At 62.4% G+C, this 57,671-nt stretch carries 6 protein-coding genes (1 of these 6 running past the window's edge); 1 reads left to right on the plus strand and 5 read right to left on the minus strand.

Annotation, left to right across the window (positions count from 1 at the left end):
• On the plus strand, window positions 1-190 hold a 190-nt coding region (locus BK667_RS33400), incomplete at its 5' end, for a hypothetical protein (protein ID WP_221179163.1).
• Window positions 191-240: 50 nt separating this feature from the next.
• Here BK667_RS33400 and BK667_RS13980 read toward each other — a convergent pair.
• From BK667_RS13980 to BK667_RS14000, 5 genes are all read right to left on the minus strand, one after another.
• Window positions 241-2,202, minus strand: coding sequence for a MacB family efflux pump subunit (locus tag BK667_RS13980; RefSeq protein ID WP_123597949.1), 1,962 nt, complete (start codon window positions 2,200-2,202; stop codon window positions 241-243).
• Between the two features lie 2 nt (window positions 2,203-2,204).
• A complete protein-coding gene (gene macA / locus BK667_RS13985) occupies window positions 2,205-3,356 on the minus strand; it encodes a macrolide transporter subunit MacA (protein WP_123597950.1) in 1,152 nt (383 codons plus the stop codon).
• Between the two features lie 167 nt (window positions 3,357-3,523).
• Window positions 3,524-34,363: a non-ribosomal peptide synthetase gene (locus BK667_RS13990; RefSeq protein WP_123597951.1), complete on the minus strand. Its 30,840-nt coding sequence runs from the start codon at window positions 34,361-34,363 to the stop codon at window positions 3,524-3,526.
• Between the two features lie 338 nt (window positions 34,364-34,701).
• Entirely contained in the window at window positions 34,702-47,742 is a 13,041-nt protein-coding gene (locus tag BK667_RS13995; protein ID WP_185058212.1) for a non-ribosomal peptide synthetase, read from the minus strand.
• A protein-coding gene (locus BK667_RS14000; RefSeq protein WP_446033163.1) for a non-ribosomal peptide synthetase crosses the window boundary here: on the minus strand, window positions 47,739-57,671 show its 3' portion. The gene runs 9,417 nt beyond the window's last position; only the last 9,933 of its 19,350 coding nucleotides appear in the window; its start codon lies off the right edge, out of view; its stop codon occupies window positions 47,739-47,741. Before BK667_RS14000 ends, BK667_RS13995 begins: the two co-directional genes overlap by 4 nt.

Raw genomic sequence — 57,671 nt, forward strand, 5'->3', positions numbered from 1 at the left:
GGAGCAAGGCTTGCCGGCGAAAGCAGTGGGTCAGTCAACAGAGCTGTTGAATGTTATGGCCCTTTCGCGGGCAAGCCTTGCTCCTACAAGGGTTTTGCGGCGATCACAAATACTTGGCTCAACACAGACCCATTGTGGGAGCGAGCTTGCTCGCGAAGAGGCCGTCACATTCAACATCTCTGTTGACTGACACACCGCTTTCGCGAGCAAGCCCGCTCCCACAGGGAATTTCTGTTTCTGTCAGTCTCGCGCCAGTGCTTCGATCGGATCAAGCCGCGCCGCGTTGCGTGCGGGGACGAAGCCGAACACGATGCCGATCAGTGTCGAGCATATGAACGCCGTGATGATCGAGCCCATCGAGAACACCATCTCCCAGTCCTTGACCAGCAGGGAAAAGATAAAACCGATCCCGAATGACAGCGCGATACCAATCGTGCCGCCCACCAGGCACACCATCACCGCTTCGACCAGGAACTGCTGGCGAATGTCGGACTGACGTGCGCCAACGGCCATGCGAATCCCGATTTCACGGGTACGCTCGGTCACCGACACCAGCATGATGTTCATCACCCCAATCCCCCCGACCACCAGCGAGATCACCGCGATCAGTGACAGCAGCAATGCCATCGACTGACTGGTTTTCTGCACGGTTTGCATAATGCTGTCGAGGTTGTAGGTAAAGAAATCCTTGGTGCCGTGGCGTTGTTCCATGAGTTTGATGATGTTGTCCTCGACCGCTTTGCTCGGTTGGCCGTCCTTCATCCGCACGGTGATGCTGTCGAGGTAGCGCTGGCCCAACAGCCGTCCGGCCGCAGTTTCATAAGGCATCCATATGTTCAGGGCCTTGCTGGTGTTGAACACGCTTTTCTTGTCTTCGGTCACGCCGATAACCGTGCACGGCAGGTTGTCGACCAGGATCACCTTGCCCAGCGGGTTGACGGTCGGGCCGAACATGCGCACGCGGGTATTGTGGTCGATCACCACCACTTGGGACTGACGCCGGGCATCGTCCTTGCCGAACGAGACGCCCTCGCCCATCTTGATCCCGCGCACCTGGAAGTAACTTTCGCTGACACCGTTGACCGTTGCGGTCACGTCAACGTTTTCGTAGCGCAGCAACAGGTTACGCCCCACGTTGGGGGTGGCGCTGTCGATGTAGTACTGCTCGCTGAGCGCGGTGACGTCGGGCAGTACCAGGGTTTCGATGGCGGACGAGCGACTGTCGCCCCAGTCGGTGCCGGGGAAAATCTCGATGGTACTGCTGCCTATCGCGGCGATGTCCTTGAGTACGTAGCGCTTGGCCCCTTCGCCGATGGCCACGATCGACACCACCGAGGTGATGCCGATGATGATGCCCAGCATGGTCAGCAAGGTACGCATCCGGTGCGAGATCAGCGCGACCCAGGCCATGTTGAACGCTTCGCTGAACAAGCCCAGGCTAGCGACCAGACGGTTGGCCTGCTTGACCTTGGCCGGACGTTCGTTCTGTGCCGGCACATCCTCCACCGGACGCTCCAGGTTGACGCGGTCGCTGACAATCTCGCCGTCCTGAATCTCGATGATGCGCTTGGCATTGGCCGCGACTTTTTCATCGTGGGTGACGATGATCACGGTGTGCCCCGCCGCGTTCAGCTCCAGCAGAATCTTCATCACCTCCTTGCCGCTGGAGGTGTCGAGGGCGCCGGTCGGTTCATCCGCGAGGATCACTTCGCCGCCGTTCATCAGCGCCCGGGCGATACTCACCCGCTGCTGCTGGCCACCGGAGAGCTGGCTCGGTCGATTCAGCAAGTGCCCGTCCAGTCCCAACCGCGCCAGCAACTCCCCGGCACGGTTGTGGCGCTGGGATTCGGCGACACCGGCGTAGATCGCCGGCATTTCCACGTTATGCAGAGCGCTCAAGTGCGGCAGCAGGTGGTAACGCTGGAAGATGAACCCAAAGTGGTCGCGCCGCAGCACCGCCAGCTCCCGGTCGTCCATGGCGCTGGTCTCGCGCCCATCCACCTTGTAGCTGCCGGAGCTGGCGTGATCGAGGCAGCCCAGCACGTTCATCAGCGTCGATTTGCCCGAGCCGGAGGCCCCGGTGATCGCCACGATCTCGCCGGCATTGATCGTCAGGTTGATGTCTTTAAGCGCGTGGAAATCCTTCTCGCCGGCGAGAAAGCTGCGATTGACGCCCTTGAGTTCCAATAATGGTCGGCTCATGGTCAGGCCCCTGCCACGGCCGCAGCCGGTTCGCCGATAACGACTTTGTCGCCTTCAGCCAGGCCTTCCTTGATTTCGGCCTTGACGTTGTTATTGATGCCGGTCTTCACGTTACGCATCTGTGCCTGACCCTGAGCGTCCAGCACACGCACCGCAAAGCTGCCGTCGCTGTTCTTGGAGCCCAGCGCCGCCACCGGAACCGTCAGCACGTCCTTGGCCTTGTCCAGGACGATGCGCACTTGCGCCGTCATCGAGATGCGCAGGCGATGGTCGGGGTTCGGTACGTCGAACAAGCCGTTGTAGAACACCGCGGTATTTTGCTTGGTGGTGCCGGAGGCCTGGGTTTCCAGGAAGTTCTGCGGCGCAGGCTCGGTGCCGCGCAGCTTGGCGTAGTAGCGCTTTTCCGACTCGCCGAGGATGGTGAAATACACTTCCTGACCCGGGGTGATGTGAATCACGTCAGCCTCGGACACCTGGGCCTTGACGGTCATGGTGTCCAGATCCGCCAGTTTCAGCAGGATCGGCGCCAGTTGCTGGGCGATCACGGTCTGGCCTTCCTGGGTCACGACCCCCACCACATAACCGTCGATAGGCGCGACGATGTGGGTGTAGGCCAGGTTGACCCGCGCCGTTTCTATCTGGATCCGCGCGTCCTTGATCTGCGCATCGAGGGACACGAGATTGGCATTCTGCACCTGGTAGTTGGACTCGGCGGTTTCGTATTCCTGCTTCGAAATGGCGTCGTCCGGTTGCAGTTTTTTGTAGCGGTCGTAGGTGGCCTTGGCGTCCTTGAGTTGCGCGGCGGTCGCACGTTTCTTCGCCACCAGGTTTTCTTCATTGACCTGGGACTGACGCAGGGCGTTTTGCAGCACCACAGGATCGATTTCTGCCAGCCACTGGCCCTTGGTGACCTTGTCCCCCAGTTTGACCTTGAGGGATTTCAGTTGGCCCGAGACCTGGGCGCCGACGTCGACCTGCTTGATGCCTTGCAGAATCCCGGCCGCCAGCACCGCGTTTTCGATGTCGCCACGTTCAACCGTGGCAGTCAGGTACTCCGGTGGTTTGCCCGGGGATTGAGCGCTGTAGAAAATCAGACCAGCCACCACGACCAGTACGCTCACGATAGCAATCTTGCGAAACTTCGACTTTTCCATAAATGACCACGAATGCGTTGATGTCAGACCCGGCCAGACTGCGACCGGGAGCCATTGATGAGAGCGTCGTGTTGCCTGGAACCGTCGCCGCTCATGGTTGACGAAGCCCGGTTCAGGGGTTCGTCGGCACTGCTGAGTGACGACTGTTCTGCACGAGGAGACGACGCCTAGACGTAGTCATTGGCGGCCTCCTCATCGAGTATCGGAAGGCTGTCCTGCCACCAGGCTGCCAGGTTGTGTACGTGCGGTGCCTTGAGGATGGTGAAATGGTTGCCCGGACCGTACCAGATACTGAGATTGGGTACATGCTTGCGCCAACCTTCGATCATTTCTTCTTGCTCGCGTTTGTTACCAGCCGTGTCCAGGGTCGGATCATTGGCCAGCACAAGGCGCACCGGGCCGGTGTATTGATGTTCTGGTTGATAGATCGTGCGCAGCGCCGTGCCGAAGGCCCGCGCCGGTCCGTTCATGGCGTTCGCCGCCGAACGCTGGGGCAACATCCCGGCGCGTACCATGCCGGCGTGCAGCATGCGCATCTGCCCGGCATCGTCCTGAGTGCTGAAGGCGGTGGCATCGATGCCCAGCGACTTGCCGGACGCCAGTTGCATCGCTTCGATCAAGCGCTTCAGGACCCCGGTTGCGGTATAGGGTTTGCCGACCACACCGTTGCCGCCCGGTGACTCGCTATCGATCAATGTCAGCGAAGCCACGTCACGGCCATTGGCCCGCAAACGCGCCGCCATCTCGAACACGATCCAGCCGCCGAAGGAATGCCCGAGCAAGTGCACCGGCCCTTCGGGTTGCACCCGCTCAACCGCTTCCAGATAAGCCTCGGCAGCGGTTTCCACCAGGCTGTAAGGCACGGTGGTGCCATCCAGCCCACGGGGTTGCAGACCGTGGATTGGCCAGTCCGGGCCAAAGGCATCGGTCAGGCCGATAAATCCGGTCACGCTGTCACCCGCACCCGGCACACAGAAGATCGGCGCCTGCCCGGAGCGCCCGCCCTGAATGGTCAGCAGCGGTTGGTAGTCCGTCTTCGATGCCACGGCTGCCGGGCGTGACGCGGCAGTGTGCAGCGCCTCGTCGATAAACTTCGCCAGTGTCTGGATATGCGGCGCCTGCATCATCGTCTGGTGATCACCGGGCACCGTGACGCACTGAATCTGCGTCTTCGGCAGGACAGCGTCCCAGCCCAGATAACCGGAATGCGCGGGCGCATCTTCCTTGGGTTGTTCGGCAATGAACAAGTGCACCGGCGCGCTGACCGGATACACCGTGTAGTGGGCCAGAGCATGACCGTGCGCCACCTCGCGATCCAGGTATTGCCACAGTTGTGCGGCGCTGTAGTCGGCCAGTTCCGCAGGCAGCAGACCTTCGTCGGCGCAATGCTGCACCAGCCCATCAAAGTCGAAAGTGTTCACCTGTAATCGGGCCAGTTTCGCGAGGACCGATGTGACGTCCGACGCCTGGGTTTTCCAGAACACTTCGCAACGATCCAGCAAATGCACTTTATGCGCATCGACCGGCGACCAGCGCGCCCGGCCCTGATCCACCAAACGCGGCAGGTAGGTATCGATCAGGCCGAGGAATTCGACCTTCTCGTCCAGGCCGATCAGTTGGATGGCGATCTCGTAAGCCAGCACCCCACCGAACGACCACCCGGCCAAGCGGTACGGCCCTTGCGGTTGTACCGAACGGATGATGCCCAACAGGCGGGTCGCCAGGCATTCCATGGTCTGCAACTGCTCCTCGCCCCAGGGAATACCCGGCAAGCCGTAGACCGGCGTATCCGGATCAATATGCTTGCCCAACGCCGGGAAGTAGACGTCAAGGCCACTGAACTCATGCACCAGGAACAGCGGGTTTTTCGTCCCCGCCTCACGCACCGGCAGAATCCCCGGCGGTGACAATGCCTCGCCGCTGCGTGCCTCAAGCAGCGAAGCCATGGAGGCGACGCTTTCATGCTGGAACAACTCGGCCAGGGACACGCTCAGGTCAGCCTGTGCCAACAGACCGATCAAGCGGATCGCCAGCAGCGAATGGCCGCCCATCTCAAAGAAGTTGTCGTGACGGCCGATCCGCTCCAGTTTCAGCACCTCGGCCCACAGCCCGGCCAACCTGGTTTCCAGGTCGCCCAGCGGGGCTTCGTAGTCGCGGCTGGCATAGGCATCAGCCTCTGGAGCCGGCAGCGCGCGGACATCGACTTTGCCGTTCAGCGTCAACGGTAGCGCCTCCAGCCGTACATACGCCGCCGGGATCATGTACTCCGGCAACAACGATTGCAGCTGCCGGCGCAATGCCTCGGCATCCACGGTTTCACCCGGCGTCTGCACGGTGTAGTAAGCCACCAGGCGCTTATTGCCAGGGCTGTCTTCCCGCGCCATCACCCAGGCTTCGCGCACGCCGTCGCACAGGTGCAGGCGGGCCTCGATTTCGCCGATTTCGATGCGGAAACCGCGAATTTTCACCTGGCCGTCATTGCGATCGAGGTACTCGATGCTGCCGTCGGGCAACCAGCGCCCGAGGTCACCGGTGCGGTACAGGCGTGCCCCCGTGGTGTCGCTGAATGGGTCGATGATAAAGCTCTCCTTGGTCAATTCAGGCCGATTCAAATACCCCAGGGCCACACCGACGCCGCCGATATGGATTTCCCCCGCCACCCCGACCGGCACCGGTTGCCCGGCCCCGTTGAGGATGTAGATCCGGGTGTTGGAAATCGGTCGGCCGATGGGAATGTTCACCGCGCCTTCCGGCACCGAAGTCACCGTTTGCGTGGTAGCGAAGGTCGTGGTCTCGGTCGGGCCGTAGCCGTTCACCAAACGCAGGGCCGGTGCATGAGCCAACATGCGGCGGAACGCCATTGGGTCTGCGCGTTCGCCACCGCACATCAAGATGCGCAGGCGTGCCAGGGCGTCCGGGATCAGCATCACGTACTGGTTGAACATGGCCGTGGTCAGGAACAGCAGCGTGGCGCCCGAGTCCGTCAGCACCTCGGCAAACCGAGGCGGATTGAGCAAGGCTTCGTGATCAATCACCACGATCCGCCCGCCGTTGAGCAGCGCGCCCCAGACTTCCATGGTGCTGGCGTCGAATGCCGGGTTCGAGGCGAAGGCCATGCGGTCCCGTTCGCCGAAATCGGCAAAGCTGTTGTTGATCACCAATCGGCCAATGGCCAAGTGCGGCACGATCACGCCTTTCGGTTGGCCGGTGGAACCCGAGGTGTACATGATGTACGCCGGGGTATCGCTGGCCTGGACCGCTGCGGTGGCGGGCAACTCATCCGGCAGTTGCAGCGTATCCAGATCCACTCGCAACGTGCCTTCGGGGACGACCCGGTCGCTGGTGGTCAGGATCAATGTCGCGGCGCTGTCTTGCAGCATGAAGCGCTGGCGATCCTGAGGTGCATGGTGATCCAGCGGCACATACACGGCAGCGCACTTGAGGATCGCCAGTTCGCTGACGATCAGGTCGAACGAACGATTCAACACAATCGCCACCCGCGCCTGGGGCGTGACACCTTGCCCGCGCATGTACTGCGCCAGGCGATTGGCCCGCGATTCCAGCTCCCCGTAGGTCAGTTGCTGCCCGGCATGTTCGACGGCAATCGCCTCGGGGCGGGCCGCAGCCTGGGCTTCGAACAGGCTGTGCACCGTCTGTTGGTGGGGATAGACCGAATCGGTGGCGTTGAACTCGACCAGCAGTTGCTGACGCTCGCTCAACGGCAGGATCGACAGGCTGCGCAGCGGTGCCTCAGGTGTGCGTTCAAGCGCATCGACCAGGCTTTCCAGCGCCGCATGCATATAGCCGCAAACCCGTTTGGCGCCGATCTGCACCACCACCAACGCCGTGAGCACGAACGGTTCGCCGAGGTCGTCGACGTTCAGCGACAGCGGATAGTTGCTCCACTCCTCACCGCCCAACCCTTCGATCCCGCTCCACGCTGATTGCGCCTCGCTGGTGACCTGGGTGGCGCTGTGTCGATAGTTCAGCAACGCGCTAAACAGCGGCGCCGGTGCCGCCACGCCACTGCAACGTTGCGCCAAAGCCAGGGACGCGTGTTCGTGACCCAGCAATGCGGCGAGGCGTGTATGTGTTGCCTTCACGCCGGCTTTCGCGCCCACGTTGCCGACATCGACCCGCAGCGGCAAGGTATTGATAAACAGGCCCAGGGCACGATCGGCACCCTCGCCGCCCTGCATCCGGCCCATCAGAACAGTGCCGAACACCACGTCTTCCTGACCGGACACCCCCGCCACCACTTGTGCCCACGCCAGGTGATGCAGGCTCGCCGCGCTGACGCCCAACTGTCGGGCCTGGGCTCGCAAACGCCGGCTCAAGCCTTCTTCCACCACTAACTGCGCTTGCTCGACACCGGTAGCGTCACCCTCCACATCGTGCAGGCCGAACGGCAAAGTGGGTTCCTTGATGTCGCTGAGCATGTCGCTGAAGAACGCTTCATGCGCACTTTCGCTCATGCCGAGTCGAGCCTGGGCCACATAGTTGCGGTACGGCACCGCCTCGCCCAATTGAGCTTGCTGACCGAGCAACCAGGCCTGCATTTCGTGCTGGATCACCTCCAGTGCGGTGTGGTCGAGGGCGATGTGGTGGAACAACAGCAAGGCAACCCAGCGCTGATGGGCTTCGTCATAGGCACAGGCCAGACGCATCAACGGTGCCTGGCGCACATCGAGTCGGTAGTGGCTTGGATCGAAACGTTCGCGAAGTTGTGCAGAGACGTCGCCGTGTTCGACAACGCACTCTTCCACAATCAGCTGTGCTTGGCGCAAGACCACTTGCACCGGTTCGCGCAATCCTTCCCAGAGCACGGCGGTGCGCAGGATATCGTGGCGACCGATCACGCCCTGCAACGCCTCGACGAAGGCATCCAGCCGCCCACGATCCGCCAGGTTGAATAACGCCTGTTGCAGATAAAGATCGCCCTGCTGCGCCGCCAGGTGGTGATACAAAATCCCTTCCTGCAACGGAGCGAGTGCGTAGATGTCCTGCACATTCGCCACGCCGCCGGGGACTCGCGCGACCACGTGCTCGATTTCCTCTTGAGACAACGTGGTCAGCGGCAGCATGTCCGGGGTGATGCGCGCGCAATCCGGGGTAATGCCGTTGACCGGCACCACGATCTCCATTCCGCCACCCACTGCTGCCGCCAATGCGGCGAGTGTCGGCTGACCGAACAGCACCCGCACATCCGCACTCAACCCGACCTGACGCATACGTTCGATCAGCGTGACCGCCAGCAACGAGTGACCGCCCAGTTCAAAGAAGTGATCGTGACGACCGACTTGCTCAACCTTGAGCAACTCGGCCCACAGTTGTGCCAGGGTCGTTTCGACAGGGCCTTGCGGTGCCTCATAGCCATGAGTGACCACTGAATCCAGGTCCGGCATCGGTAACGCCTTGCGGTCGAGTTTGCCATTCGGTGTCAGGGGCAACGCGTCGAGGCGCACGTAGGCGGCCGGCACCATGTATTCCGGCAGTTGCATGTGCAGATGCGCACGCAGGGCCTGGATGTCCACTGGTTGGTCTTGCAGTTGCAACGTGTAATAGGCCACCAGGCGTTTGTCGCCGGGCTCGTCCTCGCGGGCGATGACCACGGCTTCCAGCAGCGCTGGATGCCCGGTCAGACGGGCCTCGATCTCGCCCAGTTCGATGCGGAAACCGCGAATCTTGACCTGATCATCGTTGCGACCCAGGTACAGGATATTGCCGTCTGCCAGATAGCGACCCAGATCGCCGGTGCGGTACATCCGCGCATTCGATTCCTGGCTGAACGGGTCACTGATGAAGCGTTCGACCGTCAGTTCCGGACGGTGCAGATAACCCCGTGCGACTTGAACGCCACCGATGTAGATCTCCCCCGCCACGCCCAACGGCACGGGCTGCTGGCAGGCATCGAGCAGATAGATGTGGGTGTTGGCCACCGGTTTGCCAATCGGCGTGCTGTCCGGTGTGTCGGGACCGGCGCAGTTCCACGCGGTGACATCCACAGCGGCTTCGGTCGGACCGTAGAGGTTATGCAGCTCAGTGCCCGGCAGTTGCATCTTGAAGCGCCGCACCAGTTGCCCCGGCAGTGCCTCGCCGCTGCACATCACCCGCACCAGACCTTTGCAGTCGCCGACATCGCCAGCGGCCAGGAAGACATCCAACATCGACGGGACAAAGTGCAGCGTGGTGATGCCTTCGGTTTGGATGACTTCGCGCAGGTACGCCGGCTCGCGGTGACCGCCCGGCCGCGCCATCACCAGGCGTGCCCCGGTAAACAGCGGCCAGAAGAATTCCCAGACCGACACGTCGAAACTGAACGGTGTTTTTTGCAGCACCGCGTCCGCCGGGGTCAGTTGATACTCGTCCTGCATCCACAGCAGGCGGTTGACCACCCCACCGTGTTCGTTCATCACGCCTTTAGGCATCCCGGTGGAGCCCGAGGTATAGATCACGTAGGCCAGATTGTCAGATTTCAGGCCTTCTACGACAGGATCGGTGCTCGGTTGCGTCGAGAAGCCGTCGCCATCTACCAGCAAAATCTGTGCGTTTGTCGCCGGCAGGCTGGCCCGTAACGAATGTTGGGTCAGGACCACGGTGGGAGCACTGTTTTCCAGCATGTAGGCCAGTCGATCGGCCGGGTAATCCGGGTCCAGCGGCACATAAGCGGCGCCGGATTTGAGGATCCCCAGCAGGCCCGCGACCATTTCCAGGCTGCGGTCCACGCAAATCGCCACACGGTCGTCCGGGCGGATGCCCAATTCGATCAAACGATGGGCAATCTGATTGGCGTGGCGGTTTAGTTCCGCGTAGGCCCAGTGACGGTTGTCATGGGTCACGGCGATGGCGTCTGGATGCTCAGTCACCTGCGCTTCGAACAACCCGTGCAAGGTCAGACCCTGCGGATACTCGACGGCGGTGCTGTTAAAGGTATTCAGCAGATGCTGACGCTCCTCGTCTCCCAGCAACGGGATCTGCGCCAGAACAGTGTGTTCGTCGGCGACCATGGCGCGCAGCACGCATTCGAGGTAACCGAGGTAGCGTTCCATCGTCGCCTGGTCAAACAGCGCCGTCGCATATTCCAGCGAACCGAACAGTCGGCCGCCGATTTCCGCCATGTCCAGCAACACATCAAACTTCGCGGTGCGGCTGGTCACGCCCAGGCCTTGCAGGGTCATGTCGCCCAGTTCGAGGCCAGCGCTTTGGGTGTTCTGCCACGACAGCATGGCCTGGAACACTGGGCTGTGGGACAGGCTTCGCACTGGCCGAACCACTTCCACCACCTGTTCGAACGGCAAATCCTGATGCGCCTGGGCGCCGAGGGTCTGGGCTTTTACCTGTTGCAGCAAGGCTTCGACCGTCAGATCCGCCGACACCTCGACGCGCAATGCCAGGGTGTTGACGAAGAAACCGATCATGTCTTCAACCTCGGCACGCAGGCGATTCGCCGCCGGTGTGCCGATGACCACGTCACTCTGCCCGGACAGGCGACTCAGCACCGTGGCCCAGGCGGCCATGACCGTCATGAACAACGTGGTGCCCTGGCGCTGACTCAAGGCCTTGAGTTCCTGGGTCAGGGTTTCATCGAGTGCGAGGCCGACGGCGCTGCCGGAATAGTCTTGTTGCGCCGGACGTGCTCGGTCAGTCGGCAACGTCAACAATGCCGGTGCGCCGGTCAATGCCTGCTGCCAGTAGACTTCCTGCTGGTTCAGCACTTCACCGGTGAGCCACAGGCGTTGCCAGATCGCGTAGTCGGCGTATTGCACCGACAGCTCCGGCAGCGGATCTTCGTCACCGGTGCGGAACGCTTCATACAGCATGCCCAGTTCGCGGGTCAGCACGTCGGCGGACCAGCCGTCCGAGACGATGTGGTGCATGGTCATCAGCAACACATGGTCGTCTTCGGCCATGCGCACCAATCGGCCACGAATCAGCGGACCACGCTCCAGATCAAACGCCTGACGCGCCTCTTCGGCGGCCATGATCAACAGCTCGGCTTCGGCCTCCGGGTGCTTGGCCAGCGAATGCAATTGCAAGGCGAAACCGCAGTCGGCGTCGGCGATGCGTTGCTCCGCGTCCCGGCCGTGTTCCTGCACGAACGTCGTGCGCAGGGCTTCGTGACGGGCGACGATGCGATTGAGGGCGCGGGTCAGCGCAATGTTGTCCAGTTCGCCGCGCAAACGCAGGCCGGTGGGAATGTGATACGCCGCACTCGCGCCTTCCAGTTGCGCCAGGAACCATAGGCGTTGTTGCGCGAAGGACAGTGGCAAGGCCTGGTCGCGGGATACCGGGACGATGTCTGGCTGGGTACTTTGCGCGGCGTGCGAGAGGACTTGCGCCAGGGCGATCAGGTTGGGGTGGGCGAAGACGTCGGTCAGGCTCATCTCTGCGCCCAGTTGCTGGCGCACTTGCGAAATCAGGCGCATGACCAGCAACGAGTGACCGCCCAGTTCGAAGAAGTGATCGTGACGACCGACTTGCTCGACTTTCAGCAAGTCTTGCCAGATCTGTGCGAGGGCAATTTCTGTCGCGCCTTGTGGTGCTTCGTGGCTGCGGCTGGCGTAAGCCGACGCGTCCGGAATTGGCAAGGCTTGGCGGTCAAGTTTGCGGTTGGGGGTCAGGGGCAGCGCTTCGAGGCTGACGAAGGCGCTGGGCAGCATGTATTCGGCCAACAGCGGCGCGAGTTGGGCGCGCAGGTTGGCGGCGGTCAGGAGGGTATTGGCGTGAGGGACCACATATGCGACCAGACGTTTATCGCCCGGAGCGTCTTCGCGGACGATCACGGCAGCTTCTTTCACGCCGGTGCAGTCGCCCAGTTTGGCTTCAATCTCGCCGAGTTCGATACGGAACCCACGCACTTTGACCTGGAAGTCGTTGCGGCCCTGGTATTCGAGGCCTCCGTCCGGGCGGTAGCGCGCGAGGTCGCCGGTTTTGTACATCCTGGCGTTTTGTACGCGGCTGAACGGATCGGCGAGGAAGCGTTCGGCGGTGATTGTGTCGAGGTTCAGGTAACCCCGCGCCACGCCGTCGCCGCCGATGTAGATCTCGCCGGTGATACCGAACGGCACGGGCTGAAGATGCGCATCGAGCAGGTAGATGCGGGTGTTGGCCATCGGTGTGCCGATGCTGGCGTTGCTGTTCAGCGCTTCAAAGGTCACGTAGCTCGCGGTGCAGGACACCGTGGCTTCGGTTGGGCCATAGGTGTTGACCAGTTTCGTGTGGGCCGGACGGATCTGTTCCCACATTTGCAGTTTTTGCGTGGACAAGGCGTCGCCGGTGACGTTGATCAGGCGTACGTCGCGCAACTGCTCCTGGGCCAACGCCGGGTTGTAGTGCCATTCGGCAGCGAGGGTGTGCCAGTGGGCGGCGGTCAGGTGCAGGAAGGTTGGGCGGACAGTGTCCTGGGAGGTGCCGAAGATGCTGCGGCTCGGGGCCAATGTCGCGCCGGCGATCAGGGCCGGGAAGATCTCTTCCACCGACAAGTCGAAGTTCAGGGTGTTCTGTTGCAGCACGGTATCGGTGTTTGTCAGGCCGAACAAACGAATGGCGTCGAGGGTGTAGTTGACCAAACCGCGGTGTTCGATCATCACGCCTTTCGGTGTGCCGGTCGAACCCGAGGTGTAGATCACGTAGGCCAGATGGCGCACGCCGAGGGACAGGATCACCGGGTTGTCGTCATAGCCATCGACGATGCGTTCGGCTTTATCCAGCAACACCACCGGCACGTCCAGCGCTGGCAAATTCGCTTGTAATGCACGCTGGGTCAGCAGCACCGCCGGAGTGCTGTCGCTGAGCATGTAAGCCAGCCGTTCAGCCGGATAGGCCGGATCCAGCGGCACATAACCGGCACCGGATTTGAGGATCGCCAGCAAACCGACCAACATTTCCGCGCCACGCTCAACACAGATCGCCACCCGATCATCCGGGCGAATGCCCAACCCGATCAGGTGATGGGCCATCTGGTTGGCTTGGCGGTTGAGTTCGGCGTAGCTCATTTGCTCGCCATCGAACACCACCGCGATGGCGTCCGGCTGGGCTTCGGCCTGGGCTTCAAACAACTGGTGGATGGTTTTGTCGTGCGGGTACGGCGTCTGGGTGGGATTGAGCTCGACCAACAAACGCTGACGCTCGCCGGCATCGAGCAGTTCGATGCGGTCAACCTGCGCCTGATCGTCAGCCACCATGCCACGCAATACGCGTTCGAAATAACCGAGGAAGCGCTGCACGGTGGATTCATCGAACAACGCCGTGGCGTATTCCAGGCTGCCAAACAGTTGCCCTTGCACCTCGCCCAGTTCCAGCGACAAGTCGAACTTCGCGACGTGGTTGGCCACGCCCAAACCTTCAAGTTTCAGTTCACCCAGCACCAGTTCAGCGCCACTCGCGGTTTGCCATGACAGCATGGCCTGGAACAATGGACTGTGGGCCAGACTGCGCACCGGATTCAGCACTTCCACCACTTGCTCGAACGGCAGGTCCTGATGGGCCTGGGCGCCGAGGGTCTGGCCCTTGACCCGGGCCAGCAGGGTTTCAACATTCGGAGCGCCCGAGACATCGACGCGCACCGCCAGGGTGTTGACGAAGAAACCGATCAAACCTTCGACTTCGGCGCGCAAACGGTTGGCCACCGGCGAACCGATCACCACTTCGTCTTGACCCGTGAGGCGGCTGAGCAGCAATCCCCAACCGGCCATCAGCGTCATGTACAGCGTGGTGCCGTGGCGTTGGCTCAGGGTTTTGAGGCCGCTGGTCAGGGCGGCGTCGAAGGCCAGCGGAATCGCGGCCCCGGCGTAATCCTGTTGGGCCGGGCGTGGACGATCCGTCGGCAGCATCAGCAGCGCCGGCGCGTCGGCCAGGGTTTGTTGCCAGTAGCGGTTCTGGGTTTGCAGCACTTCACCGCTCAACCAGCGGCGCTGCCACACGGCGTAATCGGCGTATTGCACAGCCAGCGCCGGCAGTGGATCGTCCAGGCCATGGCGGAACGCTTCGTACAGCGCCGCCAGTTCGGTGGTCAGCACGCCAATCGACCAGCCATCGGAAACGATGTGGTGCATGGTCACCAGCAGCACATGGTCCTGGGCATTCAGGCAGATCAGTCGGCCACGAATCAACGGGCCGTGTTGCAGATCGAACAGCTCGCCGGCCTCTTCCGCCGCCAACCGTTGCAGTTGCGCCTCGGCATCGGCTTGGCCACGCAAATCTTGCTGACGTAGAGCGAAACCACAATCCGCCGGCGCAATACGCTGCAGCGCTTCTTCGCCCTGAGTCTGGACGAAGGTGGTGCGCAGGGCTTCGTGACGGAAAACGATACGATCCAGCGCCCGTTGCAGGGCGTCAGTGTCCAGCGTGCCACGCAGGCGCAGACCGGCGGGCATGTGATACGCCGCGCTGCCACCTTCCATTTGTGCCAGGAACCACAGGCGCTGCTGGGCGAAGGACAACGGCAAGTCTTCATCGCGAGAGACCGTAACGATCTCCGGCAAGGTGCTGCGACTGGCCTGGGCCACGGCTTGCGCCAGGGCGGCGAGTTCAGGCTGGGCGAACAGGTCAGTCAGACCGAGTTCCACCCCGAGGCGCAATCGCACCTGGGAAATCAGCTGGATCGCCAGCAGCGAATGGCCGCCGAGTTCGAAGAACTGATCCTGACGCCCGACTTGCGACACACCGAGCAAGTCTTGCCAGATCTGCGCCAGGGCGATTTCGACTTCACCGAGCGGAGCTTCGTAGGTGCGGGTGATGACGGCATCCAGGTCCGGCGCTGGCAGGGCCTTGCGGTCGAGTTTGCCGTTGGGAGTCAGCGGCAAGGCGTCGAGGTGTACGTAGGCGGCCGGGATCATGTAGTCCGGGAGCTGGGTTTGCAGGTGACGGCGCAACAGGTCGATGTCCAGCACGTCTTGCGCGGTGTAATACGCGACCAGACGTTTATCCCCCGGCACGTCTTCGCGGGCCAGGATGACGGCTTCGTGGATGTCGGCGTGTTGCGCGAGTTTGGTTTCGATCTCGCCCAACTCGATGCGGAAGCCACGGATTTTGACCTGGTCGTCGTTGCGGCCGAGGTATTCGATGTTGCCGTCGGGCAGGTAGCGGCCCAAGTCGCCGGTGCGGTACATCCGGCCGTTTGTGCTGAATGGATCGTCAAGGAAACGTTCGGCGGTGAGGTCGTCGCGGTTCAGATAACCGCGCGCCACGCCGGCGCCGCCGATGTAGATTTCGCCTGGGACGCCCAGTGGTACGGGTTGCTGATGTTCGTCTAGCAAATAGAACTGGGTGTTGGCCACGGGTTTGCCGATGTGGGCGGCGAAACCGTCTTCGCGGTCCATCGAGACCCAACTTGAGTAGGTTGTGGTTTCCGAAGGGCCGTAGAGGTTGCACAGGCGTTGAACCTGGGTCTGCGCGAACAGTGTTTCCACGAGGCTGCGTTTGAGTGCTTCGCCGGCGACGTTGACCGTGTGCACGTTGGCACTTAGTCCGCCGGATTCCAGCAAGGCTTTGAGCGCTGACGGCACGGTGTTGATCAGGGTGATGTCGTGTTGTGGTTCCAACACATTCTTCACGACAGTAATGCTGCCGCCCGAGGTCAGCGGCGCGAAGCACTCGTAGACTGCCAAGTCGAAGTTCAGCGAGGTCGAGAACAGGGTTTTCGCCAACGTGGTGTTATCGAATGAACGATGCGCCCAGGTCAGGAAGTTCACCGTGTTGCGGTGTTCGATCATCACGCCTTTCGGCAAACCGGTGGAGCCCGAGGTGTAGATCACATACGCCAGATGCGCTGAAGTCAGCCCTTCAATCACAGGATTGGAGACGGATTCGTCCTGCCAAATGCCGCTATCCAGATCGATCACCGGCATCGAAGCCTCGGCGAGCAACCCAAGCGTCGCAGCCTGCGCCAACACCACGGCCGGCGCGCTGTCCTGCAGCATGTAAGCAATCCGATCCAGCGGATAAGCCGGATCCAGCGGTACATAACCACCCCCAGCCTTAAGAATCGCCAGCAACCCAACGACCATCTCAGCACTACGCTCAACACAAATCGCCACCCGCGAATCCGGCCGCACCCCCTGCCCGCGCAGGTAATGCGCCAACCGGTTCGCCCGCTCATTCACCTCGCGATAGCTCAAGCGCTCCAAGCCATAAACCACCGCCACAGCATCCGGCGTGCGCTCAACCTGCGCCTCAAACAACCCATGAATCGTCTCTTCCAACGGATAAGCCGCTTCAGTGGCATTAAACGCCACCAACACCTGTTCACGTTCCGCCACCGGCATGATCGACAGCTCACGCAACGGCGATTCAGGCGCGTTCTCCAACGCCGCCACCAACGCGTCCAGCGCTGAATGCATATAGTCGCAAACCCGCTGCGCCCCCACCTCAGCCACCGCTTGCGCAGTGAGCATGAAGCCTTCGCCCAGATCGTCCACGTTCAGGCACAACGGATAGTTGGTCCGCTCTTCCATGCTCAGGGTCTGGATCCCGTGCCAGGCCGAAACCGCCTGATCCGACACCGCTTCACCGGCGCTGTGCCGGTAATTCAGCAAGGTGCTGAACAACGGCAACGAACTCGGTACGCCACTGCAACGCTGGGCCAGGGACAGCGAGGCATGCTCGTGCCCCAGCAATGCCGAGAGTTGCGCATGGGTCGCCTTGACCCCGGCGCGTGCACCTTGTGCGCCTACGCTCACCCGCAGTGGCAAGGTATTGATGAACATGCCCAGCGCCCGATCAGCGCCCTCGCCGCCCTGCATCCGGCCCATCAGGACGGTGCCGAACACCACTTCTTCACGTGCCGAAACCCGACCGACGACCTGCGCCCAGGCCAGGTGAACCAGGCTCGCCGCGCTGACGCCAAGCTGCCGCGCTTGCACCCGCAAACGCAGAGCCAACGCCGCATCGACCATCTGATGTTGTTCTTCGATCCCGCTGCCATCGCCCTGCACATCCTGCAAGCCGAAGGGCAGTGTCGGCTCGTCGATATCGCCGAGCATCTCGCGGAAGAAGGCTTCGTGTTGCTCGCGACTCACGCCCAACCGGGCCTGCGCCACGTGATTGCGATACGGCACTGCCGCGCCGAGTTGCGCCGATTGGCCCAACAGGCTGGCCTGCATTTCATGCACCACCACTTCAAGGGCCGTGTGGTCCAGCGCCATGTGGTGGAACAGCAGCATGCCGACCCAACGGTTATTCGCCGGGTCTTGCGCATAGGCCAGCCGCATCAACGGGGCCTGAGCGATATCCAGTCGATAGTGGCGCGGATCAAAACGAGCGTGCAGTTGCTGCACCACATCCCCCGCCGCCGAATCGGTCGCGACTTCCTCGACCACCATGTGCGCCCGGCGCCATACCACTTGCACCGGTGCGGCCAGCCCTTGCCAGACCATGCTGGTGCGCAGGATGTCATTGCGCGACACCACGCTCTGCAAGGCCTGGGCAAACGCGTCCACGCGCTCACGATCGTCAAAAGCGAACAACACTTGCAGCACGTACGGGTCACCCTGGGTCGCCGCCAGGTGGTGATACAAAATCCCCTCCTGCAACGGTGCCAGCGCATAAATATCCTGCACGTTGGCAACACCGCCCGGCACCGTAGCGACGATGCGGTCGATGGCCGGCTGATCCAGGTCGGCCAGCGGCAGCATGTCCGGGGTGATGCGTTGGCAATCCGAGGGGATTTTATTCGCCGGTACCAGCACTTCGGTTTGTTCGCCCACGGCAGCGGCCAGCGCTGCCAGGGTCGGTTGGCCAAACAGGACACGAACGTCGGCGGCCAGATCAACCTGGCGCATGCGTTCGATCAACTTCACCGCCAGCAGCGAATGCCCGCCCAGTTCAAAGAAATTATCGTGTCGGCCAATCTGTTCGATCTTCAGCAGGTCCTGCCAGATTCCGGCGATGGTGCTTTCGATCTCGCCTTGCGGGGCGGCGTATTCGCGACTGGCATACGCCGCTGAATCCGGGGCCGGCAAGGCTTTGCGGTCGAGTTTGCCGTTGGTGGTCAGCGGGAACGCGGCCAGCATCACAAAGGCGCTCGGCAGCATGTACTCGGCCAACGAATTGAGTAATTGCGTGCGCAAATCAGCGGCTGACAACTGCGCGTCCTGATCGGCGATCACATAGGCGACCAGGCGTTTGTCCCCCGGTTCGTCTTCCCGGGCGATGACCACGGCTTCACGCACGTGGTCGCAGGCTGCCAGTTTCGCTTCGATTTCACCCAGTTCGATGCGGAAACCGCGGATCTTCACTTGGTCATCGTTACGCCCCAAGTATTCGACGGTGCCGTCCGCCAACCAGCGACCGAGGTCGCCGGTGCGGTACAACCGCGCTTCGGCACGGCCGCTGAAGGTGTCGGGGATAAAGCGTTCGCTATTGAGTTCGGGACGGTTCAGGTAACCCCGCGCCACACCGGCGCCGCCGACGTACATTTCGCCGACCACACCGACCGGGACTGGCTCGCGCTGAGGGTCGAGCACGTACAGTTGCAAGTCGGGAATACGCCCGCCGATGGGGCTGACGCCGACCAATAACGCATCGGCGGCGGTCAGTGGCCGATAGGTCACGTGCACCGTGGTTTCGGTGATGCCGTACATGTTGACCAGTTGCGTTTGTGCGTTCTGCGAACGGGCATACCAGGGCTTGAGAATCCCGGTTTCCAGGGCTTCACCGCCGAAGATCACTTGACGCAGGTTGTGGCTCAACGTGCTCTCGCCCTGGGCCGCAATCAATTGACGGAACGCACTCGGCGTCTGGTTCAACACCGTCACGCCGGCTTCGCACAGCAGCGCATAACAATCCGCCGGCGAACGGCTGACCAGTTGCGGCACCACCAGCAAACGCCCGCCATGGGTCAGCGCACCCCAGATTTCCCAGACCGAGAAGTCGAACGCAAACGAGTGGAACAACGCCCAGACGTCTTGCGGGCCGAAGTCGAACCATGCCGCCGTCGCCGAGAACAGCCGGGCGACGTTGCGGTGCTCGACCATCACGCCCTTCGGCAGACCGGTCGAACCCGAGGTGTAAATCACGTAAGCCAGATGCGCAGACGTCAATCCCGCCACCAACGGATTGGCGACGGATTCGCCCTGCCAGCTGCCGCCATCCAGATCAACCACCGGCACGACGACAGCATCCAGCAACCACCGAGTCGCGGCTTGAGCCAACACCGCAACCGGCGCGCTGTCCTCCAGCATGTAGGTAATCCGGTCCAGCGGATACGCCGGGTCCAGCGGCACATAACCCGCGCCAGCCTTCAGAATCCCCAGCAAACCGACCATCATCTCCAGACCACGCTCAACACAGATCGCCACCCGATCATCCGGGCGAATGCCCAATCCGATCAGGTGATGAGCAACCTGGTTAGCCCGGGCATTGAGTTCGCCATAGGTCAGCGACTGATCTTCAAACACCAGCGCCACCGCATCCGGCCGCGCCGCCGCACGCACTTCAAACTGCCGATGAATCAGCGCGTCATGGGCATACACGGTGTCTGTCGCGTTCCAGGTTTCCAGCAACTCCAGGCGCTCGGCCGCTGGCAGGATTTTCAAACCATGCAACGGCGCTTGGGGCGCCTGCTCCAGCGCCTCGACCAGATTTTCCAGCACGCATTGCATGTAGCCACACACCCGCCCGGCGCCAATCTGCGCCGACGCCATGACGGTCAGGTTGAAGCCTTCACCCAGGTCATCCACCGACAACGTCAGCGGATAGTTAGTCCGCTCTTCGCCGTCCAGCGCCTCGATACCGTCCCAAGCCGCGATGGCTTCACTCGACACAGTCCGCGTGCCGAGGTGACGGTAATTGAGCAAGGCACTGAACAACGGCGTTGGCGCGGTCACGCCGCTGCAACGCTGGGCCAGTACCAGCGAGGCATGCTCGTGACCAAGCAACGCGGTCAACCGTGCATGGGTCGCCTTGATCCCGGCGCGCACACCTTGTGCCCCCAGGCTCACGCGCAATGGCAAGGTGTTGATGAACATGCCCAGCGCACGGTCGGCCCCTTCGCCGCCCTGCATCCGGCCCAACAGCACCGTACCGAACACCACGTCGTCCTTGCCCGAGACACTGGCCAAGACCTGCGCCCAGGCCAGGTGATAGACACTCGCGGCGCTCACGCCGAGCTGACGGGCCTGGGCCCGCAGGCGTTTGCTGAGCACGGCATCCACCACCTGCCGCACTTCTTCGATATCCCGTCCCTCGCCCTGCACATCCTGCAGGCCGAACGGCAATGTCGGCTCGTCGATGTCACCGAGCATGTCGCGGAAGAACACTTCATGGTCCTCGCGGCTGATCCCCAATCGTGCCTGGGCCACGTAGTTGCGATACGGCACCGAGGTGCCCAGCAGTTGCTCCTGACCGAGCATATGCGCTTCGATTTCTGCCGTGAGCATGCCCAGCGACGTCGCGTCGTCCACCATGTGGTGGAACAGCAGCATGCCGATCCAGCGGTGATTCGTCGGGTCTTCGGCATAGCCGATGCGCATCATCGGCGCCTGGCGGATATCCAGGCGGTAATGCCGTGGGTCGAGGCGTTCGCGCAATTGCTCGGCGATATCGCCCGCCGTCGGGTCCAGTTCGATTTCATCCAGACCCAGCTGCGCTGCGCGCCAGACCACTTGCACCGGTTCGTCCAGGCTTTCCCAGACCACGCCGGTGCGCAAAATATCGTGTCGCGACACCACGCCTTGCAACGCGTTGGCGAAGGTGGCCAAGCGTTCGCGATTGTCGAAGGAGAACATCGCGTATTGCAGGTACGGATCGCCTTTTTCCGCCGCCAAGTGGTGATACAAAATCCCCTCCTGCAACGGCGCCAGGGCGTAGATATCCTGCACATTGGCGACGCCACCGGGGGTCGCCGCCACTACGCGGTCGATCTCTTCCTGGCTCAACGTGGCCAGGGGCAACATGTCCGGGGTGATGCGTGTGCAGCCCTGCGGGATGGCATTGGCTGGCACCACGATTTCAACGGTGCCGCCGACGGCTGCGGCGAGTGCCGCCAGGGTCGGTTGGCCGAACAACACACGTACGTCCGCGGCCAGATCGACCTGGCGCATGCGCTCGATCAATTTCACCGCGAGCAACGAGTGCCCGCCCAGTTCAAAGAAATGATCGTGGCGACCGACCTGTTCCAGTTGCAACAGGTCCTGCCAGATCTTCGCAATAGCAATCTCAACCTCGCCTTGGGGTGCTTCATAGGCGCGGCTCACCACCGAGGACTGATCCGGCACCGGCAGCGCCTGACGGTCGAGTTTGCCGTTGGTGGTCAGCGGGAACGAGGTCAGCGTCACAAACGCGCTCGGCACCATGTATTCGGCGAGTGATTCGAGGAGCTCGGCGCGCAGTTCGGCGGCCGTCAGTTGTTCGCCTTCCTTGGCAATCACATACGCCACCAGACGCTTGTCGCCGGTGTCCTGGCGGGCCAGCACCACGGCTTCGCGCACACCGTTGCACGCGGCCAATTTGGCCTGGATCTCGCCCAGTTCGATGCGGAAACCGCGAATCTTCACCTGATCGTCGTTACGCCCCAGGTATTCGACGCTGCCGTCCGCCAGCCAGCGACCGAGGTCGCCGGTGCGGTACATCCGCGCGCTCGGCTCGGTGCTGAACGGGTTATCGAGGAAGCGTTCGGCAGTGAGTTCGGCGCGGTTCAGGTAACCCCGGGCCACACCGGCGCCGCCGACATACATCTCGCCGATCACGCCGACGGGGACTGGCTCGCGCTGGTCATCCAGCACGTACAGTTGCAGATCGGGAATGCGCCCGCCAATCGGGCTCACGCCGATCAAGTGCGCATCGGCCGCGTCGAGTGCGCGATAGGTCACGTGCACCGTGGTTTCGGTGATGCCATACATGTTGACCAGTTGCGTCTTCGCGTTGGCCTCACGGGCATACCAGGGTTTGAGAATTCCGGTTTCCAGGGCTTCGCCGCCGAAGATCACCTGGCGCAGGCTGTGGCTCAGGTCGATTTCGCCCTGGGCCGCAATCAACTGGCGGAAGGCGCTCGGCGTCTGGTTGAGAATGGTCACGCCGGCCTCGCACAACAGTGCGTAGCAGTATTGCGGTGAACGGCTGACCAGTTGCGGCACCACCAACAATTGGCCGCCATGGGTCAGCGCGCCCCAGATTTCCCAGACCGAGAAGTCGAAGGCGAAGGAATGGAACAAGGCCCAGACGTCTTGCGGGCCGAAGTCGAACCACGGCTGGGTCGCCGAGAACAGCCGCGCGACGTTGCGGTGCTCGACCATCACGCCTTTGGGCAAACCGGTGGAACCGGAGGTGTAGATCACGTAGGCCAGATGCGCCGACGTCAGGCCCGCCACCTCAGGGTTGTGCTGCGCGGGCGGGGCTTCGTGGCTGGCTTCGATCAGATCGAGCAGCAGTGTCGGGATGTTCATTTGCGGCAGTTGGTCGCGCAATGGCAACTGCGTCAGCAGGGCCACCGGCGCGCTGTCGTAAAGCATGTAGGCAATGCGCTCGGCCGGGTAAGCCGGGTCCAGCGGAACGTAGCCAGCGCCGGACTTGAGGATGCCCAGCAGGCCGACGATCATTTCCAGACCGCGCTCGACGCAGATCGCCACGCGATCATCCGGGCGCACACCCAATGCGAGCAAACGATGGGCCATCTGATTGGCCCGGGCATTGAGTTCGCCGTAGGTCAGGCTCAGGTCTTCATAGACCACGGCCACGGCGTCGGGCTGCGCTGCCGCCCGGGCTTCGAATTGGTGATGGATCAGCTCGTCATGTTCATAGAAGACGTCTGTGGTGTTCCAGGTTTCGAGCAACTGCTGACGCTCGGCCTGTGGCAGCACGGTCAATGCTTGCAGCGGGGTGTTCGGCGCGGTTTCCAGCGCAACGACCAGGTTGTCCAACGCCACTTGCATATAGGCGCAAATGCGCTCGGCGCCGATGGGTTGGGCGACCAGCGCCGTGAGGTAGAACGCTTCACCCGCGTCATCGACGTTCAGGGTCAACGGGTAATTGGTGCGCTCGTCACCGCCCAGTGCCGAGATACCCTGCCATGCGGACAAGGCTTCCTCGGTGACTTCGCCAGAACTGTGGCGATAGTTGAGCAAGGCGCTGAACAGCGGCGTCGGTGCGGTCACACCGCTGCAACGCTGGGCCAGTGCCAGCGAAGCGTGTTCGTGACCGAGCAACGCAGTCAGCCGCGCATGGGTGGCCTTGACCCCGGCTTTTACCCCTTGGGCACCAACATCCACGCGCAACGGCAAGGTGTTGATGAACATTCCCAGCGCCCGGTCGGCGCCGTCGCCGGCTTGCAGACGACCCAGCAGCACCGTGCCGAATACCACGTCCTGCTTGCCGGACACTTTGCCCAGCACCTGCGCCCAGGCCAAATGCACCAGGCTCGCCGCGCTCACACCGAGTTGCCGCGCTTGAGTGCGCAGGCGTTTGGACAACGCAAGATCCACCGATTGACGCGCTTCGTCGATGCCATGCCCGTCGCCCTGCACATCCTGCAGGCCGAACGGCAGTGTTGGCTCGTCGACCTCGCTGAGCATCTCGCGGAAAAATGCCTCGTGATCGTCGGCACTCAAACCGAATTTCGCCTGGGCCACATAGTTGCGGTACGGCATCGCTTCGCCCAACTGATCGTCCTGACCCAGCAGGTGCAGTTGCATCTCGTGCTGCATCACGTCCAGCGCGGTGTGGTCCAGCGCCAAATGGTGGAACAACAGAATCGCCACCCAGCGGTTTTGTGCCGCGTCGTGGGCGTAGGCCAGGTGCAGCAGTGGCGCGTGACGCAAGTCGAGACGGTAATGACGCGCGTCGAAACGAGTGCCTAGTTGCGTGGCAATGTCGCCGGCAGTCGGGTCGAGTTCGATGTGTTCCGGGGTCAGCAGGACGTCGCGCCACACCACTTGCACTGGCTCGTCGAGGCCTTCCCAGACCACGGAAGTGCGCAGAATGTCATGCCGACCGATCACTACCTGCAAGGCCTGGACGAAGGCGTCGAGGCGCTCGCGATTGTCGAACGCAAATTGGGACTGCAAGACGTACGGGTCGCCCTGCTCGGCGGCCAAGTGGTGATAGAGAATGCCTTCCTGCAACGGCGCCAGCGGGTAAATATCCTGCACATTGCGGGCACCACCGGGGACGGTGGCGACGATGCGGTCGAGGGTGTCCTGGGTCAGGGTGGCCAGCGGCAGCAGGTCCGAGGTGATGTGTTCGCAGTCCAGCGGAATCAGGTTGGCCGGAACCGTTATTTCCTTGCCGCTGCCAACCGCTGCGGCCAGTGCCGCGAGGGTCGGCTGGCTGAACAGCACGCGCACATCGGCGCTCAGTTCGGCCTGGCGCATCCGTTCGATCAGCGTGACCGCCAGCAGCGAGTGGCCGCCCAGTTCGAAAAAGTGATCGTGACGACCCACGCGTTCGACCTTGAGCACCTCGGCCCACAGACGTGCGAGGGTTTCCTCGACTTCGCCTTGCGGCGCTTCGTATTCACGGCTGGCGTAGGCGTCCGCGTCTGGGGCAGGCAGCGCACGGCGGTCAAGCTTGCCGTTGGCGGTCAGCGGGAATGTTTCCAGCACCACGAAAGCGCTCGGCACCATGTATTCGGCCAGCGAGGCGGCCAGTTCGGCACGCAGGTCCTGCACCGACAGGGTCGTGTTTTTATGCGCAATCACGTAACCCACGAGGCGTTTGGGTCCTGATTCGTCCTGACGCGCCAGCACCACGGCGTCTTTCACGCCGGCGCACTGGCCCAATCGCGCCTCGATCTCGCCCAGTTCGATGCGGAAACCACGGATTTTCACCTGGTCGTCGTTGCGACCCAGGTATTCGACATTGCCGTCCGGCAGCCAGCGACCGAGGTCGCCAGTGCGGTAGAGCAAGGCTTGCGGCTCAGCGCTGAACGGGTCGGCGACAAACTTCTCGGCGGTCAGCTCAGGGCGGTTCAAATACCCTTTGGCCACGCCATCGCCACCGATATACAACTCGCCCGCGACGCCAACCGGCACCGGGTTGCCCTGCGGATCCAGCAGGTAAAGCCGCGTATTGCCCACCGGGCGGCCAATTGGAATGCTGCCCGCGCCGGCTTTCTTGATTTCGTAGGTCGCCGAGAACGTGGTCGCTTCCGTCGGGCCGTAGCCGTTGAGCAGATGCTGTGGCGCGCCTTCTTTCAATACGCGGCTGATCACTGCTGGATCGAGCACATCGCCACCGACGATCAGGTAACGCAACTGGCCAAACACCGACATCAAACCGGCGGCGTATTGATGGAACAGACCTGCGGTCATCCACAACACGCTGATTTTTTGCTCAAGCAGCAATGACTGGAAGCGTTCCTGGGAGAGCAACACGTCCTGCTCGACGATCACCACGCAACCGCCATTCAGCAATGGCGCCCAGACGTCGAGGGTGCTGGCGTCGAAGGCCGGGTTGGAGGCAAACGCCACGCGATCCTGAGCGTTGAATTCGGCGTAACCGTTGTTGATCACCAAGCGGTTGATCGCCCGGTGTGGGACCAGCACGCCTTTCGGCGTACCGGTCGAACCCGAGGTGTACATGATGTAGGCCGGGGATTCGCTGGACTGTGGCAGGTGTGGGTCAGTAGTCAGGTGATCGAGGGTTACGCTGTCCAGATCAACACGCTGAACCTCTTCAGGCACCGTCGTCGTGCTCAGCGTCAATACAATCCGCGCCCCGCTGTCCTGCACCATGAAACCCTGGCGCTCGACCGGCGCACTGATGTCCAGCGGCACAAAAACCGCCGCACATTTGAGGACCGCCAACTGGCTGATCAACAGTTCAAGCGAACGCTCCAGCAGAATCGCCACGCGATCCCCCGGTTGTACGCCGAGGCCGATCAGATGGCGGGCCAGGCGATTAGCCCGGAGGTTGAGTTCGTTGTAAGTCAGGCTTTGCGTGTCGTGAACCGCCGCGGTCGCCTCCGGGCAAGCCAGAACCTGCGCCTCGAACAGCCCGTGAACGGTTTTGTCCTGGGGATAGCTGCGTGTGGTCGCGTTGAAATCCACCAGCAGTTGCTGACGCTCGGCGGACGGCAGGATCGGCAGGCTGAGCAGCGCGGTGTGTGGCGCCTGCTCCAGCGCATCGACCAGATGCTCCAGCGCGGTATTCAGATAGGCGCAGATTCGCTGGGCGCCGATTTGCGGCATGGCCAGCGCGGTCACGCGGAAGCCTTTGCCCAGATCATCCACCGACAGGGTCAGCGGATAATTGGTGCGCTCTTCGTTACTCAGGGATTCGATACCCTCCCACGCCGCCAGGGTTTCGTTTGAATGCGCATGGGCAGCGCTGTGGCGGTAGTTGAGCAACGCGCTGAACAACGGCAACGGCGCGACGACTCCGCTGCAACGCTGGGCCAGGGCCAGCGAGGCGTGTTCGTGTCCCAGCAAACCGCTCAACCGGGCGTGGGTGGCTTTTACCCCGTCACGCACACCGAGTTCGCCGAGGCTCACGCGCAGCGGCAAGGTGTTGATGAACATCCCCAGCGCCCGTTCGGCGCCCTCGCCGCCCTGCATCCGGCCCATCAAAACGGTGCCGAACACCACGTCTTCACGCCCCGAGACCCGGCCCAGCACCTGCGCCCAGGCCAAGTGATGCAGGCTCGCTGCGCTCACGCCCAATTGACGGGCCTGGGCTCGCAAACGCCGGCTCAGGTCGGCGCTGAGATCCAGCGCGGATTCTTCGATGTCGCTGCCATCGCCCCGTACATCCTGCAAACCGAACGGTAAGGTCGGCTCGTCGATATCGCCGAGCATGTCGCGGAAAAACGCTTCGTGCTCCTCGCGGCTGACACCCAGTCGCGCCTGGCCGACATAGTTGCGATACGGCACGGCTTCGCCCAGTTGCTCGGATTGCCCCAGCAAGTGCGCTTGCATTTCCTGCTGCACCACTTCCAGCGCAACGTGGTCGAGGGCCATGTGGTGGAACAGCAAAATCGCGACCCAGCGCTGGTTGGGGATGTCCTGGCTGAACGCGATGCGCATCAACGGCGCCTGCTGCATATCGAGACGGTAATGCAGGGTGTCGAATTGTTCGCGCAAGCGGTCGGCAATCTCACCTTCGGCCGCATCGAGTTTGACTTCCTCGACCGCCAGTTGCGCTTTGCGCCATACCACTTGCACTGGCTCGTCGAGCCCCTGCCACACCACCGAAGTGCGCAGGATGTCATGCCGGTCGATCACGCCTTGCAAGGCATGGGCGAAGGCGTCCAGACGTTCGCGGTCGGCGACGGTGAACGTGGCTTTCAGCACATACGGGTCGCCCTTCGGCGCGGCAATGTGGTGGTAGAGAATGCCTTCCTGCAACGGCGCCAGGGGGTAGATGTCCTGCACGTTGCGCGCACCGCCCGAGACGGTCGCGGCGATACGGTCGATGGCGTCCTGGTCGAGTTTGACCAGGGTGAGCATGTCCGGGGTAATCTGGGTGCAACCCAAGCGAATGTTGTTGGCCGGCACCACGATTTCGTGTGCGCCACCGACTGCTGCGGCCAGCGCCGCCAGGGTGGGCTGGCCGAATAGCACGCGGATGTCTGCTGACAGGCCGATTTGGCGCATGCGGCCGATCAGGCTGACGGCCAGCAGGGAGTGGCCGCCGAGTTCGAAGAAGTGGTCGTGGCGACCGACTTGTGGCAGGCCCAGCAGGTCTTGCCAGATGTTCGCGATGGCGATTTCGGCTTCGCCGATGGGGGCTTCGTAGGTGCGGGTGATGACGGAAGCGGAATCGGGTGATGGCAGGGCCTTGCGGTCGAGTTTGCCGTTTGGCGTCAAGGGCAGTTTGTCGAGATGGACGTAGGCGGCCGGGACCATGTAGTCCGGGAGTTGGGTTTGCAGGTGACGGCGGAGTGCGTCGATGTCCAGCACTTGCGGCGCGGTGTAGTAAGCAACCAGGCGTTTTTCACCGGGGATGTCTTCGCGGGCCAGGACGGCGGTTTCGTGGATGTCTTCGTGTTGGGCGAGTTTGGTTTCGATCTCGCCCAACTCGATGCGGAAGCCGCGGATTTTGACTTGGTCGTCGTTGCGGCCGAGGTATTCGATGTTGCCATCCGGCAGGTAGCGGCCAAGGTCGCCCGTTCTATACATCCGGGCGTTTGTGCTGAAGGGATCGTTGAGGAAGCGTTCGGCGGTGAGGTCGTCGCGGTTCAGGTAGCCGCGCGCCACGCCTGCGCCGCCGATGTAGATTTCACCGGGGACGCCCAGCGGCACGGGTTGGCCGTATTCATCCAGCAAGTAGAACTGGGTGTTGGCGACGGGTTTACCGATGTGGGCGGCAAAACCATCGTCGCGGTCCATCGAGACCCAACTGGAATAAGTTGTGGTTTCCGAAGGGCCGTAGAGGTTGCACAGGCGTTGAACCTGGGTCTGTTCAAACAGGTTTTCCACGAGGCTGCGTTTCAGCGCTTCACCGGCGACGTTGACCGTGTGCACGTTGGCACTTAGTCCGCCGGATTCCAGCAAGGCCTTGAGGGCCGAAGGCACGGTGTTGATCAGGGTGATGTCGTGTCGCAGTTCCAGCACATTAGTGACGACATCAATGCTGCCGCCCGAGGTCAGTGGTGCGAAGCATTCGTAGACCGCCAAGTCGAAGTTCAGCGAGGTGGAGAACAGGGTTTTCGCCAACGTCGCGTCATCAAACGAACGATGCGCCCAAGTCAGGAAGTTCACCGTGTTGCGGTGTTCGATCATCACGCCTTTAGGCAATCCGGTGGAGCCCGAGGTGTAGATCACGTACGCCAGATGCGCCGAAGTCAGCCCGTCAATCGCAGGATTGGAGACGGATTCGTCCTGCCAAATGCCGCTATCCAGATCGATCACCGGCATCGAAGCCTCAGCCAACAACCCCAAAGTCGCGGCCTGTGCCAACACCACGGCCGGCGCGCTGTCCTGCAACATGTAGGCAATCCGATCCAGCGGATAAGCCGGATCCAGCGGTACATAACCCCCGCCCGCCTTCAGAATCGCCAGCAACCCAACGACCATCTCCGCCGAACGCTCAACACAAATTGCCACCCGCGAATCCGGCCGCACCCCCTGCCCGCGCAGGTAATGCGCCAACCGGTTCGCCCGCTCATTCAACTCGCGATAGCTCAAGTGTTCCAAGCCATAAACCACCGCCACAGCATCCGGCGTCCGCTCAACCTGCGCCTCAAACAACCCATGAACCGTCTGCTCCAACGGATAAACCGCGTCAGTCGCATTGAACTCAAACAGCAGTTTCAAGCGCTCCGCCACCGGCAACACCGACAACCGATACAACGACGCCTGAGGCGTCTGTTCCAGCGCCAACACCAGCCCTTCCAGCGCCGCATGCATATACGCACAAACCCGCGCCGCCCCAACCTGATTGGCCACCAACACCGTCAACTTGAAGCCGTTACCCAAATCGTCGACGTTCAACGTCAGCGGATAATTGGTGCGTTCCTCACCACTGAGCACCTCCATGCCGCGCCACGCGTCCACCGCTTGAGCCGATACCGCGCCCACCGCACTGTGTCGATAGTTGAGCAATGCACTGAACAGCGGCGTCGGCGCGGTCACGCCACTGCACCGTTGCGCCAGGGCCAGCGAAGCGTGCTCATGCCCCAGCAACGCGGTCAGCCGCGCATGGGTCGCCTTGACCCCGGCTTTCACACCTTGGGCGCCGACATCCACGCGCAACGGCAAAGTATTGATGAACATCCCCAGCGCCCGATCAGCGCCGTCGCCACCCTGCATCCGCCCCATCAGGACCGTACCGAACACCACCTCCTGCTTGCCGGACACCTTGCCCAGCACTTGCGCCCAGGCCAGGTGCACCAGGCTGGCGGCACTCACGCCGAGCTGGCGCGCTTGTGCGCGAAGACGCAGGTCCAGCGCTGTTTCGACAAACCGGGCATGTTCTTCGATGTCGCGGCCATCGCCCTGCACATCCTGCAAACCGAACGGCAGCGTCGGCTCATCGATATCCCCGAGCATCTCGCGGAAAAACGCCTCGTGCTCCTCGCGACTGACGCCAAGGCGCGCTTGCGCCACGTAGTTGCGATACGGCACCGCTTCAGTGAGTTGATCCGCCTCACCCTGCAAGAACGCCTGCATTTCGTGCTGCACCACTTCCATCGCGGTGTGGTCCAGCGCCATGTGATGGAACAACAGCGTGGCGACCAGGCGCTGATTGGCTTCGTCCTGCGCGTAGGCCAGGCGCATCATCGGTGCCTGGCTGACATCCAGTCGGTGGTGGCGCGGGTCGAAGCGCTGGCTCAACTGCGCCACGGCATCCCCGGCGGCCGGGTCGAGCGTGACCTGCTCAAGGTGCAATTTCGCCTCGCGCCAGACCACTTGAGCGGGTGATTCCAGCCCATCCCAGACGACGCCGGTGCGCAGAATGTCGTGACGATCGATCACCACCTGCAACGCTTGAATGAACGCATCGAGGCGCTCGCGGTTTTCGAACGCGAACTGCGTCTGCAGTACGTACGGGTCACCCTGCTCGGCGGCCAAGTGGTGAAAGAGAATGCCTTCCTGCAACGGTGCCAGCGGGTAGATGTCCTGCACGTTACGGGCACCGCCGGGGACGGTGGCGACGATGCGGTCGATGGTGTCCTGGGTCAGGGTGGCCAGCGGCAGCAGGTCCGGGGTGATCCGCTCACAGTTCAGCGGAATCAGGTTGGCCGGAACCGTTACTTCCTTGCCACTGCCAACCGCTGCGGCCAGTGCCGCGAGGGTCGGCTGGCTGAACAGCACGCGCACATCGGCGCTCAATCCTGCTTGACGCATCCGCTCGATCAGCGTGACCGCCAGCAGCGAGTGGCCGCCCAATTCGAAAAAGTGGTCATGACGACCCACCTGCTCAACCTTGAGCACATCGGCCCACAGACGCGCGAGGGTTTCCTCGACTTCACCCTGGGGCGCTTCGTATTCACGGCTGGCGTAGGCGTCCGCGTCCGGGGCAGGCAGCGCACGGCGGTCAAGCTTGCCGTTGGCGGTCAGCGGGAATGTTTCCAGCACCACGAAGGCGCTGGGCACCATGTACTCGGCCAGCGAGGCGGCCAGTTCGGCACGCAGGTCCTGCACCGACAGGTTGACGTCTGGCCGGGCAATCACGTAGCCCACGAGACGTTTGGGTCCTGTTTCATCCTGCCGCGCCAGCACCACGGCGTCTTTCACGCCGGCACACTGGCCCAATCGCGCCTCGATCTCGCCCAGTTCAACGCGAAAACCACGGATTTTCACCTGGTCGTCATTACGGCCCAGGTATTCGACATTGCCGTCCGCCAGCCAGCGCGCCAGGTCGCCGGTGCGGTACAGCAGCGCCTCCGGCCCGGTGCTGAACGGGTCGGCGACAAACTTCTCGGCGGTCAGCTCAGGACGGTTCAAATACCCTTTGGCCACGCCGTCGCCACCGATATACAACTCGCCCGCCACACCGACGGGCACTGGCCGCTGCCAGGCGTCCAGGACATAAACTCTGGTGTTGCCGACCGGGCGCCCAATCGGGATGCTGCCCGTGCCAATGGCCTTGATCTCATAGGTCGTGGTGAAGGTCGTGGCTTCCGTCGGGCCGTAGCCGTTGAGCAGATGCTGCGGCGCACCTTCTTTCAATACGCGGCTGATCACTGCTGGATCGAGCACGTCGCCACCGACGATCAGGTAACGCAACTGGCCAAACACCGACATCAAACCCGAGGCGTATTGATGGAACAGACCTGCGGTCATCCACAACACGCTGATCTTTTGTTCCAGCAGCAGCGCGCGGAAACGTTCTTGCGAGAGCAGCACATCCTGCTCGACCACCACCACGCAACCGCCATTCAGCAGCGGTGCCCAGACATCGAGGGTGCTGGCGTCGAAGGCCGGGTTGGAGGCAAACGCCACGCGATCCTCGGCGTTGAATTCGGCGTAACCGTTGTTGATCACCAACCGGTTGATTGCCCGGTGCGGGACCAACACACCTTTTGGCGTACCAGTGGAACCCGAGGTGTACATGATGTACGCCGGCGATTCGCTGGACTGTGGCAGGTGTGGGTCAGCAGTCAGGCTAGCGAGGGTTACGGTGTCCAGATCAACACGCCGAGCCTCTTCAGGCACCGATTCCGTGCTCATCGTCAATACAATCCGCGCCCCGCTGTCCTGCACCATGAAACCCTGGCGCTCGACCGGTGCGCTGATGTCCAGCGGCACATAAACCGCCGCGCATTTGAGAATCGCCAATTGGCTGATCAATAGTTCAAGGGAGCGTTCCAGCAGAATCGCCACGCGATCCCCCGGCTGCACGCCGAGGCCGATCAGGTGATGGGCCAAATGATTGGCCCGGGTGTTGAGTTCGCTGTAAGTCAGGTATTTCCCGTTATGGACCGCTGCGGTCGCCTCCGGGTGAGCCAGAACCTGCGCCTCGAACAGACCATGAACGGTTTTGTCCTGCGGATAGCTGCGTGTGGTCGCGTTGAAATCCACCAACACCTGCTGACGCTCGATGTCCGGCAACACAATCAGGTTATGCAGCGGCATATCCGGGGTCTGTTCCAAGGCCCTGGCCAGTCCCGCCAGCGCCGTCAGCATGTAATCGCCCACCCGTTGCGCGCCAATTTCCGCCAGCGCCAGCACGCTCAAGCTGAAGCCTTCGCCGAGGTCATCCACCGACAGTGTCAGCGGGTAGTTGGTGCGCTCTTCACCGCCCAGGGATTGCAAACCCGCCCACGCTTTCAGCGACTCAGGGGTCGGCACCTGCGCCGTGCCACTGTGCCGGTAATTGAGCAGCGCCCCAAACAACGGCGCCGGTGCCGGCACCCCGCTGCAACGCTGGGCCAATGCCAGTGAGGCATGTTCATGACCGAGCAACGCCGCCAGGTCGGCATGGGTGGTTTTGACGCTGTCGCGCGCGCCCTGCCCGGCCAGTTTCACCCGCAGCGGCAAGGTGTTGATGAACATGCCCAAGGCCCGATCGGCCCCGTCACCGCCCTGCATACGGCCCATCAGCACCGTACCGAACACCACGTCTTCGCGCCCGCAAACACTGCCCAGCACCCGCGCCCACGCCAAGTGATGCAGGCTCGCGGCACTCACCCTCAACTGCCGGGCCAGGGCCCGCAGGCGAAGGCTGAGCGACGCGTCGATCGGCAGATGAACTTCCTCGATCAGCGGATCACGTTCAGGCACACCGGCCAAACCGAAGGGCAGCGTTGGCTCATCGACATCGGCCAGCTTCTCGCGGAAAAACGCCTCATGGGTGTCGCGGCTGACGCCGAGCCGGACCTGGGCCACGTAGTTGCGATACGGCACCGCTTCAGGCAACGCGGCGGCCTCGTCGAGCAGAAACGCCTGCATCTCATGCTGCACCACTTCCAGTGCCGCATGGTCCAGCGCCATGTGGTGAAACAACAGAATCGCCACCCAGCGACCGTTTTCGCGGTCCTCGGCGCAGACCAGGCGCATCAGCGGCGCCAGGCCCACATCCAGGCGCGAATGCTGGGTGTCGAAGCGTTGTTGCAGTTGCCCGACGATGTCGCCGTCCGCCGGATCGAGCACAACTTCTTCCAACATCAGCGTTGCTGCATGCCAGACCACTTGCACCGGCTCGTCCAGCCCTTCCCACACCACCGAAGTGCGCAGGATGTCGTGACGATCAATCACGCCTTGCAGGGCGCGGGTAAAGTCGTCGAGCCGCGACCGCTGCTCGGCGCCGAACAGCGCTTGCAGCACATACGGATCGCCCTGTTCCGCCGCGAGGTGATGGTAAAGAATGCCTTCCTGCAACGGCGCCAGGGGGTAGATGTCCTGCACATTGCCGGCGCCACCGGGCACGGTTTCAACGATGCGGTCGATCTCTTCCTGACTGAGGCTGGCCAGGGGCAGCATGTCCGGGGTAATGCGGAACGCCGGGCTCAGCCAGTCGCCGCCGTTTCTCGCCACCAGCTCGAGCAGCTCGTTCTTGTGCACGCCAAGACTGTCCCACAATGCGCTGTCCAGTCCTTCGTCATCGCCCAGGACAACCAGGTTGTCATCATCCAGTTGGAGGCGGATCGGGTGCTGGGAAAGAACGGCCATCAAATCGCTGAATTGCATCGAAGAACCTGCTTTTTGAATTCGGGGGTGGTTGACGATGAAAAATGTGCTTTTCGGGTACGGCGTGGCGCCTGAACGCGGAAATCGGCAGCGCTTCAGGAGCCGAGGGCGGCGCATGGGTCTGGGCGTTGAATGCAATGTCATGTTGAAAAACGATCGTTGGCCGGGAGGCTTCTCCCGCCGCGATGACGCCCTTCACTGGTCGAAAAAATTAGAACATTCGGGGCCGAATGTCTGTCATGGGAAGCAGGGACAAGCCCTGAAGTGGATCAGTGCGGATTCGCAGGATCGGGGGCAATCCGATGGGAGAACCCCATCGGATTGATTCCACAGATGAATCAGATACGGCGTTTGCGGGTGAGCGCGGGGATTTTCGTCAGGGGCACTTCGATACGTTGCACCTGGCCTACTGCCGCCGCCACCAGCGCCAGCGTCGGCTGACCGAACAGCACGCGGGCATCGGCCTCCATGTTGTCCTTGCGCATGCGTTCGATCAGGCTGACCGCCAACAGCGAATGCCCGCCCAGTTCAAAGAAATGGTCGTGACGGCCGACCCGCTCGACCTTCAGCAACTCCGCCCACAGCACCGCGAGCTTCGTCTCGATGTCGCCCTGCGGCGCTTCATAGTGACGGGTGGAAAAGGCGCTGGTATCGGGTATCGGTAGCGCCTTGCGGTCGAGTTTGCCGTTGGGGGTTAGCGGCAGCGCGTCGAGGCGTACGTACGCGGCGGGCACCATGTATTCCGGCAGGAGCGCTTGCAGGTGTGAACGCAGCGCACCGGTGGCAGGCGTGATGTCCGCGTGGCTCGGTGTGTAATAGGCGACCAGGCGTTTTTCGCCGGGGACGTCTTCGCGAGCCAGGATGACGGTTTCCTTGATGTCCTGGTGTTGGGCGAGTTTGGCTTCAATCTCGCCCAACTCGATGCGGAAGCCACGGATTTTGACTTGATCGTCGTTGCGGCCCAGGTATTCGATGTTGCCGTCGGGTAGGTAGCGGCCGAGGTCGCCCGTTCTATACATCCGGCCATTTGTTTGGAAAGGATCGTTAAGGAAGCGTTCGGCAGTCAAATCGTCGCGGTTCAAGTAACCCCGCGCCACGCCGGCGCCGCCGATGTAGATTTCGCCCGGAACGCCCAGTGGTACGGGTTGCTGATGTTCGTCCAGCAAGTAGAACTGGGTGTTGGCGACCGGTTTGCCGATGTGGGCGGCGAAGCCGTCCTCGCGGTCCATCGATACCCAGCTTGAGTAGGTTGTGGTTTCCGATGGGCCGTAGAGGTTACACAGGCGTTGAACCTGAGTCTGTTCAAACAGGTTTTCCACGAGACTGCGTTTCAGCGCTTCGCCGGCAACGTTGACCGTGTGCACATTGGTGCTCAGTCCGCCGGATTCCAACAAAGCTTTGAGCGCCGAAGGTACGGTGTTGATCAGGGTGATGTCGGGTTGCGGCTCCAACACATTCTTCACGACGTTAATGCTGCCGCCCGAGGTCAGCGGCGCGAAGCATTCGTAGACTGCCAAGTCGAAGTTCAGCGAGGTCGAGAACAACGTTTTGGCCAACGTTGCGTCATCAAATGAACGATGGGCCCAGGTCAGGAAGTTCACGGTATTACGGTGTTCGATCATCACGCCCTTCGGCAGACCGGTCGAACCGGAGGTGTAGATCACATAGGCCAGATGCGCCGATGTAAGGTCAGTAATCTCTGGATTGGAGACGGATTCATCCTGCCAAACGCCGCTATCCAGATCGATCACCGGCATCGAAGCCTCAATCAACAACCCCAAAGTCGCAGCCTGCGCCAACACCACGGCCGGCGCGCTGTCCTCCAGCATGTAAGCAATCCGATCCAGCGGATAAGCCGGATCCAGCGGCACATAACCCCCGCCCGCCTTCAGAATCGCCAGCAACCCGACGACCATGTCGGCACTACGCTCAACACAAATCGCCACCCGCGAATCCGGCCGCACCCCCTGCCCACGCAGGTAATGCGCCAAGCGGTTCGCCCGTTCATTCAACTCGCGATAGCTCAAGTGTTCCAAGCCATAAACCACCGCCACCGCCTCCGGCGTCCGCTCAACCTGAGCCTCAAACAACCCATGAACCGTCTGTTCCAGCGGATACAAAGCCTCAGTCGCATTAAACCCAGCCAGCAACTGACGCTCGACATCATTCTGCAACGTAACCGAACTCACCGCCCGGCCCGCATCCGCCACCATCGCCCGAAGCATCCGCTCCAGATAACCGAGGTAACGCTCCATCGTCGTCGCATCGAACAGCGCCGTGGCAAACTCCAGCGAACCCTGAATCCGGCCTTCGATTTCACCCAAATCGAGGGACACATCAAACTTCGCCGTCCGCCCGGCAGCGCCCAGCCCTTCGAGCTTCAAGTCGCCCAGCGTGAGCTCGACACTTTCGGTGTTCTGCCACGACAACAGGGTCTGGAACACTGCGCTGTGGGACAGGCTGCGCACCGGTTTGACCAGTTCCACCACTTGCTCGAACGGTAGATCCTGATGGGCCTGGGCACTCAGCGTTTGCGCCTTGACCCGTTGCAGCAGCGCTTCAATGCTCGGCTGCCCCGACACATCTACCGGCAACGCCAGTGTATTGACGAAGAAACCGATCAACCCTTCGACTTCCGAGCGCGGGCGGTTGGCCACCGGCGTGCCGATCACCACTTTGTCCTGTCCCGAAAGCCGCCCGAGCACCGCCGCCCAGCCGGCCAGCACCGTCATATACAGCGTGGTGCCGTGGTGCTGACTCAGGGCCTTAAGCTCCGACGTCAGGGCCGCGTCGAATGCCACCGGAATCGCGGCGCCGGCGTAGTTCTGTTGCGCCGGTCGTGGACGATCCAGCGGCAGCATCAACACCGCCGGTGCATCCGTCAGTACCGCTTTCCAATAATCGCCCTGGGTCGTCATCACCTCACCGCTCAGCCAGCGGCGTTGCCACACGGCAAAGTCCGCGTACTGCACCGGCAATGCCGGCAGCGGATCTTCCTGACCACTGCGGAAGGCTTCATACAGCGCGACCAGTTCCCGGGTCAGCACGCCAAATGACCAGCCGTCCGAAACGATATGGTGCATCGTCACCAACAGCACATGGTCGCGCTCGCCCATGCGGATCAACTGCCCGCGAATCAGCGGGCCCCGCTCAAGATCAAAGGCATCAGAGGCTTCCTGCGCAGCCAGGGTATTCAGCTCGCGTTCTGCCTCGGCATGGCCGGACAGATCAATGAAGCGCAAGGCAAAACCGCAATCGCTAGGGGCGATCCGTTGCGTGGCCGGCTGCTCCGGAATCTGTGTGAAGCTGGTGCGCAACGCCTCGTGACGGCTGACGATGCGGTCCAGTGCACGTTGCAATGCGCTGCGATCCAGATCCCCCGTCAGGCGCAGGCCGGCGGGCAAATGGTAAGCCGCACTGGCGCCTTCGATCCGGGTCAGGAACAGCAAACGTTGTTGCGCGAATGACAGCGGCAACGGCTCGTCGCGGCTCACCGCCACAATCTCCGGCAAGGTGCTGCGTCCGGCACGGGACACGGCCAGGGCCAGTTCGCTCAACTGTGAATGGGCAAACAGTTCGCTCAGGGCCAACTCCACGCCCAAACGCAGGCGCACCTGGGAAATCAGCCGCATCGCCAGCAACGAATGGCCGCCCAATTCAAAGAAGCGGTCATGCCGACCGACCTGTTCCAGGCCCAACAATTCTTGCCAGATCTGCGCCACTTCCGACTCAACGCCGGGCAACGGCGCTTCATAGCCATGGGCGTTCAGCGCCCCGGCGTCCGGTACCGGCAAGGCCTTGCGGTCGAGTTTGCCATTGGGGGTTTGCGGCATGGCGTCGAGCAACACATAGGCCACGGGCACCATGTATTCGGGCAATTGCGCGAGCATCAAGGCCCGCAGCACGTCCACCGACGGCGCGGCCTGCGCCGTGTAATACGCCACCAGACGCTGCTCACCGGGGCGATCTTCGCGGACCACGACGACGGCCTCGCTGACACCTTGGCAAGCGCCGAGCACGACTTCGATTTCGCCCAGCTCAATGCGCAAACCACGAATCTTCACCTGACCGTCATTACGGCCCAGGTATTCAATATTGCCGTCGGGCAGGTAGCGGGCAATGTCGCCCGTCCGGTACATCCGGCCATTAGGGTTGAAGGGATCGTTGAGGAACCGTTCGGCGGTCAGGTCGTCACGGTTCATGTAACCCCGCGCCACGCCAGTACCGCCGATGTAGATCTCGCCTGAAACCCCCGTCGGCACAGGTTTGCCGTGGGGGTCGAGCAAGTAGAACTGGGTATTGGCGATGGGCCGGCCGATGCTGATCTGGCTGCCCTGGGTGTGTTGTTCGTCTACTCGGAGGGCCGATGACCAAATGGTGGTTTCGGTCGGACCGTACACGTTGAACAGGCGCTGCACCTGCCCCGCGACACGCCGGGCAAGGTCCGCAGGCAAGGCTTCGCCGCCACACAGGACGGTCAGCGCGGCGTTCCCCTGCCAGCCCGATTCGAGCAGCATGCGCCACGTCGCCGGGGTGGCCTGGGCGATGGTCGCGCCGCTGTTGGCAATCACTTCGGCCAGCAACCGGCCATCCCGCGCCTGGTCACGGGAAACCAACACCACCTGCGCCCCGCACACCAGCGGCAGGAACAGTTCCAGACCGGCGATATCAAAGCCCAGGGTGGTCAACGCCAGCACGCGGTCACTGGCATCCACGCCCAGCGTGTCGGCCTTGGCGCACAACAAATTGACCACGCTGCGGTGCTCGACCATCACACCCTTCGGCTTGCCGGTGGATCCCGAGGTGTAAATCACATAGGCCAGGTCCGACGCGTGATTCCCCGACATCAACGGATTGGCCGTGGACAGTTCCTGCCAGGCCTCACTGTCGAGGTCAAACACCGGCATCGACGCTTCGGCCAGCAGATCATGGGTCGCGGCGTGCACCAGCAACGCCACCGGCGCACTGTCTTCCAGCATATAGGTCAGGCGATCCAGCGGATAAGCCGGGTCCAGCGGCACATAGGCCGCACCGGATTTCAAAATACCCAACAGGCCGACCAGCATGCCCAGGCCACGCTCGACGCAGATCGCCACTCGGTCGTCCGGGCGGACGCCAAGGGCCAGCAGGTGATGCGCGACCTGATTCGCCCGATCATTCAGTTCGGCGTAGCTCAGTTGCTGATCGCCGAACTGAATAGCCAGCGCCTGCGGAGACGCATCGACCCGGGCCTGGAACAGCTGCGCCAGTGTCTGGTCCTGCGGATAAGCCACTTGCGTGGCATTCCAGGTGCCGAGCAATTGCTCGCGTTCGGCAACCGGTAGACTGTCGAGGTCATTCAGGGCTGTGTCCGGCGCGTGTTCCAGCGCGGCCACCAGGCTTTCCAGTGCAATGTGCATGTACTCGGCGACCCGTCGGGCATCGATCCCGACCACCGCCTGCACCACCAGGCTGAAGCCTTCACCTTCATCATCCACCGCCAGGGACAACGGATAGTTGGTGCGTTCTTCACCGCCCAGCGCCTGCATGCCCTGCCACGCCGAAACCATTTGCGCGGTGACTTCAACGGCACAGTGTCGATAGTTGAGCATCGCGCTGAACAACGGCGTCGGTGCCGCCACGCCACTGCAACGTTGCGCCAAGGCCAGGGACGCGTGCTCGTGGCCGAGCAATCCGGTGAGGCGCATGTGCGTGGCTTTCACCGCCGCAGCCGCCCCTTGCCCGCCCAGGCTCACCCGCAATGGCAAGGTGTTGATGAACATGCCGAGCGCGCGGTCGGCCCCTTCGCCGCCCTGCATCCGCCCCAGCAGCACGGTGCCGAACACCACCTCGTCGCGACCGCTGACCCGACCCAACACCTGGGCCCAGGCCAGATGCACCACACTCGCGGCGCTGACCCCGAGTTGCCGGGCACGGTCCCGCAGGCGTCGGCTCAACGCCGTTTCTACGGCCAGTTTCACTTCCTCGACACCGGTGCCATCGCCCTGCACATTCAACAGGCCAAACGGCAGCGTCGGCTCTTCGATATCACCGAGCATTTCGCGGAAAAAAGCTTCGTGCTCATCCTGACTGACGCCCAAACGCGCCTGTGCCACGTAGTTGCGGTACGGCACCGGGTCGCCCAACACCTGCGCGTGCCCAAGTAGATGGGCCTGCATCTCGTGTTCCAGGGTTTCCAGCGCCGTGTGATCCAGCGCCATATGGTGGAACAGCAGTGTCGCGACCCAACGTTGATTGTCGGGATCTTCGGCGAAGACCAGCCGCAGCATCGGCGCCTGTCGCACGTCCAGGCGGTAATGCCGGGCATCGAAGCGTTCATGCAATTGCGCGGCGACATCGCCGGGCTGCGCCTCGAATTGCTCGCAAATCAGCTGCGCCTTGCGCCACACCACTTGCATCGGTTCGACCAGCCCTTCCCAGACCATCGAGGTGCGCAGGATGTCGTGGCGGTCGATCACCTGTTGCAGCGCCCGCGCGAAGTCATCCAGCCGTGCACGACTGTCAAACCCGAACTGCGTCTGCAGCACGTAGGGATCACCTTTTTCCGCCGTGAGGTGGTGATACAGAATGCCTTCCTGCAACGGCGCCAGCGGGTAGATGTCTTGCACATTGGCAACACCGCCGGGCACGGTTGCGACGATGCGGTCGATGGCGGATTGGCTCAACTCAGCCAGTGGAAGCATGTCCGGGGTGATGCGTTGGCAGCCTGCGACGATGGCGCTGGCCGGCACCACCACATCGGTGTGCCCGCCCACGGCGGCGGCCAGCGCCATGAGGGTCGGCTGGCCGAACAGGACACGCACATCGACTGCCAGATTGACCTGACGCATGCGCTCGATCAGCCGCATCGCCAGCAGCGAATGACCGCCCAGTTCAAAGAAGTTATCGCGACGACCGACCTGCTCCACTTTCAGCAAATCCGCCCACAACCCCGCCAGTGTCTGCTCGATGTCGCCCTGCGGCGCCTCGTAGGTTTGGCTGGCATAGGCGTCGGCCTGTGGCGCCGGCAGCGCCTTGCGATCGACTTTGCCATTCAGTGTCAGGGGAAAGGCTGGCAGCATCACAAACGCGCTCGGCACCATGTATTCGGAGAGTGCGGCGGACAGTTGCTCGCGCAACCCGGCCACGCTCAACGTGACATCCGGCTGCGCAATCACGTAAGCCACCAGACGTTTTTCCCCCGGCTGTTCAGCGCGGACCAGCACCACCGCGTCCTTCACGCCTGCGCACGTGGCCAGTTTGGCTTCGATCTCGCCAAGTTCGATTCGGAAACCACGGATCTTCACCTGGTCGTCATTGCGCCCCAGGCATTCCAGATTGCCCTCTGGCGACCAGCGGCCGAGATCGCCGGTGCGATAGAGCAATGCGCCGGACTCGTCGCTGAACGGATCAGCGATAAACGCCTGGGCCGTCAGTTCCGGGCGGTTCAGGTAACCCTTCGCCACGCCCCGGCCACCGATGTAGATTTCGCCGACCACGCCCAACGGCGCCAGTTGCTGGCGGGCGTCGAGCACATAGATTTGCGTGTTGGAAATCGGCCCGCCAATCGGCACGACTTCCGCGTCCGGCGCCACGACTTTCACTTCATACGTGGTGGCGTAGGTGGTGGTTTCGGTCGGGCCGTAGCAATGCACCAGGCGCAGGTTGGGCGCCAGGCTCAACAAACGCCGGAAGGACGCCGCGTCAGCCCGTTCGCCGCCGCACAACAGGATGCGCAGGCTGCCAATGGCTTGCGGGATCAGTTGCACGTACTGGTTGAAAATCGCCGTGGTGACGAACAACACCGTCGCCCCTGACTCGGTCAGCACGTGGGCAAAACGCGACGGCTCAAGCAGGGTTTCGTGGTCGATCACAATGACCCGGCCGCCATTCAGCAAGGCGCCCCACACGTCCATGGTGCTGGCGTCGAAGGCCGGGTTCGAGGCGAAGGCGATTCGGTCTTGTGCGTTGAAATCGGCGTAACCGTTGTTGATCACCAACCGGTTGATCGCCCGGTGCGGCACCAATACGCCTTTGGGCTGACCGGTGGAACCTGAGGTGTACATGATGTAGGCAATCGCTTCCGCGGACTGCGGCAGTGCCGGGTCATGGAGGGATTGGGCGTGCAGATCCAGGGTGTCCAGGTCGATACGGCGCACGCCGTCCGGGGCGTTCTGGTCGCTGGATGTCAACAACACCACCGCCTGACTGTCTTCAAGCATGAAGCGCTGGCGTTCCAGCGAAGCATTGCGATCCAGCGGCACATAGGCCGCTGCGCATTTCAGCGCCGCCAGTTGGCTGGTCAACAGGTCGAGCGAGCGCGGCAGCAGGATCGCCACGCGAGCGTCCGGTTGCACGCCCAACCCGATCAAATAATGCGCGAGACGGTTGGCGCGCAGATTCAGCGCCTCGTAGGTCAAAGGCTCAGCACCGTGCACCGCCGCAATCGCTTGCGGTGTGCGCGCGACCTGCGCTTCAAACAGCGCGAGCACAGTTTTGTCCTGAGGATAGGCGCGGGTCGTGGCGTTGAAATCCACGCGCAATTGCTGACGTTCGGCGTCCGGCAGGATCTCCAGGCGATTGAGCGGTTTTTGCGGCGCCTGCTCCAGCGCCTGAACCAGGCCCTCGATGGCCGTGTGCATGTAGGCGCAGATGCGCGCGGCGCCCATGCCTTTGAGCACCAGCGCGCTCAGCAGGAAACCCTCGCCCAGGTCGTCCACCGACAGGGTCAGCGGGTAATTGGTACGTTCTTCGGCGCCAAGGTTTTGCATGCCTTGCCAGGCGCTGAGCGCTTCGGCCGACACCGCGCCGATCGCGCTGTGGCGGTAATTCAGCAGCGCACTGAACAGCGGCGCCGGTGATGCCACGCGGCTGCAACGTTGCGCCAGTGCCAGCGAGGCGTGCTCGTGACCGAGCAATGCGGTCAGCCTGCCGTGGGTGGTTTTGACCCCGGCGCGCACGCCCTGCTCGTCCAGGCTGACCCGCAGCGGCAAGGTGTTGATGAACATGCCCAGGGCCCGGTCCGCCCCGTCGCCGCCCTGCATCCGGCCCATCAGCACAGTGCCGAACACCACGTCTTCACGCCCGGACAGGCGTCCGATGACCTGGGCCCAGGCCAAATGATGAAGGCTGGCGGCGCTCACGCCCAATTGCCGCGCCTGGGCCCGAAGGCGCCGGCTCAGTTCGGCATTGATTTCAAGTTTGGCTTCCTCGATCCCGCTGCCATCGCCCTGCACTTGCTGCATACCGAACGGTAGCGTCGGCTCGTCGATATCACCGAGCATCTCGCGGAAGAACGTTTCATGTTGTTCCTGGCTGACACCCAAACGGGCCTGGGCCACGTAGTTGCGGTACGGCATCGCTGGCGTTAGCTGGCCTTGCTGCCCCAGCAGGTGCATTTGCATTTCCTGCTGCACCACTTCCAGCGCGGTGTGGTCGAGGGCGATGTGGTGAAACAACAGCATCGCGACCCAACGCTGGTTGGCCGGATCCTCGGCCACCCGCAGGCCCATCAGCGGCGCCTGACGGATATCGAGACGATGATGGCGCGAGTCGAAGCGCGCGTGCAGCTGAGTCACCACATCACCGTCGTCTGGACTTAACGCCAATTGCTCGACGCCGAGCGTAGCCTGACGCCAGACCACTTGCATCGGTTGTTCCAGTCCTTCCCAGAGCACCGCCGTGCGCAAGATATCGTGACGGTTGATGACGCCTTGCAAGGCTTGAGTGAACGCGTGAAGACGCGCCTCGCTGTCAAAGGCAAACAGCGATTGCAAGACGTAAGGGTCGCCCTGCTCGGCGGAAATATGGTGATAGAGGATGCCTTCCTGCAACGGCGCCAACGGGTAGACATCCTGCACGTTGGCCGTGCCGCCCGGCACCGTCGCGACGATGCGGTCAATCGCGCCCTGGGTCAGTGTCGCCAGGGGCAGCATGTCCGGGGTGATTCGTTGGCAATCCGCGGTGATGCCGTTGGCCGGCACCTGAATTTCACTGCCGCCACCTACCGCAGCGGCCAGGGCTGCCAGGGTTGGCTGGCCGAACAGGACGCGCACGTCGGCGCTCAGTCCGACCTGACGCATCTGCTCGATCAGGTTGACCGCCAGCAGCGAGTGGCCGCCCAGTTCAAAGAAATGATCGTGACGCCCGACGCGTTCCACATTCAGCACTTGCGCCCAGAGCCGGGCCAGGATGATTTCGATTTCGCCGACCGGTTCCTCGTAGCCTCGGGTGACCATCGAGGCCAGATCCGGCGCCGGCAACGCCTTGCGGTCGAGTTTGCCGTTGGCGGTCAGCGGCAATCTATCGAGCTGCACGTAAGCCGCCGGCACCATGTAGTCCGGCAGCCGCGATTGCAGGTGAGCGCGCAGGCCTTCGAGATCCGCAACGTCATCGGCGGTGAAGTACGCCACCAGACGTTTCTCCCCCGGCACCTCTTCGCGAATCAGGACCACGGCTTCTTTCACGCTTTCGTGTTGCGTCAGGCGGGACTCGATTTCCCCCAGTTCGATGCGGTAGCCACGGATTTTCACCTGGTCATCGTTGCGGCCCAGGTACTCGATTGTGCCATCCGGCAGATGACGGCCCAGGTCGCCAGTGCGGTACATCGATTGGCCGTTGAACGGATCAGTGATAAATTTTTCGGCGGTCAGTTCGGGACGATTCAGATAGCCCTTCGCAACGCCCGCGCCCCCGATAAACAGCTCGCCGGGCACACCCAGCGGCACGGCGCGCAACTGCGCGTCGAGCACGTAGACCCGGGTGTTGCCGATCGGCCGACCGATGGGAATGCTGCCCGCGCCGATTGCCTTGATCTCATGGGTGGTGGAAAACGTAGTGGCTTCCGTCGGGCCGTAGCCGTTGAGCAAGTGCTGCGGCGCGCCTTCGTTCAGGACCCGGCCGATCACCGCCGGATCCAGCACATCACCACCGACGATCAGGTAGCGCAGTTGCCCGAACACCGCCATCAAGCCGTCGGCGTACTGGTGAAACAGCCCCGCCGTCATCCACATCACGCTGACGGATTGCTCAAGCAGCCATGCCTTCAAGCGTGATTGCGACAGCAACACCTCCTGCTCGACCACGACCACACAACCACCGTTGAGCAACGGTGCCCAGACTTCGAGGGTGCTGGCGTCGAAGGCTGGATTGGAGGCGTAGGCCACGCGATCCGCCGCGTTGAAATCGGCATAACCGTTGTTGATCACCAACCGACTGATCGCCCGGTGCGGCACGAGCACGCCTTTTGGAGTGCCGGTGGAGCCCGAGGTGTACATGATGTACGCCGGGGTTTCGCTGGACTGCGATCGCGGCGATTGATGGGTTGGCCGGTCATCAAACTGCACAACGTCCAGATCCACCCGGCGTACGCCTGGGCTCAACGCTGCCTCACTGTGGGTCAACACCAGCACGGCCCGGCTGTCTTGCAGCATGAATTGCTGGCGTTCGGTGGGCGCGTTGATGTCCAGCGGCAGGTAGACGGCGGCGCATTTGAGGATCGCCAACTGACTGACCAGCAAATCCAGCGAGCGCGGCAGCAGGATCGCCACGGCGTCGCCCGGTTGCAGGCCAAGACTGATCATATGTGCAGCCAAACGATTGGCTTCTGTGTTCAGTTCGCGATACGTCAGGGTCTGCCCGTTTTGAACGGCGGCGGGCGCGTTTGGATGGGCCTGGACTTGCGCTTCGAACAAGGCGTGGACGGTCTGGTCCCGGGGATAGGCGCGGTCGGTGGCGTTAAACGTCTGCACCACCTGCTCGCGCTCGGCGGCAGGCAGAATCGCCAGGCGATTGAGCGGCAATTGCGGGGTGTTTTCCAGGGCGCTGACGAGGCATTCAACCGCGACCTGCATGTAGTCGCACAGGCGTTGCGCGCCGATCTGCGCGCTCGCTTGCACGCTCAAGGCAAAGTCATCGGAAAAATCGTCGACCGACAGAATCAGCGGATAGTTGGTCCGCTCTTGCGCGCTCAGGGCTTCGATGCCGCTCCAGGCCAGGCTCGCTTCGGCCGGGATCGCCTGGCTGGCACTGGCGCTGTGGCGGTAATTGAGCAACGCGCTGAACAATGGAGTCGGCGCCGCCACACCGCTGCAACGCTGGGCCAACGCCAGGGACGCGTATTCGTGACTGAGCAACGTGCTGAGCCGCGCATGGGTGGCTTTTACCCCGTCGCGCACGCTCTGTGCGCCGACGCCGACGCGCAGCGGCAAGGTGTTGATGAACATGCCCAGCGCCCGGCTCATGCCTTCCGAGGCCTGCATGCGCCCCAGCATCACGGTGCCGAACACCACATCTTCACGGCCCGACACGCCACCCAACACCTGGGCCCAGGCGAGGTGGAAAATACTCGCCGCGCTGACGCCAAGCTGACGGGCCTGCACCCGCAGACGGCCGCTCAACGCTAGAGGCAGTTTTCGATCGCTCTCTTCGATAGCGTTGCCATCGCCCAGCACATCCTGCTGGCCGAAGGGTAAGGTCGGCTCATCGACGTCGCCGAGCATCTCGCCGAAAAACGCCTCGTCGGCGGCTCGCTGACCGGCCTGCCGGGTCCGTACCACGTAGTTGCGGTACGGCACGGCGCTGCCCAGTTGTTCGGCCTGCCCCATCAGGTACGCCTGCATTTCATGCTGCACGACGGCCAGTGCCGCATGGTCGAGGACCATATGGTGGAACAGCAGCATCGCTACCCAACGCTGGTTGACCGTGTCTTCAGCGAACACCAGCAACAGCAACGGCGCCTGACTGAGGTCGAGGCGATAGTGCCGGGGATCGAAACGTCCTTGCAGTTGCGCCATGGCCTCGCCGTCGACGAGTTCGGCGCTGATGTCTTTAAGCCCCAGCCGCGCGTGGCGCCAGACCACTTGCACAGACTCCTCCAGACCTTCGCGGACGATGGCGGTGCGCAGGATGTCGTGGCGATCGATGACGCTTTGCAAGGCATCGGCAAAATCCGCCAGGCGTTCACGGCTGGTGATGCTGAACTGAGCTTGCAGAACGTACGGGTCGCCCTGGGTTGCGGTCAGGTGGTGATAAAGAATGCCTTCCTGCAACGGCGCCAACGGATAAATATCCTGCACATTGGCCGCACCGCCCGGCACCGTGGCGACGATCTGGTCGATGGCCGGCTGATCCAGCGTCACCAGTGGCAGCATTTGCGGCGTGATACGCGTGCATCCGGCCGGGATGGCGTTGGCGGGAATGTCGATCTCCCCGGCCTTGCTGGCGTCGTATTGCCCGGCCTTGATCAACTCGATCAACGTCGCTTTGTGCTCGCGCAGCAAGGCCAGCACCGCCGGCTCGCTCAGTGATTGTTTCCTGCCCCGTATAACGAGCTGGTCGCCCTTGACTGAAAGCTGTACGTCTTTTTCTTTTAGTGTCGCCAACAGTTCGATCACACTCACAGGACAATCTCCATTTTTTCTGTCGTTGCCGCGTATTCCGAGAGCGTGGGTTGCTCGAACAACGTCCTGACATCCGCTTCCATGCCAGCCTGGCGCATGCGCTCCATCAGGCTGACGGCCAGCAACGAGTGCCCGCCCAATTCGAAGAAATGATCGTGACGGCCGACGCGCTCCACGTTGAGGACTTCCGCCCAGAGTTGGGCCAGGGTGATTTCGGTTTCGCCGATAGGCGCTTCATAACCGCGGGTAATGACCGACGCCAGATCCGGGATCGGCAGTAATTTGCGGTCGAGTTTGCCGTTGGGGGTCAGGGGTAAGGCGTCGATGCGCACATACGCCGCAGGCACCATGTAGGCCGGGAGTTGGGTTTGCAGATGGGCGCGCAGGTCTTCGATGTCGACCGCGTCATCCGTGGCGTTGAGGGTGAAATAAGCGACCAGGCGTTTTTCGCCAGGCACGTCTTCCCGGGCCAGGATCACGGCTTCCTTGACGGCTTCGTGCTGCGCGAGTTTGGCTTCGATCTCGCCCAACTCGATACGGAAACCGCGGATTTTCACTTGGTCGTCGTTGCGGCCCAGGTATTCGATATTGCCGTCCGGCAGATAGCGGCCCAAGTCGCCTGTTCTATACATCCGGCCGTTGGTGCTGAACGGGTCGGTGAGGAAACGTTCGGCGGTGAGGTCGTCGCGGTTCAGGTAACCCCGCGCCACGCCAGCGCCACCGATGTAGATTTCACCTGGGACACCCAGTGGCACGGGTTGGCCGTGTTCATCCAGCAAGTAGAACTGGGTGTTGGCGACCGGTTTGCCGATGTGGGCGGTGAAACCGTCTTCGCGATCCATCGACACCCAACTTGAGTAGGTCGTGGTTTCCGAAGGGCCGTAGAGGTTGCAAAGACGCTTGACGCTGGTCTGCTCAAACAGGTTTTCCACCAGACTGCGTTTCAGCGCTTCACCGGCAACGTTGACCGTGTGCACGTTTTCACTCAATCCGCCGGACTCCAGCAAGGCTTTAAGCGCCGACGGCACGGTGTTGATCAGCGTGATGTCGTGTTGCGGCTCCAGCACGTTGGTCACGACATTAATGCTGCCGCCCGAGGTCAGCGGCGCGAAGCATTCGTAGACCGCCAAATCGAAGTTCAGCGAGGTGGAGAACAGGGTTTTGGCCAACGTTTGACTGTCAAACGAACGATGTGCCCAGGTCAGGAAGTTCACCGTATTGCGGTGTTCGATCATCACGCCTTTGGGCAATCCAGTGGAGCCCGAGGTGTAGATCACGTAGGCCAGATGCGCCGGTGTCAGCTCTTCAACCACAGGATTGGAGACCGATTCGTCATTCCACGAAGCGCGATCCAGATCAATCAGCGGCACCTGGACGTGGGACAACAGCCCGCGAGTCCCGGCCTGGGTCAACACGGCCGCCGGGGCGCTGTCCTCCAGCATGTAGGCGATCCGGTCCAGCGGATAGCTCGGATCCAGCGGCACATAACCGCCACCCGCCTTCAGAATCGCCAGCAGTCCAACCACCATCTCGGCACTGCGCTCAACACAGATCGCCACCCGTGAATCCGGCTGCACGCCCTGTTTACGCAGGTGATGAGCCAAGCGGTTGGCCCGGTTGTTGAGCTCGCGATAACTCACAGACTGCCCGTCATGGATCACCGCAACCGCCTCTGGCGTACGTTCTACCTGGGCTTCAAACAACCCGTGAATCGTCTGCTCCAGCGGGTAATCCGCTTGGGTGGCGTTGAACGTCACCAACAACTGCTCGGCTTCGGCGGCTGGCAGGATCGGCAAGCTGTGCAGCGGCGCCTCTGGCGTTTGCTCAAGCATTCCGATCAAGCCTTGCAACGTCTGCTGCACATAGCCGCAAATGCGTTGCGCGCCAATCCGCGCCGGGGTCATGACGGTGAAACTGAACGCTTCACCCTGATCATCCACCGACAAGGTCAACGGGTAATTGGTCCGCTCTTCACCGCTGAGCATTTCAATACCGTCCCAAGCGGACAGCGCCTCAGTCGAGGTCATCGCGCCGGTGTGACGGTAATTCAGCAGCGCACTGAACAGCGGCGTCGGTGCTTCCACGCCACTGCAACGTTGCGCCAGCACCAGCGAAGCGTGTTCATGCCCCAGCAACGCACTCAGTTGCCCGTGGGTGGCTTTCACCCCGGCACGCACACCTTGTTCACCCAGTTTCACCCGCAGCGGCAAGGTGTTAATGAACATCCCCAACGCCCGATCGGCACCCTCGCCGGCCTGCATCCGGCCGACCAATACGGTGCCGAACACCACGTCGTCCTTGCCCGACACCTTGGCCAAGACCTGCGCCCAGACCAGGTGATACAGACTTGCGGCGCTGACCCCGAGCTGACGGGCCTGAATACGCAGTCGGCGGCTGAGGTCGCTATCGATGTCCTGGCGAACTTCCTCGATTCCGCTGCCATCGCCCTGCACATCCTGCAAACCGAACGGCAATGTAGGTTCGTCGACGTCCCCCAGCATGTCGCGGAAAAACGCTTCATGGGCTTCGCGGCTCACACCCAAACGCGCCTGGGCCACGTAGTTGCGATACGGCACCGACACTGGAAGACGCTGGGCCTGACCGAGCATATTGGCCTCGATTTCCGAGGCCAGCACCGCCAGTGACGTGGCATCGTCCACCAAGTGATGGAACAGCAACATGCCGACCCAGCGCTGATTCGCCGGGTCCTGCGCATAAGCGATGCGCATCAACGGTGCCTCGCGGATGTCCAGGCGATAGTGTCGCGGGTCGAAGCGCTGGTGCAGTTGTCCGGCAATATCGCCGGCCGCCGGTTCCAGCGAAACCGCTTCGACCACCAACTTGGCTTCACGCCAGACCACTTGCATCGGCTCGGCCAGACCTTCCCACAGCACACCCGTGCGCAGAATGTCGTGCCGGTCAACCACAGCCTGCAACGCCTGGCTGAAACTGATCAGGCGGGCAAAGCTGTCGAAGCCGAACATCACATATTGCAGGTAAGGATCGCCCTGGGCCGCCGCGAGGTGGTGATACAAAATCCCCTCCTGCAACGGCGCCAGCGGGTAGATGTCCTGCACGTTACTGACGCCACCGGGCACCATCGCGACGATTTGATCAATCGCCGGCTGGTCCAGAGTGGCCAGGGACAGCATGTCCGGGGTGATCCGCTGGCAATCCGCGGCGATGCGATTGAGCGGCACCACCACTTCCGTGTACCCGCCCACCGCAGCGGCCAGCGCTGCCAACGTCGGTTGACCGAACAGCACGCGGACGTCGGCACTCAGGCCTGCATGGCGCATGCGTTCGATCAGCTTCACCGCCAGCAGCGAGTGGCCACCCAGTTCAAAGAAGTTGTCGTGACGACCGATCTGCTCGAGGTCCAGCAACTCTTGCCAGATCGTCGCCAGGGCTGTTTCCACCGCGCCTTGCGGTGCGGCGTAGGCCTGGGACACCACCGACGATTGATCAGGTGCCGGCAGTGCCTTGCGGTCCAGTTTGCCGTTGGCGGTCAACGGGAACGTGGCCAGCATCACGAAAGCGCTCGGCACCATGTAGTCGGCCAAGGTGTCCAGCAGTTGGGCGCGCAACTCGCTGACGCTGAGTTCTGCACCCGCCTGCGCAATCACATACGCCACCAGACGCTTGTCACCCGGCACATCTTCCCGGGCAATAACCAGCGTCTCGCGGACACCTTGACACGCAGCCAACGTTGCTTCGATCTCACCGAGTTCGATACGGAAACCGCGGATCTTCACCTGTTCATCGTTGCGCCCCAGGTATTCGACCGTGCCGTCTGCCAGCCAGCGGCCGAGGTCACCGGTGCGGTACAACCGTGCATCGGCACGGCCGCTGAAGGTGTCGGCGATAAAGCGTTCTTCAGTCAGCTGCGGACGATTCAGGTAACCCCGAGCCACACCGGCGCCGCCGACGTACATTTCACCGATCACACCCACAGGCACCGGCTGGCGCTGTGGATTGAGGATGTACAACTGCAAATCGGGAATCCGCCCGCCAATCGGGCTCACACCGACCCGTTGCGCATCCGCCGGGTGCAGCGCTCGATACGTTACGTGCACCGTGGTTTCCGTGATGCCGTACATGTTGACCAGTTGCGTCGGTTGATTGACCGCACGGGCGTACCACGGTTTGAGCATGCCCGGTTCCAGCGCTTCACCACCGAAAATCACCTGTCGCAGGCTGTGGGCGATGGCGCTCTCGCCCTGGGCCGCAATCAACTGACGGAACGCGCTGGGCGTCTGGTTCAACACCGTAACCCCGGCCTCGCACAGCAATGCATAACAGTCTTGCGGGGAACGGCTGACCGCTTGCGGCACCACCAGCAAACGGCCGCCGTGGGACAACGCGCCCCAGATTTCCCAGACCGAGAAGTCGAAGGCAAACGAGTGGAACAAGGCCCAGACGTCTTGCGCACCGAAATCGAACCATGCCTGCGTCGCCGAAAACAGCCGCGCGACGTTACGGTGCTCGACCATCACGCCTTTGGGTTGACCGGTCGAGCCCGAGGTGTAGATCACGTACGCCAGGTGCGACGAGGTCAGCTCCGGCACGTGCGGATTGGTAACCGGTTGGCTGTGCAATGACGGGCAATCGAGGTCGAGCACCCGCACCGATTCTTCGGCCAGCAACTCGCGGCTGGCGGCATGCACCAATATCGCCACCGGCGTGCTGTCTTCCAGCATGTAGGCGATGCGCTCGGCCGGGTACGCCGGATCGAGCGGTACGTAGCCTGCGCCGGATTTGAGGATCCCCAGCAGGCCGACGATCATTTCCAGACCACGCTCCACGCAAATCGCCACCCGATCATCCGGGCGAATACCCAGCAACAGCAGGCGATGGGCGACCTGGTTGGCCCGGGCATTGAGTTCGCCGTAGGTCAATGTTTGATCTTCAAACACCACCGCCACGGCATCCGGTTGCGCAATCGCCTGGGCTTCGAACAGGCCATGGATCGTGCGGTCATGCACGTACTCGCCAGTCGGCGCGTTCCAGGTGTCGAGCAACTGCTGACGCTCTGCCAACGGCAACACCGGTAAATCGTGCAGCGCGGTGTGCGGCGCATGCTCCAGCGCATCGACCAGACTGGCCAACGCGACCTGCATATAGGCGCAGATGCGTTGCGCGCCAATCTGCGACTCGACCTGCGCCGTCAGGCTGAAGCCCTGGCCCAGATCATCGACGTTGAGGGTCAGCGGGTAGTTGGTGCGTTCTTCGCTGGACAACAGCTGCATGCCGTTCCAGGCCGACAACAGTTCATCGCTCACCTGCACCGAGCTGTGCCGGTAGTTGAGGATCGCGCTGAACAGTGGCGCTGGCGCCGTGACTCCACTGCATCGCTGGGCCAGGGCCAGTGAGGCATGCTCATGCCCCAACAGCCCGGTCAAGCGTCCGTGGGTCGCCCTGACGGCGGCGCGCACACTCTGTGCATCAACCTGCACGCGGATCGGCAAGGTGTTGATGAACATGCCCAAGGCACGATCCGCCCCTTCACCGCCCTGCATCCGGCCCATCAGCACGGTGCCGAACACAACGTTGGGTTGACCGCACGCCATGCCGAGGACCTGAGCCCAAGCCAGATGCACCAGGCTCGCGGCGCCGACGCCGAGCAACCGGGCCTGCGCCCGCAGTCGCAGGCTCAGCGCCGGATCAACTGGCGCCGTCACTTCCTCGATACCGTGCCCGTCGCCCTGGACCTGAGCCAGGCCGAACGGCAGCGTCGGCTCGTCGATGTCGCCGAGCATGTCGCGGAAAAACGCTTCGTGTTGTTCCTGACCCACACCCAAGCGAGCCTGGGCCACGTAGTTGCGATACGGCACCGGGTTGCCCAGCTGCTCGGCTTGACCCAGCAAGTGCGCCTGCATCTCGTGACGCACCACTTCCAGCGCCGTGTGGTCGAGGGCCATGTGGTGGAACAACAACGTCGCGACCCAGCGCTGGTTGGCTGCATCGTGGGCACATTTGATGCCCATCAGCGGCGCCTGGCGGATGTCGAGGCGATGGTGGCGGGAGTCGAAGCGTTCGCGCAATTGATCGGCGACAGCGCCTGCGGTGGCGGCAAACGTCACCTCCTCCACGTTTAACTGCGCCGTGCGCCAGACCACTTGCACCGGTTCGTCCAGCCCTTCCCAGGCCATCGAAGTGCGGAGGATGTCGTGGCGGTCGATCACCACCTGTAGCGCTTGAGTGAAGGCGTCGAGGTGTTCACGACTGTCAAAGGCAAACTGCGACTGCAACACGTACGGATCGCCCTGCTCGGCGGCGAGGTGGTGATAGAGGATGCCTTCCTGCAACGGCGCCAATGGGTAGATGTCCTGCACGTTGCGCACGCCGCCGGGGACGCTGGCGACAATGCGTTCGATAGCGTCCTGAGTCAGGCTGGCCAGCGGCAGCATGGCTGGGGTGATGTGTTCGCAATTCGGCGCAATCAGGTTGGCCGGGACGTTGATCTCGTTGCCGCTGCCGACCGCCGCGGCCAGTGCGGCCAGGGTCGGTTGGCTGAACAGTGCGCGCACGTCAGCGCTGAGTCCGGCCTGGCGCATGCGTTCGATCAGGCTGACGGCCAACAGGGAATGGCCGCCGAGTTCGAAGAAATGGTCGTGACGGCCGATGCGTTCTACGTTGAGGACGTCTGACCAGATCTGCGCGAGGGTGGTTTCGGTTTCGCCGATGGGGGCTTCGTAGCCTCGGGTGATCACGGCATCCAGATCCGGGATCGGCAGGGCCTTGCGGTCGAGTTTGCCGTTGGGGGTTAGCGGCAAGGTGTCGAGGTGTACGTAGGCGGAGGGGACCATGTAGTCGGGCAGTAGGGTTTGCAGGTGGCTGCGCAACTGGTTGATATCGAGGGTTTGTGGCGCGGTGTAGTACGCGACCAGGCGTTTGTCGCCCGGCACGTCTTCGCGGGCCAGGACGACGGTTTCGTTAATGGCGTCGTGTTGGGCGAGTTTGGTTTCGATCTCGCCAAGTTCGATGCGGAAGCCGCGGATTTTCACTTGGTCGTCGTTGCGGCCGAGGTATTCGATGTTGCCGTCCGGGAGGTAGCGGCCCAGGTCGCCGGTTTTGTACATCCGGCCGTTGGTGCTGAATGGATCGGTGAGGAAGCGTTCGGCAGTGAGGTCGTCGCGGTTCAGGTAGCCCCGCGCTACGCCTGCGCCGCCGATGTAGATTTCACCGGGAACGCCCTGTGGGACGGGTTGGCCGTGGTCATCCAGCAAGTAGAACTGGGTGTTGGCGACCGGTTTGCCGATGTGGGCGGCGAACCCGTCCTCGCGGTCCATCGATACCCAACTTGAATAGGTCGTGGTTTCCGAGGGGCCGTAGAGGTTGCACAGGCGTTGAACGCTGGTTTGTTCAAACAGGCTTTCGACGAGGCTGCGTTTCAGCGCTTCACCGGCGACGTTGACCGTGTGCACGTTGGTGCTCAGTCCGCCGGATTCCAGCAAGGCTTTGAGCGCTGACGGCACGGTGTTGATCAGGGTGATGTCGTCTCGCAGTTCCAGCACATTAGTGACGACATCGATGCTGCCGCCGGACGTCAGTGGCGCAAAGCACTCGTAGACCGCCAAATCGAAGTTCAGCGAGGTGGAGAACAGGGTTTTCGCCAACGTCGCGTCATCAAACGAACGATGTGCCCAGGTCAGGAAGTTCACCGTGTTGCGGTGTTCGATCATCACGCCTTTCGGCAAACCGGTGGAGCCCGAGGTGTAGATCACATACGCCAGATGCGCTGAAGTCAGCCCTTCAATCACAGGATTGGAGACGGATTCGTCCTGCCAAAGACCACTATCCAGATCGATCACCGGCATCGAAGCCTCGGCGAGCAACCCAAGCGTCGCAGCCTGTGCCAACACCACGGCTGGCGCGCTGTCCTGCAGCATGTAAGCAATCCGATCCAACGGATAGGTCGGATCAAGCGGCACATAACCGCCCCCAGCCTTCAGAATCGCCAGCAACCCAACGACCATCTCCGCCGAACGTTCAACACAAATCGCCACCCGCGAATCCGGCCGCACGCCCTGCCCACGCAGGTAATGCGCCAGGCGGTTCGCCCGTTCATTCAACTCGCGATAACTCAAATGTTCCAAGCCATAAACCACCGCCACAGCATCCGGCGTGCGCTCAACCTGCGCCTCAAACAACCCATGAACCGTCTGCTCCAGCGGATACAAAGCCTCTGTCGCATTGAACTCAACCAGCAACTTCAATCGCTCCGCCACCGGCAAAATCGCCAAGCTCTGCAGCGAAGCCTGAGGCGCCTGTTCCAACGCATCCACCAGACTTTCCAGCGCCGTATGCACATAACCGCAAACCCGCTGCGCGCCGACTTCCGAGGTCACCAACACCGACAACGTAAAACCATTACCCAGATCATCGACGTTCAGCGTCAACGGGTAATTGGTGCGCTCTTCACCGCCGAGCACTTCGATACCGTGCCATGCCGCCTGATACCGCGCCGACGGATCGGCGACTGTGCTGTGTCGATAATTCAACAGTGCGCTGAACAGCGGAACCGGCGCCACCACGCCACTGCAACGCTGTGCCAACACCAGCGGCGCATGTTCATGCCCCAGCAGCGCCGTCAGCCGTGCATGGGTGGCTTTCACCCCCGCCCGAACAGCTTGCACACCCACATCGACGCGCAACGGCAAGGTATTGATAAACATCCCCAGCGCGCGGTCGGCACCCTCGCCGCCCTGCATCCGGCCCATTAACACGGTGCCAAACACCACGTCGCATTTGCCGGACACCTTGCCCAGCACTTGCGCCCAGGCCAGGTGCAGCAGGCTCGCCGCACTCACACCGAGCTGGCGTGCCTGGGCCCGCAGACGCAGGTTCAATGCCGCATCCACAGTCTGTCGGGCTTCTTCGATATCCCGTCCATCGCCTTGCACATCCTGCAAACCGAACGGCAGCGTAGGTTCGTCGATATCGCCGAGCATCTCGCGGAAAAAGGCTTCGTGTGCTTGCTGACTCGTCCCCAACCGCGCCTGCGCCACATAGTTGCGATACGGCATTGCTGCGCTCAGTTGATCGGCCTCGCCCAGCAAGTGCGCCTGCATCTCATGCACCACCACTTCCATCGCTGTGTGGTCGAGGGCCATGTGATGAAACAGCAACACCGCCACCCAGCGCTGGTTGGGCGCGTCTTCGGCAAAGGCCAGGCGCAGCATCGGTGCCTGGCTGATGTTCAGTCGGTAATGCCGTGGGTCGAACTGGCTCTGCAACTGCGTGGCGATATCGCCTGCCGCGGCATCCAGCTCGACCTGTTCAAGGTGCAACGTCGCCTTGCGCCACACCACTTGCGTCGGTGTGTCCAGCCCTTGCCACACCACGCTGGTGCGCAGGATGTCATGCCGGTCGATGACGTTTTGCAGCGCGGCCACGAACGCCGTCAGCCGGTCACGACTGTGCAACTCGAATACCGTCTGCAACACGTACGGATCGCCCTGCTCGGCGGCGAGGTGGTGATAAAGGATGCCTTCCTGCAACGGCGTCAGCGGGTAGATGTCCTGCACGTTGTGCACGCCACCCGGAACTGTCGCGACGATGTGGTCAATCGCCGCCTGATCAAGCTTGATCAACGGCAGCATGGCCGCGGTGATGTGTTCACAATCCAAAGGGATCAGGTTCGCCGGGACGCGCACTTCGCTGCCGCTGCCAATGGCGGCAGCCAGTGCGGCCAGGGTCGGTTGGCTGAACAGCACCCGCACATCGGCGCTCAAACCAGACTGGCGCATCTGCTCGATCAGCTTCACCGCCAGCAGCGAATGGCCGCCCAGCTCGAAGAAGTGATCGTGACGGCCGACCTGCTCCACGCTGAGGACTTGCGCCCACAGTCGAGCCAGGGTGATTTCGGTTTCGCCGACAGGCGCTTCGTACTCGCGGGTGATCAGCGCATCCAGGTCCGGCGCAGG

The sequence above is a fragment of the Pseudomonas frederiksbergensis genome (genome assembly GCF_003732705.1).
GTDB classification, from domain to species: domain Bacteria; phylum Pseudomonadota; class Gammaproteobacteria; order Pseudomonadales; family Pseudomonadaceae; genus Aquipseudomonas; species Aquipseudomonas frederiksbergensis_F.

What these genes read in the sequence shown, in the direction of transcription:
- BK667_RS13980 (WP_123597949.1), bottom strand. Translation starts at nt 2,202, where the DNA reads ATGAGCCGACCATTATTGGAACTCAAGGGCGTCAATCGCAGCTTTCTC.
- macA (WP_123597950.1), bottom strand. Translation starts at nt 3,356, where the DNA reads ATGGAAAAGTCGAAGTTTCGCAAGATTGCTATCGTGAGCGTACTGGTC.
- BK667_RS13990 (WP_123597951.1), bottom strand. Translation starts at nt 34,363, where the DNA reads ATGCAATTCAGCGATTTGATGGCCGTTCTTTCCCAGCACCCGATCCGC.